Origin of the sequence: Paraburkholderia sp. SOS3 (genome assembly GCF_001922345.1) — a bacterium.
In the GTDB taxonomy this organism is placed as follows: domain Bacteria; phylum Pseudomonadota; class Gammaproteobacteria; order Burkholderiales; family Burkholderiaceae; genus Paraburkholderia.
On record NZ_CP018812.1, the window covers coordinates 112,446 to 170,116 of the forward strand.

General features: G+C 63.5%; 46 protein-coding genes (2 of these 46 cut by a window edge). 22 read left to right on the forward strand and 24 right to left on the reverse strand.

Annotation, left to right across the window (positions count from 1 at the left end):
• The 11 genes from BTO02_RS20580 to BTO02_RS20630 all read right to left on the reverse strand — a co-directional run.
• On the reverse strand, positions 1-407 hold the 5' portion of the coding sequence (locus BTO02_RS20580; RefSeq protein ID WP_232243620.1) for a hypothetical protein. Its footprint begins 331 nt before the window's first position; 407 of the gene's 738 nt are visible here — the first part of the coding sequence; its start codon is at positions 405-407; the stop codon falls past the left edge of the window.
• A 26-nt stretch (positions 408-433) separates the two neighbouring features.
• Positions 434-667 (reverse strand): RebB family R body protein, encoded by a 234-nt coding sequence (locus tag BTO02_RS20585; RefSeq protein WP_075159123.1) that lies wholly within the window; start codon positions 665-667, stop codon positions 434-436.
• 110 nt (positions 668-777) lie between these two features.
• Positions 778-1,335, reverse strand: coding sequence for an RNA polymerase sigma factor (locus tag BTO02_RS20590; protein ID WP_075159124.1), 558 nt, complete (start codon positions 1,333-1,335; stop codon positions 778-780).
• Between the two features lie 144 nt (positions 1,336-1,479).
• Positions 1,480-2,157, reverse strand: a complete 678-nt coding sequence (locus tag BTO02_RS20595; protein ID WP_075159125.1) for a Crp/Fnr family transcriptional regulator — start codon at positions 2,155-2,157, stop codon at positions 1,480-1,482.
• A gap of 324 nt (positions 2,158-2,481) precedes the next feature.
• Entirely contained in the window at positions 2,482-3,783 is a 1,302-nt protein-coding gene (gene gltA / locus BTO02_RS20600; RefSeq protein ID WP_075159126.1) for a citrate synthase, read from the reverse strand.
• Positions 3,784-3,908: 125 nt separating this feature from the next.
• On the reverse strand, positions 3,909-4,181 hold the full coding sequence (locus BTO02_RS20605; protein WP_075159127.1) for an FAD assembly factor SdhE: 273 nt from the start codon (positions 4,179-4,181) through the stop codon (positions 3,909-3,911).
• Positions 4,182-4,266: 85 nt separating this feature from the next.
• Positions 4,267-4,968 (reverse strand): succinate dehydrogenase iron-sulfur subunit, encoded by a 702-nt coding sequence (locus BTO02_RS20610; RefSeq protein WP_075159128.1) that lies wholly within the window; start codon positions 4,966-4,968, stop codon positions 4,267-4,269.
• Positions 4,969-5,012: 44 nt separating this feature from the next.
• The gene (sdhA, locus tag BTO02_RS20615) at positions 5,013-6,788 is read right to left on the reverse strand and encodes a succinate dehydrogenase flavoprotein subunit (protein WP_075159129.1); all 1,776 of its coding nucleotides are present in this window, start codon (positions 6,786-6,788) and stop codon (positions 5,013-5,015) included.
• Positions 6,789-6,792: 4 nt separating this feature from the next.
• On the reverse strand, positions 6,793-7,161 hold the full coding sequence (gene sdhD / locus BTO02_RS20620; RefSeq protein WP_075159130.1) for a succinate dehydrogenase, hydrophobic membrane anchor protein: 369 nt from the start codon (positions 7,159-7,161) through the stop codon (positions 6,793-6,795).
• 4 nt (positions 7,162-7,165) lie between these two features.
• Positions 7,166-7,582, reverse strand: coding sequence for a succinate dehydrogenase, cytochrome b556 subunit (gene sdhC / locus BTO02_RS20625; protein WP_075159131.1), 417 nt, complete (start codon positions 7,580-7,582; stop codon positions 7,166-7,168).
• A 189-nt stretch (positions 7,583-7,771) separates the two neighbouring features.
• A complete protein-coding gene (locus BTO02_RS20630; RefSeq protein WP_075159132.1) occupies positions 7,772-8,572 on the reverse strand; it encodes a GntR family transcriptional regulator in 801 nt (266 codons plus the stop codon).
• 529 nt (positions 8,573-9,101) lie between these two features.
• Here BTO02_RS20630 and BTO02_RS20635 point away from each other — a divergent pair.
• The 6 genes from BTO02_RS20635 to acnA all read left to right on the forward strand — a co-directional run bounded on the left by BTO02_RS20635 (position 9,102) and on the right by acnA (position 17,344).
• Positions 9,102-10,082: a malate dehydrogenase gene (locus tag BTO02_RS20635; RefSeq protein ID WP_075159133.1), complete on the forward strand. Its 981-nt coding sequence runs from the start codon at positions 9,102-9,104 to the stop codon at positions 10,080-10,082.
• A 111-nt stretch (positions 10,083-10,193) separates the two neighbouring features.
• Positions 10,194-11,216, forward strand: a complete 1,023-nt coding sequence (locus BTO02_RS20640) for an HpcH/HpaI aldolase/citrate lyase family protein (RefSeq protein ID WP_075159134.1) — start codon at positions 10,194-10,196, stop codon at positions 11,214-11,216.
• Positions 11,217-11,248: 32 nt separating this feature from the next.
• Positions 11,249-12,451 (forward strand): bifunctional 2-methylcitrate synthase/citrate synthase, encoded by a 1,203-nt coding sequence (gene prpC / locus BTO02_RS20645; RefSeq protein WP_075159135.1) that lies wholly within the window; start codon positions 11,249-11,251, stop codon positions 12,449-12,451.
• A gap of 102 nt (positions 12,452-12,553) precedes the next feature.
• Entirely contained in the window at positions 12,554-13,057 is a 504-nt protein-coding gene (locus BTO02_RS20650; protein WP_075159136.1) for a hypothetical protein, read from the forward strand.
• 71 nt (positions 13,058-13,128) lie between these two features.
• A complete protein-coding gene (locus BTO02_RS20655) occupies positions 13,129-14,580 on the forward strand; it encodes a bifunctional 2-methylcitrate dehydratase/aconitate hydratase (RefSeq protein ID WP_075159137.1) in 1,452 nt (483 codons plus the stop codon).
• A 46-nt stretch (positions 14,581-14,626) separates the two neighbouring features.
• Entirely contained in the window at positions 14,627-17,344 is a 2,718-nt protein-coding gene (gene acnA / locus BTO02_RS20660) for an aconitate hydratase AcnA (protein ID WP_075159138.1), read from the forward strand.
• A 64-nt stretch (positions 17,345-17,408) separates the two neighbouring features.
• On the opposite strand, the gene BTO02_RS33930 is transcribed toward acnA, so the two are convergent.
• Both BTO02_RS33930 and BTO02_RS20675 read right to left on the reverse strand, forming a co-directional pair.
• Entirely contained in the window at positions 17,409-19,343 is a 1,935-nt protein-coding gene (locus BTO02_RS33930; protein ID WP_156883930.1) for an ATP-binding response regulator, read from the reverse strand.
• A gap of 22 nt (positions 19,344-19,365) precedes the next feature.
• Positions 19,366-19,974 carry a response regulator transcription factor gene (locus BTO02_RS20675; RefSeq protein ID WP_075159139.1) on the reverse strand — a complete coding sequence of 203 codons (609 nt, stop codon included), beginning with the start codon at positions 19,972-19,974 and terminating at the stop codon, positions 19,366-19,368.
• Between the two features lie 210 nt (positions 19,975-20,184).
• On the opposite strand from BTO02_RS20675, the gene BTO02_RS20680 reads away from it, so the two are divergent.
• Positions 20,185-20,769 (forward strand): response regulator transcription factor, encoded by a 585-nt coding sequence (locus tag BTO02_RS20680; RefSeq protein ID WP_075161233.1) that lies wholly within the window; start codon positions 20,185-20,187, stop codon positions 20,767-20,769.
• Positions 20,753-21,118, forward strand: coding sequence for an Hpt domain-containing protein (locus BTO02_RS20685; RefSeq protein ID WP_075159140.1), 366 nt, complete (start codon positions 20,753-20,755; stop codon positions 21,116-21,118). Before BTO02_RS20680 ends, BTO02_RS20685 begins: the two co-directional genes overlap by 17 nt.
• A gap of 139 nt (positions 21,119-21,257) precedes the next feature.
• Here BTO02_RS20685 and BTO02_RS20690 read toward each other — a convergent pair whose 3' ends face one another.
• Positions 21,258-22,331: an OmpA family protein gene (locus BTO02_RS20690; protein ID WP_075159141.1), complete on the reverse strand. Its 1,074-nt coding sequence runs from the start codon at positions 22,329-22,331 to the stop codon at positions 21,258-21,260.
• 96 nt (positions 22,332-22,427) lie between these two features.
• Positions 22,428-29,681 carry a YadA-like family protein gene (locus BTO02_RS20695; protein WP_075159142.1) on the reverse strand — a complete coding sequence of 2,418 codons (7,254 nt, stop codon included), beginning with the start codon at positions 29,679-29,681 and terminating at the stop codon, positions 22,428-22,430.
• Between the two features lie 484 nt (positions 29,682-30,165).
• Between BTO02_RS20695 and BTO02_RS20700 the strand changes: the two genes are divergently transcribed.
• From BTO02_RS20700 to BTO02_RS35195, 13 genes are all read left to right on the forward strand, one after another.
• Entirely contained in the window at positions 30,166-30,474 is a 309-nt protein-coding gene (locus tag BTO02_RS20700; protein ID WP_083615286.1) for a pilus assembly protein, read from the forward strand.
• Between the two features lie 22 nt (positions 30,475-30,496).
• The gene (locus BTO02_RS20705; RefSeq protein ID WP_075159143.1) at positions 30,497-32,032 is read left to right on the forward strand and encodes a hypothetical protein; all 1,536 of its coding nucleotides are present in this window, start codon (positions 30,497-30,499) and stop codon (positions 32,030-32,032) included.
• Positions 32,029-32,907 carry a hypothetical protein gene (locus BTO02_RS20710; RefSeq protein WP_075159144.1) on the forward strand — a complete coding sequence of 293 codons (879 nt, stop codon included), beginning with the start codon at positions 32,029-32,031 and terminating at the stop codon, positions 32,905-32,907. The genes BTO02_RS20705 and BTO02_RS20710 overlap by 4 nt, the downstream gene beginning before the upstream one ends.
• 17 nt (positions 32,908-32,924) lie before the next feature.
• On the forward strand, positions 32,925-33,701 hold the full coding sequence (locus BTO02_RS20715; RefSeq protein ID WP_075159145.1) for a hypothetical protein: 777 nt from the start codon (positions 32,925-32,927) through the stop codon (positions 33,699-33,701).
• Between the two features lies 1 nt (position 33,702).
• Positions 33,703-33,924, forward strand: a complete 222-nt coding sequence (locus BTO02_RS20720) for a hypothetical protein (protein ID WP_075159146.1) — start codon at positions 33,703-33,705, stop codon at positions 33,922-33,924.
• A gap of 25 nt (positions 33,925-33,949) precedes the next feature.
• Positions 33,950-35,011, forward strand: coding sequence for a Flp pilus assembly protein CpaB (gene cpaB / locus BTO02_RS20725; RefSeq protein WP_075159147.1), 1,062 nt, complete (start codon positions 33,950-33,952; stop codon positions 35,009-35,011).
• 28 nt (positions 35,012-35,039) lie between these two features.
• Complete coding sequence (locus BTO02_RS20730; protein ID WP_083615287.1) at positions 35,040-36,725, forward strand: type II and III secretion system protein family protein; 1,686 nt, start codon at positions 35,040-35,042, stop codon at positions 36,723-36,725.
• A 21-nt stretch (positions 36,726-36,746) separates the two neighbouring features.
• Entirely contained in the window at positions 36,747-38,774 is a 2,028-nt protein-coding gene (locus BTO02_RS20735; RefSeq protein WP_075159148.1) for an ATPase, T2SS/T4P/T4SS family, read from the forward strand.
• 10 nt (positions 38,775-38,784) lie between these two features.
• Positions 38,785-39,633: a type II secretion system F family protein gene (locus tag BTO02_RS20740; protein WP_075159149.1), complete on the forward strand. Its 849-nt coding sequence runs from the start codon at positions 38,785-38,787 to the stop codon at positions 39,631-39,633.
• 3 nt (positions 39,634-39,636) lie between these two features.
• Positions 39,637-40,515, forward strand: a complete 879-nt coding sequence (locus BTO02_RS20745) for a type II secretion system F family protein (RefSeq protein ID WP_156883931.1) — start codon at positions 39,637-39,639, stop codon at positions 40,513-40,515.
• 5 nt (positions 40,516-40,520) lie between these two features.
• Positions 40,521-40,871: a DUF192 domain-containing protein gene (locus BTO02_RS20750; RefSeq protein ID WP_075159151.1), complete on the forward strand. Its 351-nt coding sequence runs from the start codon at positions 40,521-40,523 to the stop codon at positions 40,869-40,871.
• On the forward strand, positions 40,868-41,722 hold the full coding sequence (locus BTO02_RS20755) for a TadE/TadG family type IV pilus assembly protein (RefSeq protein WP_083615288.1): 855 nt from the start codon (positions 40,868-40,870) through the stop codon (positions 41,720-41,722). Before BTO02_RS20750 ends, BTO02_RS20755 begins: the two co-directional genes overlap by 4 nt.
• A 290-nt stretch (positions 41,723-42,012) precedes the next feature.
• On the forward strand, positions 42,013-42,498 hold the full coding sequence (locus BTO02_RS35195; protein ID WP_232243623.1) for a lytic transglycosylase domain-containing protein: 486 nt from the start codon (positions 42,013-42,015) through the stop codon (positions 42,496-42,498).
• A 4-nt stretch (positions 42,499-42,502) separates the two neighbouring features.
• Here the strand turns inward: BTO02_RS35195 and BTO02_RS20765 are convergent, their stop codons facing one another.
• From BTO02_RS20765 to BTO02_RS20790, 6 genes are all read right to left on the reverse strand, one after another.
• Positions 42,503-43,216, reverse strand: coding sequence for a hypothetical protein (locus BTO02_RS20765; protein WP_156883933.1), 714 nt, complete (start codon positions 43,214-43,216; stop codon positions 42,503-42,505).
• Positions 43,217-43,245: 29 nt separating this feature from the next.
• The gene (locus tag BTO02_RS20770) at positions 43,246-43,887 is read right to left on the reverse strand and encodes a response regulator transcription factor (protein WP_075159154.1); all 642 of its coding nucleotides are present in this window, start codon (positions 43,885-43,887) and stop codon (positions 43,246-43,248) included.
• Positions 43,888-44,326: 439 nt separating this feature from the next.
• Positions 44,327-45,172 carry an ABC transporter permease gene (locus BTO02_RS20775; protein ID WP_075159155.1) on the reverse strand — a complete coding sequence of 282 codons (846 nt, stop codon included), beginning with the start codon at positions 45,170-45,172 and terminating at the stop codon, positions 44,327-44,329.
• Between the two features lie 29 nt (positions 45,173-45,201).
• Positions 45,202-46,464 (reverse strand): ABC transporter permease, encoded by a 1,263-nt coding sequence (locus BTO02_RS20780; protein WP_442953519.1) that lies wholly within the window; start codon positions 46,462-46,464, stop codon positions 45,202-45,204.
• Between the two features lie 36 nt (positions 46,465-46,500).
• A complete protein-coding gene (locus BTO02_RS20785) occupies positions 46,501-47,556 on the reverse strand; it encodes an ABC transporter substrate-binding protein (protein WP_075159157.1) in 1,056 nt (351 codons plus the stop codon).
• 124 nt (positions 47,557-47,680) lie between these two features.
• Positions 47,681-48,772, reverse strand: coding sequence for an ABC transporter ATP-binding protein (locus BTO02_RS20790; protein ID WP_075159158.1), 1,092 nt, complete (start codon positions 48,770-48,772; stop codon positions 47,681-47,683).
• 186 nt (positions 48,773-48,958) lie between these two features.
• On the opposite strand from BTO02_RS20790, the gene pdxR reads away from it, so the two are divergent.
• On the forward strand, positions 48,959-50,584 hold the full coding sequence (pdxR, locus tag BTO02_RS20795; protein WP_075159159.1) for a MocR-like pyridoxine biosynthesis transcription factor PdxR: 1,626 nt from the start codon (positions 48,959-48,961) through the stop codon (positions 50,582-50,584).
• A 100-nt stretch (positions 50,585-50,684) separates the two neighbouring features.
• Here the strand turns inward: pdxR and BTO02_RS20800 are convergent, their stop codons facing one another.
• The 3 genes from BTO02_RS20800 to BTO02_RS20810 all read right to left on the reverse strand — a co-directional run.
• On the reverse strand, positions 50,685-51,542 hold the full coding sequence (locus tag BTO02_RS20800) for a hypothetical protein (protein ID WP_075159160.1): 858 nt from the start codon (positions 51,540-51,542) through the stop codon (positions 50,685-50,687).
• Between the two features lie 513 nt (positions 51,543-52,055).
• Entirely contained in the window at positions 52,056-56,072 is a 4,017-nt protein-coding gene (locus tag BTO02_RS20805) for a DUF748 domain-containing protein (RefSeq protein WP_075159161.1), read from the reverse strand.
• 151 nt (positions 56,073-56,223) lie between these two features.
• Positions 56,224-57,671 carry the 3' portion of a DUF1254 domain-containing protein gene (locus BTO02_RS20810; RefSeq protein WP_083615290.1) on the reverse strand. It continues 25 nt past the right edge of the window, so the window shows 1,448 of its 1,473 coding nt (coding positions 26-1,473); its start codon lies off the right edge, out of view; its stop codon occupies positions 56,224-56,226.

A 57,671-nucleotide genomic window follows, 5' to 3' on the forward strand; every position in this document is an offset into this window, starting at 1 on the left:
GCGATCTGGCTGCTCGCATAGGCGGCCGTTTCGCTGTTGCTCATCTGCACCGATTGCACGATCTGGCTGTTGAGCGCATCGGTGCCGCCGGCGGGCGGTGCGGATTGCATCTGCCCCGTGAAACCGGAGAGCGGGCTCGACGGTGGTTGCGGCGGGGTTTGGGCGGCCGTGTTAGTGGCGCTGGCGGCGCCGTTGGCAGCCGGGGCGGCTGGCGCAGCAGCGGCGGTTGGGGTGGCAGCGGTGGCAGCAGGCGCCGCTTCGGCCACGCTAGCGCTCACGTTCGGGGCCGCACCTGCGTCTGACGCAGCCGTACCTGCGCCGCCCGACGCCGCCCCGCCCGCCGGCGCCGCGCCCGAGCCGCCGCTTGCCGCGGGCTGCTTGCCGGTGAAGAAGTCCTTGAGGCTCATGGTTCATGTCTCCTCGGCGCGCGGCGTCACTTCTCGCCGACGGACATGATCATCGTCACGGCCTTCGAAATCACGGCACTCGAAATCTGGTTCAACGCCTGCTGGCTATGCACGGCGTTTTGCAGCGAGAGTCCGGCCGAGTGGCTGGCGAACTGGTACAGCGACGCGATCGCCTGCGCCGGCGCCTCCGCGACGACTTTGACGTTGGTCTGGGTGACGGCATCGGTGATCTGGCCGTTGACAGCAGTGTTGTCCGCCATGACGACTCCTTCGGTACGGCATAGGGGTTGATAAAAGCGGAGCCGGGATGGTCCCGCCGCGCTGGTGCTCGGTGATTACGGACGCGCGGCTCGCGCGTTTGTGAAGCGGCTCAGTCGAGCTTCTTGCGCAACTTCTTGCGCAGCAGTTCGACGCGCTTGCGCGCGAGCGTTTCGCTGATGCCGAGCACGGCGGCGATTTGCGGATAAGGCAGGTCTTCCTCGAACCGCAGCGCAAAGAGCGCGCGTTGTTGCGGCGTGAGCGTGGCAACCGCCCGCTCCATACGGATGAGTTGCTGCTTGAGCGCGAGTTGCTGCTCCGCGGGCGGCGCATGATCGGGCACGGCGGCGGTGAAGTCGTCTTCCCATTCGCCACCGTGTTCGATCACGCGGTCCTCGCGTCCGCAGCGACGCGTGTGATCGAGAAACGCGTGGTTCAGCACGAGGAAGAAAAACCCCGCGAGATTCTTCACGCGCTCGGGCGAGCGCAGCATGTAGAGATGAACCTTGAGCGCCGTGTCGGACAACAGGTCGTCGGCCTTGTAGGGGTCGCCCTTGCACAGCAGGCGCGCACGGCGCCTCAACTTGCTGTGCATTTCCCTCCAGGTGTCGTCGAACTGGTTCGCGGCGGGGGACCTCGCTCGATCCCCCCGGTCAGTCGTGATGGCCATTCTGCTTCTCCCGTACGTGTGGAAGCAGCAGAATCCGGCGAATGATATGAGCAAAGCAGTTGCCCGCGTAACAGCGCCGGCGGGACGGGATCGGCACGGCGCGCCGTCACGCTTGCGCTGGCGCGACGGCGGGCCTCGCGGGCGTCATTGCGCGGCGGCGATATGGCGCAAACGCTCCGGGTTATCGATGCGCAGCATATGGGCGTGCGGCCTGATCAGGCCTTCGCGCTGCCATCGTTGCAGCAGCGAATTGAGCCGCGGCCGGCTTACGTTAAGCATGGCGGCCATGATGCTCTGGTTACCAGGTAACCGGACTTCGGGCTGATCGGCACCTTCCATGCGCGTGAGCAGGTGCCGCGCGACTCGCGCTTCGAGCCGGTAAAGGCATGCCGACTCGACGAAGTCGCTCAGTTGCTGCAGCCGGCTGCATAGCTGCTCATGGATGCGTTGCATGAAGACCGCATCGGCCTGCAGTTCGGCAAAGTGCCGGGCGCGCAGCAGCGACACCTGGCAATCCGCGCTCAACTGCGCGTTGAAGCTGCGCCGGCGCGGATGCAGCAATGCGCTCTCGCCGACGATGCCGCCCGCGAGCGTGTAGTCGAGGATGATTTCCCGCCCGCCCGGCTCGTGCAGCGTGTGATAGATGTGGCCACGGTGGACGAAAGCGATGAAGTCCTCGGGATCGCCCTTGAAGAACAGCAGGCGGTTACGGCATGCCGGCCACGGCGCGGCGTGGTCTTCGATATGCAGGATGAGTTTGTCCGGCAGTCCCTGAAGCAGCGGAGTGGACCGGAGCGCTTCGGCATAGGTGACGGTTGACATGACGTCTCTGCGTTGTCGTTGTTTGGCGGTGCAACTGACTAGCGGAAACGTTTGCGTCTGACAAATGTGAAACGCGAGCGGCCTTTACCCTGCCTGGGTAGATAGCTTCGCGTCGAAGCTGTTCACGCGCCGCCGCCGTAGACGTTGTGCCGGTCTTGCGTCTCGATGACTGGCGATCATATGCAACAGGCATGGCCGTGCTGGTGCATCTTCGATCCAATGAAAAACGCCTCAACGGCATTAGCCGTCGAGGCGTCTTTCTGTCGTGCATCCGGTGCACGCGCGGCCGAAGCCGCGAGTCACGCGCAGTTACGCGCGGCTGATTTAGCGCTTTGCGATCGGCTTCGCTTCGCGCGGCGTATCGCCGACGAACAACTGACGCGGACGGCCGATCTTCTGCTCCGGATCCGCGATCATCTCGTTCCACTGCGCAATCCAGCCCACCGTACGCGCCATCGCGAAGATGCAGGTGAACATCGACGTCGGAATGCCAAGCGCGCGCTGCACGATGCCCGAATAGAAGTCGACGTTCGGGTACAGCTTGCGCGACACGAAGTATTCGTCTTCGAGCGCGATCTTCTCGAGCGCCATCGCGAGCTTGAACAACGGATCGTCGTGCAGGCCCAGTTCCTCGAGCACTTCGTGGCACGTCTCGCGCATCAGCTTCGCGCGCGGGTCGTAGTTCTTGTACACACGGTGACCGAAGCCCATCAGCTTCACGCCCGAGTTCTTGTCCTTCACCTGCTTGATGAATTCGGGGATGTTGTCCACCGTGCCGATTTCTTCGAGCATGTTCAGCGCCGCTTCGTTTGCGCCGCCGTGCGCCGGGCCCCACAGGCAGGCAATACCGGCCGCGATACAGGCAAACGGGTTCGCACCCGAAGAACCGGCCAGACGCACCGTCGACGTCGACGCGTTCTGCTCGTGGTCCGCGTGCAGGATCAGAATGCGGTCGAGCGCGCGCACGAGCACGTCGTTGACCTGATACTCTTCGCACGGATTCGAGAACATCATGCGCATGAAGTTTGCGCTATACGACAGGTTATTCTGCGGATAAACGAACGGCTGACCGATGCTGTACTTGTACGCCATCGCGACGAGCGTCGGCAGCTTCGCGATCATGCGGATCGCCGACACTTCACGGTGACGCGGATTGTTGATGTCGAGCGAGTCGTGATAGAACGCGGACAGCGCGCCGACTGCCGCCACGAGAATCGCCATCGGGTGCGCGTCGCGACGGAAGCCGCGGAAGAAGAACTGCATCTGCTCGTGCACCATCGTGTGATTCGTGACGGTCTTCACGAACTCTTCCTTCTCCTTCGCATTCGGCAGTTCGCCCTTCAGCAGCAGGAAACAGGTCTCGAGGAAGTCCGCATTCTGCGCGAGGTTGTCGATCGGGAAACCGCGATACAGCAGCTCACCCTTGTCCCCATCGATGTAGGTGATCGCCGAGTTGCACGATGCCGTCGACATGAAGCCCGGGTCGTACGTGAACTTGCCGGTCTGACCGTACAGTTTGCGGATGTCGATTACATCCGGGCCCATCGTGCCCTTGTAGATCGGCATTTCAACGCTCGGCGAGTTGTCGCTGAACGATAGCGTGGCTTTAACATCTGACGGGGTCATAGCACATCCTCAATCGAAAGGTGGAAACAGGGTTTCGATAATTGCACGCCTTCTCGGCCATGCTTGCGGTACGGTTGAGCCGGGGATCCCAGCGCCGGAGCGTGAACGCCGGCGCTCGATCCGGGCTAAGCCGTACGCAACATGTCGAGGACCCGTCTGACGTCCGGGTCGGCCAGGTCGCCTTCTGGTTCCTTGCGGGCGAGCAGCAAGTCCATCAGGTCGTTATCGCTCAGTTCGAGCAGGCGCGTCAGTGCGCCTACGTCCGCATCACTGAGATCACGCTCATATCGGCTGAAAAAACGTTCGAAGATCAGATCGTTTTCCAGCAGGCCGCGCCGTGCGCGCCAGCGTAAGCGCGCGCGGCGAAGAGGGTCGGACTGATGCGATGATTCGTCCATATCAGTACGCGCAGGGCCGCTCCCAGGCGCACTGATGGCCCCCTCGCGGGGCAGCGGCCGATAGGGAGCGTAGGTGTTATTCATCTCAGACAGTGCGACGCACCATCAATTCCTTGATCTTGCCGATCGCCTTCGTCGGATTGAGCCCCTTCGGGCACACGTCGACGCAATTCATGATCGTATGGCAGCGGAACAGACGGTACGGATCTTCCAGATTGTCGAGACGTTCGCCGGTTGCCTCGTCGCGGCTGTCCGCGATGAAGCGATAGGCTTGCAGCAGGCCCGCCGGACCGACGAACTTATCGGGATTCCACCAGAAGCTCGGGCACGACGTCGAGCAGCTCGCGCACAGAATGCACTCGTAGAGGCCGTCGAGCTCGTCACGCTCTTCAGGCGACTGCAGGCGCTCTTTCTCGGGCGGCGGCGTTTCGTTGATCAGGTAAGGCTTGATCGAATGGTACTGGTTGAAGAACTGCGTCATGTCGACGATCAGGTCGCGCACGACCGGCAGGCCCGGCAGCGGGCGCAGCACGATCTTCTGCGGCAGTTCGTTCAGGTTCGTCAGGCACGCGAGGCCGTTCTTGCCGTTGATGTTCATCGCGTCCGAACCGCACACGCCTTCGCGGCACGAACGGCGGAACGACAGCGTTTCATCGAGGGCTTTAAGCTTGACGAGTGCGTCGAGCAACATGCGCTCGTGCTCGATTTCGAGCTCGTAGCTCTGCATGCGCGGCGCGGCATCCGTGTCCGGATCGTAGCGGTAGATTTCGAAAGTACGCTTGGCCATATTGTGGGTCCTTTGACTTTGGCTATGCCTTGAAAGGTACGTGCCTAGAAAGTACGTGCCTTAGGCGGCACCGATTCGACTGTCAGCGGCTTCATATGCACCGGCTTGTAGTCGAGGCGATCGCCTTCGCTGAACCACAGCGTATGGCGCAGCCAGTTTTCGTCGTCGCGATGTTCAAAGTCGCTCTGTGCGTGCGCGCCGCGGCTTTCCTTGCGTGCGTCGGCCGACACCATCGTCGCGCGCGCCGCTTCGATCAGGTTCGCCAGTTCGAGCGCTTCGACGCGCGCGGTGTTGAACACCTTCGACTTGTCCTTCATGTGCACGTGGGCGACGCGCTCCTTCAGCTCGTCGATCTTTGCGACGCCCTCGGCGAGCAGCTTCGACGTGCGGAACACGCCCGCGTGCGCTTGCATCGTCGAGCGGATGTCGTTCGCGATCGCTTGCGTGTACTCGCCCGACGACGAACCGTCGAGCTTCGCGAGGCGCTCGAGCGCACGATCCGCCGCGTCGGCAGGCAGCGGCTTGTGCTCTTTCATCTCGCCCGCGTGCTTGATGATGTGGTTGCCGGCCGCGCGGCCGAATACCACGAGGTCGAGCAGCGAATTCGTGCCAAGACGGTTCGCGCCGTGCACCGATACGCACGAGCATTCGCCGACCGCGTAGAAGCCGTTGACCGGCTCTTCATGATCGCGCGACGTGCCGACCACCTGGCCGTGCATGTTCGTCGGAATACCGCCCATCTGATAGTGAATGGTCGGCACGACCGGAATCGGCTCCTTGATGCAGTCGACGTTCGCGAATTTCAGTGCGATTTCGCGGATCGACGGCAGACGCTTCATGATCGTCTCGGCGCCGATGTGCGACAGGTCGAGCAGCACGTGGTCCTTGTTCGGACCGACGCCACGGCCTTCCTTGATTTCCTGGTCCATCGAACGCGAAACGAAGTCGCGCGGCGCGAGGTCTTTCAGCGTCGGCGCGTAGCGCTCCATGAAGCGCTCGCCGTTCGCGTTGCGCAAAATGCCGCCTTCGCCGCGCACGCCTTCGGTGATCAGCACGCCCGCGCCGGCCACGCCGGTGGGGTGGAACTGCCAGAACTCCATGTCCTGCAGCGCGATGCCCGAGCGCGCAGCCATGCCGAGGCCGTCGCCGGTGTTGATGAACGCGTTCGTCGACGCCGCGAAGATGCGCCCCGCGCCGCCCGTGGCGAACAGCGTGGTCTTGCCTTCGAGGATGTAGACATCGCCCGTTTCCATCTCGAGCGCGGTCACGCCGAGCACATCGCCGTCCGCATCGCGGATCAGATCGAGCGCCATCCACTCGACGAAGAACTGCGTCTTCGCCGCGACGTTCTGCTGGTACAGCGTATGCAGCAGCGCGTGACCGGTACGGTCAGCCGCCGCGCACGCGCGCTGCACCGGCTTTTCACCGTAGTTCGCGGTGTGGCCGCCGAACGGGCGCTGATAGATCGTGCCGTCCGCATTACGGTCGAACGGCATGCCGAAGTGCTCGAGTTCGTATACGGCGTTCGGCGCTTCGCGGCACATGAACTCGATCGCGTCCTGGTCGCCGAGCCAGTCGGAACCCTTGATTGTGTCGTAGAAGTGATAGTGCCAGTTGTCTTCGCTCATGTTGCCGAGCGACGCGCCGATGCCGCCTTGCGCGGCGACCGTGTGCGAACGCGTGGGGAACACCTTCGACAGCACGCATACCGACAGACCCGCGCGCGCCAGTTGCAGCGACGCGCGCATTCCCGAGCCGCCCGCGCCGACGATCACCACGTCGAAACGGCGACGCGGCAGAGAATTTTTGATTGCAGCCATTCTTTTACACTCTCCAGAGAATCTGCGCGGCGTAGCCCGCACACGCGAGCAGCCAGACGATCGTCAGCGCCTGAAGGACGAGCCGCGTGCCGACGGGCTTGATGTAGTCCATCCAGATGTCGCGAATGCCGACCCATGCGTGATAGAACAATGACAGCAGCGTGACGAACGTCGCGAGCTTCATCCATTGAGTAGCGAAGATCGAGGCCCAGCCGTCGTACGAGAATGCGTGAGCGGCGAAGAACCAGACGAGCAGGATCACCGTGTAGATCGCCATGATCGTGGCGGTGATGCGTTGCGCGAGCCAGTCGCGCAGACCGTAGTGCGCGCCGACGACAAGGCGCTTCGAACCGATTCGGTTATTGGAGGACATTTTCTTAGAAGGCTCCGAACAGTTTCAGCGCGAACGCGATGGTCAGCACCGACGACACGACCAGCACGACGATCGACGTGCTCTTGCCTTTTTCCTTCGACACCGCATTGTGGTTGGTGTCCATCAACAGATGACGGATACCGGCGCAGAAGTGAAACAGGAAAGCCCACGCAAGAACGAGCGTGATCAGCTTGACGATGATGTTGGAGAGAAAGGCCTTGAAGACTTCGAAGCTGAGTTCGGAAGTGAGACTCTGATCGAAGAGGTACAGCAGGAACGGAAGGAAGATGAAGAGCAGTGCACCGCTCACACGATGCAGAATCGACACGCGCCCCGCTAGCGGGAGACGGTACGCCGTGAGAATCTGCCCGATACCGATGTTCCGGAATTCCGGCCTCGGTTTTTTTACCGCTTCAGACATGCTAGACCCCTACTATGTAGTCACACTAATCCGCGATTTTAGCGCTTTTTCATTCCGCGCTGCAGCGAACATCTGCTCAAGACTGCTTTATATCGGCGGAAACAAAGACGCTTTTACAGCCGATGCGAGAACCGATGCGAGAACGTATCGAATACACGTCCGCAAGCTAGACCCATTTCACTGCTTGCATCAACTGAGGTCGTTCTGATAGTAATAGCCGGTTGTGACATACCAACCGCGCCGCACCTCAACTGGCCGATCGCCATACGTGTACGACACGCGCTCGACCGACAACAGCGGAAAACCGGGCGGCACATGCAGCAGATCGGCGACCGTCGGGTCCGCCGCCACTGCGCGGATCTTCTCCGTCGCGCGGATCATCCGCGTGCCGAACTCCGTTTCGAACATTGCATAGAGCGGTCCCTTGTACTCGGACAGACGCTCGAGCGTGAGCCCGCGAAACACGCCGCCCGGCAACCAGATTTCGTCGAGCACGGTGTCTTCGCCATCGAACTGCAACAAACGCTTGATCAGCACGACCGGGTCCGACGGTTTCAGATCGAGCTGGCGCGCGATTTCCGCCGATGCACGCAAACGCCGGCATTCGAGCAGTTTGCTGATGTGCGGATGCTCGACGCCGTCATCGGCGAGTAATCTGAGGAAGCGAAACTGTGCACGGTCTTCGTTGTGCGTTGCAACAAACGTGCCCTTGCCCTGGCGGCGCACGAGGAGATTGTCGGCGGCAAGCTCGTCGATCGCCTTGCGCACCGTGCCCTGGCTCACCTTGTAGCGCGCGGCCAGTTCGACTTCGCTGGGGATGATTTCGCCGGGCTTCCATTCGCCGGACTCGAGGCTCTGCGTAATGAGCCCCTTGATCTGCTGATAAAGCGGACTGAACGTAGGCGACGAAGACGTGGCCGAAGCAGGCAGGCCTTCGCCTGTGCCCGCCGGGCCGATCGGATTCGCGGAGCTCGCCTGGTTCGAATTCATTCGCGCATTTCATCATAAAGGGTCCGCCGCCGTCCACCAGTTTAAGGGCGATACTTATGTCTTATATAAGACATAAGATACTGTTGACTTTGTGTCGGCCCGCTCCTACACTCCTTGTCGAGCAAGGGTTTGCGGGTCATTTCAGGTTATGCGGCCGCGGCGCAATGCAAGCGGAACGCGTAGCCGGAAACACCGTTCCTGAGCATGCTGTGCCCTTCAGTCCAGCTTTCGATTCGCCTGCCGTCCGCCTCACGAATGGCTTCAGAAGGTCTGAACCGGCGCCGTCGCGCGCGATTTCAGGCTCATGCACCCCACTTCATGCGGCCACATCGACGCTCGCCGAAATGCGCTATTGCAGGATTGCGCAGGCGCAGCGAGCCACACGTGCCGTCATGCATGCCCCTGCGCAAAGAGTTCATCGAGTTTGCGACGTTTCGGCTAACGCGCATATAAAATGGCGTTTTCTCAAAGCGTCTGATGCACTAATCAATGCACTAACGCACTAACGCACCGTCCTGGAGATTTCTCAATGGCTAAGCCCGCAAAGCGTGTTGCCGTCACTGGCGCCGCAGGTCAAATCGGTTACTCCCTGCTATTTCGCATCGCCAATGGCGACATGCTCGGCAAGGACCAGCCGGTGATTCTGCAGCTGCTTGACCTGCCGCAAGCGCAAGCCGCCGTCAAAGGCGTCGTGATGGAGCTCGAAGACTGCGCGTTCCCGCTGCTCGCGGGTGTCGTCGTCACCGACGACCCGAAGGTGGCGTTCAAGGACGCCGACGTCGCGCTGCTGGTCGGCGCGCGCCCGCGTTCGAAGGGCATGGAGCGTAAGGACCTGCTGTCGGCCAACGCCGAGATCTTCACGGTGCAAGGCAAGGCGCTCAACGATGTCGCGAGCCGCGACGTGAAGGTGCTCGTGGTCGGCAACCCGGCCAACACGAACGCGTATATCGCAATGAAATCGGCCCCGGATCTGCCGAAGAAGAACTTCACGGCGATGCTGCGTCTGGACCACAATCGCGCGCTGTCGCAACTGGCGGCGAAGTCGGGCAAGCCGGTCGCGTCGATCGAAAAGCTCGCCGTGTGGGGCAACCACTCGCCGACGATGTATCCCGACTTCCGCGTGGCAACGGCCGAAGGCCAATCGTTGACGAAGCTGATCAACGACGACGAATGGAACCGCAACGTGTTCATCCCGACGGTCGGCAAGCGCGGCGCGGCGATCATCGAAGCGCGGGGACTTTCCTCTGCGGCATCGGCGGCCAATGCGGCGATCGATCACGTGCGCGACTGGGTGCTCGGCACGAATGGCAAGTGGGTGACGATGGGCATTCCGTCGGACGGCTCGTATGGCATCCCCGAAGACATCATTTACGGTGTGCCCGTTACTTGCGAAAACGGCGAGTACAAGCGCGTCACGGGCCTCGAAATCGACGCGTTCTCGCGCGAGAAAATGGACGGCACGCTCAACGAGCTGCTCGAAGAGCGCGACGGCGTCAAGCACCTGCTGTAAGCATCCGATGCGAAATAACCGGAACCTCGTTGCCGTGCGGCGGCGGGTTCCGGTTTTTTACACCTATCCAGCCAGAATCCACGATTTTCAAACACGCTTTTGACGTCGATAATGCGCGCCCCCACCCCCGCCGAAGTGCTGTTTGACGGCGAAGCGCCGCCCACCGTCCTGCCTGCCTGCGACCACTACGCCGGCAGCGAGAAGCTGATGCTCAAGTCGCTTGCGCTGCAACAGGAGCTCGGTCCGGTATTCGACGTCACGCTCGATTGCGAAGACGGCGCGCAGGTCGGGCGCGAAGCCGAACACGCGGAACTCGTCGCGTCGCTGCTCGGCAGCGAGCACGATCGCTACCATCGTGTCGGCGTGCGTATCCACGATTTCGATCACCCGCATTGGCGCGACGACGTGCGTCTGATCTTGCGCGCCGCGAAGCGTGCGCCCGCGTATATCACGCTGCCGAAAATCCGCAGCGTGCCCGATGCCGCCGAAATGTGCGCATTCATCGACGCAACGCGCCGCGAACTCGGCATCGCGCAGCGCGTGCCTGTGCAACTGCTCGTCGAAACGCATGGCGCGCTCGCGCGCACGTTCGACCTCGCCGCACTGCCGGGCGTAGAAGCGCTGAGCTTCGGCCTGATGGACTTCGTCTCGGCGCACGACGGCGCGATTCCCGATACCGCGATGCGCTCGCCGGGGCAGTTCGATCATCCGCTCGTACGGCGCGCAAAGCTCGAAATCGCCGCGGCGTGCCATGCGCATGGAAAGGTGCCGTCGCATAACGTCTCGACCGAAGTACGCGATATGCGTGTCGTGGCCGACGATGCCGCGCGGGCACGCGACGAATTCGGCTACACGCGCATGTGGAGCATCCACCCGGCGCAGATTGAGCCAATCGTGTCCGCGTTCGCGCCGCGCGACGACGAGATCGCGACGGCCAGCGAGATTCTGCTTGCCGCGCAGGCCGCGCAGTGGGGCCCCACGCGTTATCGGGACACGTTGCACGATCGTGCGAGCTATCGCTACTACTGGTCCGTGTTGCGCCGCGCGCGTTCGACGGGACGCACCGTGCCCGAGCAAGCCGCACCGCTGTTCGGCGACGCCGCCGGCGCCGGGCCGGTGCGCACGCAAGGCTAACCACGGCAATGCACACAAGGAGAGCGCTGGAGATGAGCGACACGACGACGCAAACGCCTGCTTCGCAATCCGCTGCACAATCGGGCGGCACGGCCCAAGGCGCATTCAAACCGAAGAAATCGGTCGCGCTGTCGGGCGTGACGGCCGGCAATACCGCGCTGTGCACGGTCGGCCGCACCGGCAACGACCTGCACTACCGCGGCTACGACATTCTCGATCTCGCGGGCGCCTGCGAATTCGAGGAGATCGCGCATCTGCTCGTGCACGGCAAGCTGCCGAACCTCGCCGAGCTGGCCGCGTACAGAACGAAGCTCAAGGCGATGCGCGGCCTGCCCGCGAACGTGAAAGCCGTGCTCGAATGGATTCCGGCCGCCGCGCATCCGATGGACGTCATGCGCACCGGCGTCTCGGCGCTGGGCACCGTGCTGCCCGAGAAGGACGATCACAGCGTCGCCGGCGCACGCGATATCGCCGATCGCCTGATGGCGTCACTGGGCTCGATGCTGCTCTACTGGTATCACTACTCGCACAACGGCCGGCGCATCGAGGTCGAAACCGACGACGACTCGATCGGCGGCCACTTCCTGCATCTGCTGCACGGCACGCCGCCGTCGAAGTCGTGGGTCGACGCGATGCACGTGTCGCTGAACTTGTATGCCGAGCACGAGTTCAATGCGTCGACGTTCGCGGGGCGCGTGATCGCGGGCACGGGCGCGGACATCTATTCGGCCATCACCGGCGCGATCGGCGCGCTGCGCGGGCCGAAGCACGGCGGCGCGAACGAGGCGGCATTCGAGGTGCAAACGCGCTACCGGAACCCGGACGAAGCCGAAGCCGACATCCGCAGGCGCGTGGAAAACAGGGAAGTCGTGATCGGCTTCGGGCACCCGGTCTACACGACCGGCGACCCGCGCAACAAGGTGATCCGGGAAGTCGCGAAGAAGCTGTCGAAGGAGGCGAACAACACGAAGCTGTTCGACATCGCCGAGCGGCTCGAGACGGTGATGTGGGACGCCAAGAAGATGTTCCCGAATCTCGACTGGTTCAGCGCCGTGTCGTACCACATGATGGGCGTGCCGACCGCGATGTTCACGCCCGTGTTCGTGATCGCGCGCACGAGCGGCTGGAGCGCGCACATCATCGAGCAGCGCATCGACAACAAGATCATCCGGCCGAGCGCGAATTACACGGGGCCGGAGAATTTGAAGTTCGTGGCGCTAAATAGGAGAAAATAGCGTCCGCTGTGCGCATTCGGGGCGCGCCCAGTCACCCCGGCGGCCCGGTTTCCAACCGGCCGCGCACGATTAATCGATATTAGATAGAAAGGTTCAATTGTCATGAAAAAGCTGCTGATCGCTGCCGTTGTCGGCGCACTGTCTTCGACGCTGCTGGTCACCGCGGAAAGCGCTTCCGCCGAGACGTCGAGCACAACGACGAAAAAGCCCGCCGCAAAGGCGAAAGCCCCGCAACCGAGGCGCCTGTTCAAGCGCAAGCCGAATCCGGTGAAAGAAGCGAAAGTCGATCCGATCCCGGAAGGTTCGCAAAAGTGGACTTGTAAGGAAGGCCTGTCTTTCGACATGAAGGGCGACATGAAGCGCGACCAGATCGTCACGGTCCACTGGGCCAACAAGAACTACCAGTTGCCGCGCGAAGCGACGACAACGGGCGCCGACCGCTTCCACGACGCGGCGAGCGGCCTCGACATGGTCGTCATCCCGACCAAGGCAATGCTGTTCTCCGACAAGGAAGGCGAGCGTCTGGCCGACGAATGCAAGACGGCCGCGATGATGCAAGGCGCACCGGCTGCGACGCAATCGAACGCGCTCGACAAGACGCAGTAATTGACGCGCAGTAATTGCCGCAGTAATCGCCATACCAGGAAGCAACGTCAGGTCTTAACAGGAAAATCTCGATGTCCGCACCGATCTCCAACGTCCGCCCTGAACCGGACAAAGTTCTCGTCGATATCGTCGACTATGTGCTGAATGACAAGATCGACAGCGCACTCGCGCTCGAAACGGCACGCAACTGCCTGATCGACACGCTCGGCTGCGGACTCGAGGCCCTCTCCTACCCCGCCTGCACGAAGCTGATGGGACCGATCGTGCCCGGCACGATCGTCCCGAACGGCGCAAAAGTGCCGGGCACCCAGTTCCAGCTCGACCCGGTTCAGGCCGCCTTCAATATCGGCGCGATGATCCGCTGGCTCGACTTCAACGACACCTGGCTGGCCGCCGAATGGGGCCATCCGTCCGACAACCTCGGCGGCATTCTCGCCACCGCCGACTGGCTCTCGCGCAACGCCATCGCCAGCGGCAAAAAACCGCTCGCCATGAAAGACGTCCTGATCGCCATGATCAAGGCGCACGAAATTCAAGGCTGCATCGCGCTCGAGAACTCGTTCAACAAGGTCGGGCTCGACCATGTGCTGCTCGTGAAGCTCGCGTCGACCGCCGTGGTCGGCCAGCTGGTCGGCCTCACGCGCGACGAGCTCATCAACGCGGTGTCGCTCGCCTTCGTCGACGGGCACTCGTTGCGCACCTACCGCCATGCGCCGAACACGGGCTCGCGCAAGTCGTGGGCCGCCGGCGACGCGACCTCGCGCGCCGTGCGCCTCGCCCTGATCGCGAAAACCGGCGAGATGGGCTATCCGTCGGTGCTCACCGCGAAGACCTGGGGCTTCTACGACGTGCTGTTCAAGGGCAACGCATTCAGCTTCCAGCGCCCGTACGGCTCGTACGTGATGGAAAACGTGCTGTTCAAGATCTCGTTTCCGGCCGAGTTCCATTCGCAGACCGCCGTCGAAGCGGCCATGACGCTGCACGCGCGGCTCGCGGCAACGGGCCGGCGCGTCGAAGACATCAAAAAGATCACGATTCGCACGCACGAAGCGGCGATCCGCATCATCGACAAGAAGGGGCCGCTCGACAATCCGGCCGATCGCGATCACTGCATCCAGTACATGGTGGCCGTGCCGCTGATCTTCGGGCGCCTGACGGCAGCCGATTACGAAGACGCGATCGCGCGGGACCCGCGCATCGACGCGCTGCGCGCGAAGATCGAATGCGTCGAAGATGCGCAATACACGAAGGATTATCACGACCCGGACAAGCGTTCTATCGCAAACGCCTTGACCATCGAGTTCAACGACGGCTCGACGCTCGACGAAGTGGCGGTCGAGTATCCGATCGGCCACAAGCGCCGCCGCGCCGACGGCATCCCCTTGCTCGTCGAGAAATTCCGCACGAATCTGGCGCGGCGTTTCCCGGCAAAGCAGCAGCAGGCGATTCTCGATGTGTCGCTCGATCAGGCAAAGCTCGAAGCGATGCCGGTCAATGAATACGTCGATCTGTACGTCATCTAGTTCAGAAACGTAGCAACGTCATTTCCTCGAACCCCAGGAAAAAACCATGGCCCACAACCTCCACAAAACACTCAAGGAATTCGACAGCGGTTCCGGCAAAGGCAAGTATTATTCGCTGCCGCAACTCGGCAAGGCACTGAACGTCAAGATCGAGCGACTGCCGGTCTCGATCCGTATCGTGCTGGAATCGGTGCTGCGCAACTACGACGGCAAGAAGATCACCGAAGAACACATCGAGCAACTGGCGACCTGGAAGCCGAACGCCGCGCGCGTCGACGAAATTCCGTTCGTCGTGTCGCGCGTCGTGCTGCAGGACTTCACCGGCGTGCCGCTGCTCGCCGATATCGCCGCGATGCGCGGCGTAGCCGAGCGCGCGGGCAAGAACCCGAAGTCGATCGAGCCGCTCGTGCCGGTCGACCTCGTCGTCGATCACTCGGTGCAGATCGACCACTTCCGCGAGAAGGACGCGCTCGACCTCAACATGAAGCTGGAATTCAAGCGCAATAACGAGCGCTACCAATTCATGAAGTGGGGCATGCAGGCATTCGACACGTTCAAGGTCGTGCCGCCGGGCGTCGGCATCGTGCACCAGGTGAACCTCGAGTACCTCGCACGCGGCGTGCACAAGAAGGGCGACAACGGCGATACGGTCTACTACCCGGATTCGCTGGTCGGCACCGACAGCCACACGACGATGATCAACGGCATCGGCGTGGTCGGCTGGGGCGTAGGCGGCATCGAGGCGGAAGCGGGCATGCTCGGCCAGCCCGTGTACTTCCTGACGCCGGACGTGGTCGGCGTACAGCTGTCGGGCAAGTTGCGCGAAGGCGTGACGGCCACCGACCTCGTGCTGACCATCACCGAAATGCTGCGTAAAGCGAAGGTGGTCGGCAAGTTCGTCGAGTTCTTCGGCGAAGGCACGCGTTCGCTGTCCGTGCCGGACCGCGCGACGATCGGCAATATGGCGCCGGAATACGGCGCGACGATGGGCTTCTTCCCCGTCGACGAAAAGACCATCGACTTCTTCAAGGGCACAGGCCGCACCGATGCGGAAATCTCGGCCTTCGAAAACTACTTCAAGGCGCAGGAACTGTTCGGCGTCGCCGGCGAAGGCGAAATCGACTTCACCACGGTGCTGAAGCTCGACCTCGGTACGGTTGCGCCGTCGCTCGCCGGCCCGAAGCGTCCGCAAGACCGCATCGAAATCGGCAACGTGCAGTCGACCTTCAAGGATCTGTTCTCGAAGCCGGTCGGCGAAAACGGCTTCGCGAAGAAGGCGGCCGACCTCGATGCCGAATACACGACCACCAATGGCGTGAAAGTGAAGAACGGCGACATCCTGATCGCCGCGATCACGTCGTGCACGAACACGTCGAACCCGAGCGTGCTGCTCGCCGCCGGCCTGCTCGCGAAGAAGGCTGTCGAAGCGGGCCTCACGGTCGCGCCGCACATCAAGACGTCGCTCGCGCCGGGATCGCGTATCGTCACCGAGTACCTGACGAAGACGAACCTGCTGCAATATCTCGACAAGCTCGGCTTCACGCTCGCCGCGTACGGCTGCACGACCTGTATCGGCAACGCCGGCGACCTCACGCCGGAACTGAACGAAGCGATCACGAAGAACGATATCGTCGCGGCAGCCGTGCTGTCGGGCAACCGTAACTTCGAAGCGCGTATCCACCCGAACATTCGCGCGAACTTCCTCGCGTCGCCGCCGCTCGTCGTCGCGTACGCGATCGCCGGCAACATCACGCGCGACCTGATGACCGAGCCGGTCGGCAAGGGCAAGGGCGGCAAGGACATCTACCTCGGCGACATCTGGCCGACGAGCGACGAAGTCAATGCGCTGCTCAAGTACGCGCTCGACGCCGACGCGTTCCGCTCGAACTATTCGCAGCTCACGAAGAAGGGCGACCTGTGGAGCAAGATCGAAGGCGCCGAAGGCCAGGTCTACGACTGGCCGAAGTCGACCTACATCGCGGAGCCGCCGTTCTTCGGCGACCACTTCTCGATGGAGCCGTCGTCGAGCATCGCTGCGGTCAAGGGCGGCCGTGCGCTCGGCGTGTTCGGCGACTCGGTGACGACCGACCACATCAGCCCGGCAGGCTCGATCAAGGAAGACTCGCCGGCCGGCAAGTGGCTCAAGGAAAACGGCGTGCAGAAGGCCGACTTCAACAGCTACGGCTCGCGCCGCGGCAACCATGACGTGATGATGCGCGGCACTTTCGCAAACGTGCGGATCAAGAACCTGATGATCCCGGCGAAGGCGGACGGCACGCGCGTCGAAGGCGGTCTGACGATTCACCAGCCGAGCGGCGAACAGATGTTCATCTACGACGCCGCGATGAAGTACATCGACGAAGGCACGCCGACGTTCGTGTTCGCCGGCGAAGAGTACGGCACGGGCTCGTCGCGCGACTGGGCCGCGAAGGGCACCCAACTGCTCGGCGTGAAGGTGGTCGTGGCGCGCAGCTTCGAGCGGATCCACCGTTCGAATCTGGTCGGCATGGGCGTGCTACCGCTGCAGTTCAAGGGAGCGGACAGCATCCAGTCGCTTGGCATCACCGGCGAAGAGACATACGACGTCGAAGGCCTCAACGACGACTTCAAGCCGCAGCAGGAAGTCACGCTCGTGATCCATCGCAAGGATGGCGAAACGAAGCGCGTGCCGGTGCTGCTGCGTATCGATACGCCGATCGAAGTCGACTACTACAAGCACGGCGGGATTCTGCCGTTCGTGCTGCGTTCGTTGCTCGCCGCCTAAGCGCTTGCGAGCAACCCGCCTGCGTTTTGCAGGTGCTGCGCCTTCGCAAGAGGGCGCGGCAACTTTAGAAGCCCAGCGCTGCTGGGCTTTTTTTATGGCTCGGCGACGGTTCGGCGCATGGTTCGGGGAAGATTCGCCGCAGGCAGGCGTCGAGTGTATCGAGACCGGCCGGCTTCGGCAGTATCGCGGCGAAAAGCGCGCGCGGCACGACGATGCCGGCGATCGTTCCCATCGATTCCGGTGTTTCGGATGCTTCGGATGCTTCGGATGCTTCGGATGCTTCGGATGCTTCGGATGCTTCGGATCTTTCGCCCGTCATCAGCACGACCGGCGTCGTGCCCGACGATTCGCGGTTCTTCGCGCGGATCCGCCTCGCGAGTTCGACGCCGCTCGCACCGGGCATATGCAAGTCGGTAATCACCAGATCGAAGCATTGCCGCATCATCGCCGCCAGCGCGCCGTCGACGTCGGGGGCGACGATGCTGCGATAGCCGAGCACGTCGAGTTGCCGCGCAACGACTCTGCGGTTGATCTCGTTGTCGTCGACCACGAGCACGAGACGCGGCGCCGCAGCGGCAACGCGACCCGGCGCAGGCGCGACGGCGTACGCACGCGGCCGCTTGACGCGCGCGTCATGGTTCATGCTGTGTAACGCGCACACGCGCTGAACCGCGCTCCACGAGAGCGGGTTCACCGACAGCGTGAACCGGCCTGCGATCTCGCGCAATCCGCCTGGCACAAATGCCTGGGATACCGCAATGAATCGGCCTGTGCGCGATGGCTCGGGCAGTGGCGCATGCTCATCGGCAAACCAGAGTTCGACGTGCTCGGGCGCGGGCATCCCCGCCGGCACGACATCGACTCCGAGCCTGTCGAGCAGATCGCTCAACGCAGCGCGCTCGTCGCGCGCGGCCAGGTCGACGACGGCCGTGCGACAGCCGCGTTCCGACGGCAGACGCGCGAGGCGCTCGACCGTAAACGGCGCATGGAACGCGACGCATACGCCGAACGTCGCGCTATGGCCGATCTCGATGTCGCCGCCCATGCGCCGCGCGAGCACACGGCACAGTGCAAGGTCCCGGTCGACCGATGAAACCACGCCCGCGGGTCGATCGCCGTCGACGTCCTCGTCGCATGCGTGGACATCGGATTTCAACGCACTTGCCTGCCCGTCATCGCTGACGCCGATGAACACCTGCTGCGCGCCCGCGTTCAAGGTCTCGCCGCGGGCAGCGAGCGTGAGCCGGCCCGCGCCGACCGAGTCGATCGCCGCAGCGAGCAGATTGAACACGATCTGGCCGATGCGCGCGCGGTCGGCCAGCACCGATGCAGCCACCGACCGGTCGATGCACACGCGCAACTCGATGCCTTTTGCCGCGGCGTGAGGCGCGAGCAGCACGACCGCACCGTCGATCGCGCCGCGCAGATCGACCGGTGTTTCGTCGAGCACGATCGCACGCGCGTCGACAGGCGAGGAATCCAATACATCGCGAACTGCCTGGGCGAACGTTGCAAGCGCCGAACGGACCACCTGCGCAACGGGCGTGGCGGCAAACGGCGCGGACCGGCTCGCCGCCTGACTATCAGCTTGTGCTTGCGCCTCGTTCAGCATTTCGACGAGTGCCTGTGCCGGACCGCATGCGATACGCTGCGCGCGCTCAGCGACGCGTGCGCATTCCAGTTCGGCGGCAGCTTTGCGCCGCCGCGTGTCGGTCTGCATATCTTCAATATGCGCGTGTTGAACGGCAGCGGCGCTATGCAACCGGGCAAACGCTTCCTCGTAGCTGCGCGCGCGGCGCACGGCTGCGGCGAGTACCGCGTGTGAGCGCGACAACGCGATCAACGCCGATACCACGATGCCGGTCGCCGGAGCGCCAAGCAACGCAAACGCACAGATCGAAGCAAGCGACGCCGGATGTTGCGCCACGCCCGAACGCGCGGCCTCGCGCAAGCGCCGCACGCGAGGCCACGCGCCCACCCCGATGACGGGTTCACTCATCGTTTCGAGTTCAGACACAGGTTCAGTCGATCAGCTTATGATGCGTCGCGAACTCGATCATGCCGGCAAGCGATGACAAGCCCAGTTTCTCGCGCAACCGGCTTTTATATGTGCTGACCGTTTTATCGGATAGGTATAGCCTCGTGGCGATGTCCTTATTGCTGACGCCGCGCGCCAGATATTGCAGCACTTCGACTTCGCGCGGAGACAGGCACTCGAGACCCGCGTCGCGATTCGCGTTGCACGCTTCGACAGGAAAGCAGTCGTAACCGAGCAATACCGTGCGTACTGCAGTCAGCAATTCGCCGAGTTCACGGCCTTTGCTGACGTAACCATTCGCGCCGGCGAGCCGGGTATGACCGGCCATCACATGTTCGGGTTTTGCCGACAAAACCAGTAAGCGGATGGTTTCGCTTTGCGCGCGAATTCGGCGAACCATCGAAAGTCCATCGAGTTTTGGTAAATCGAGGTCAAGAATGGCGAGGTCGGGCGTTTCAGAAAGAATCATTTTCAGGCCGCCTTCGCCGTCTCCACATTCACCGATGACCTGCATTTCCGGATCTGTGGCGAGCATACTTGCCACCGTACCTCGCACCATCGGGTGGTCATCGACAATGACGATTCTCTTCATTAACAGCCCTCATTTACCGAGGATTGAATTTTTGGATCCGAGCTGAATCGGGTGGATAAATCAGCAAAATCAGGTACGATTATAGCAATCCTATATCTTCTGGATTCCTTATCGTAAAGTGCGAGATATCTGTATTGCCCGTATGATTTTTCCTACAAACCGGCTTAAAAACTGACACATCCAATTATGATCATGCCGCGCTCCAGCATTATGGTTGTCGACGATCATCCCGCAATGCGTCTCGCACTGCGCCAGGTGTTCAGCAAAACCGGCGAATTCGACGTCGTCGCCGAAGCGGGAACCGCCATGCAAGCGCTGCAAATGAGCGAGACCGCCGCACCGCAACTCGCGATCGTCGACCTGCGGCTGCCGGATCTCGACGGCATCGAACTGATCCTGTCGCTGCGCAAGGCACGGCCCGAGATGCGCATTCTCGTGTTCTCGTCCGCGGACGAACGCATTCATGCGTCGCATGCCAAAGAGGCTGGCGCGCATGGCTTCGTCAGCAAGGCTCGCGAGCCCGATGAACTCGTCGACAGCGCGCGCCTCGTCCTTTCGGACTTCACATGTTTCGCAACCGAAACGCAAAGAAAGCGCAGCGCCGTGCTTTCCGAGCGCGAAACGGCCGTGTTGCGAATGCTGATCGGCGGCACCAGCAATGTCAACGTCGCAAAGGCTCTGGGCATCAGCCCGAAGACGGTCAGTACCTACAAGACACGACTGTTGCGCAAGCTCGCGCTGCGCACGGTCATCGACCTCGTCGAATGGGCGAAGTCGAATGGCATCCGGCACTAGGCGCCGCGGCTGGTCCGATCTGATCGGAGAGGGACCAGCCGATTTGCGTGAAACGCTGATCGACAGCGCGCATGCGGATCTGCGAGCGGCGCTCGAAGCGCTATGCGCACGCGACTTCGAGCGCGCCGAATTTATTGCGCACCGAATGAAGGGAACGGCCCGGCTGCTGGATGTTCATGCAACGATCGCTGCGTGCATCGCGCTCGAGACGCAGTGCCGGCAGCGCGATGCCGCACGGTCGCGCACGGCGTTATCGCAGCTCGCGCGCAGCTTCGACGCTGCGTTCCATGCACTCGACGCACCCGCACAGTCGATCGACCCAACGCGTTCGTTTGAATCGGATACCTGAACGATTTGCAAACACGGCGCGAGTCAACGCAGCAATGCATCACGCGGTCGTGCATCGTACACGGCAAAGCGGCCGCCGCACCGTTTTCGTGAGGCAGCCGCATCTTTTGCACACAAGCGCCTTGAGCCGATCTCGGTTTTTACTCGCCGGGCTGTTGTGCGCCGCTCGCCGAACCCGAACGCATGAAGTTCATTTCCACACGGCGATTCGGCGCAAGACACTCGATCAGCTGTTCGCGATTGCGCTCGTCGCACTGCACGACCGGGTCGGCCTTGCCGTGACCGCGCGCGGTCATCGGCACGCTGATACCGCCTCTCTGCAGGTAGTGCCGCACGGTATCGGCGCGCTTCTTCGACAGCTCCCGGTTGTACGCGTCGCTGCCGAGCCGGTCGGTATAGCCGTCGATACCGATACTCCTCACGTCGTCGACCTGCTTCAGGTCGTCGATCAGCTGGTCGAGCCGCGCGCGGCCGTCCGGCAGCATGCCGGCTGCGTCGCCGCGATCGAAGCGGAATGTCGTGTCGCCGCGCAGCGTGATCTTCGGTTCGATCTTCGGCGTCGACACCACCGGCGGCGGCTTGCACGCTTCGAGCGCCGCGCCGATACCGGGCAGCGTCTGCGTCACGCGATCGACGCGTTGCGCGCTGTCGCTGAAGTCGCGCGTCCACGCTTCGTGACCCGCGTGAATCATCTCGACTTCGGAACACGCCGTCAGCCGCTGCGCCTCGATACAGGTCGGAAACTCCGGCGCGCCTTTCGCGGCCAGGATTTTCTGCCACACGTCGGGCCGCACGACCGTCGCCGTGCGCAACTCGGGATTCTCCGCCGAGAGGTTGTTGCCGGTTTCGAGCGATGTCGTGAGCCGGTCCGCTTCACGCAGCGCCTCCTCGACAAAGCCCCAGTGATTGAAGTGGCTGCGCTCCTGCCGTGCGGCATCGGCCCAGCATTGCGCCTTCGCGCCGAAATAATTGTCCTTGCGTGCGCCGAGCGCCTGCAGCCGCTGCTGCACGGCATCGGCCATCTTGCGATTGTCGGCGCCACGGTAGGTATCGAGCCATTGCGGCGTCGCCGCGCCGGCTGCGGCGTCCTGCGCCGCGCCGAATCCGGTCTGCAGGACCGTCGCGTTCTGCACCTGCAACTGATCGCGTGTGGCCGACGCCGAGCATCCGGCAAGCAACGCCGCGCACGCGAGGGTGATCAATGAATACTTCATATTTGTGTTCCATCAGGAATGGGCCGCGCGGATTTCCCGCGCGGCCCGGTCAGCTACACCGAGGTACCGGTCTCGAATCGATGCTTCGTGGGCTGGCTAGTTGCCGAACACGATGCCGACACCGGCGCGCACGATCGTGCTGTTGCCGCCCGCGCTCGAGACGCCGAGGTTGTAGTTGATGGTGCCCTTCTCGTTCCAGCGCGACACGCCAAGGCCAAGCGCCGCCGTGCCGCGGTAGCCGGCGACGCCCGCGTTTAGCGTCGTGCGGCCGGGCAGATACGGCGTGACGATGTTCAGCGCGGACGCCGCTGCGATGCCGCGGCGATTGTCGCGATCCATGTCGTTGAGACGGCTCTGGATGCCGTTGACCGCGCCGCTCAACTGACCCACGTTGACCGCATCGGTCGGCGCCGAGCCGGCTGCGACGTTCGTGATCTGACGTTCCGCGCCCGCCGCGCCGACCGACACCGTGTTGTCGCGATCGGCAACCGAGTTCGCGCCGAGTGCGACCGCGTTGGTCGCAGGCGCAGATGCCTCTACACCGAGCGCGACGGACTGGTCGCCGCCGGTCACCGTGCGTGCGCCGATCGCGATCGCGGCGGTGCCCGATGCGATCGAACCGTTGCCAATCGCGATGGCGTCAGTACCGGTGGCTGAGCCGGTCGGCAGGACGTTGACCCTGGGGTCGTCGCCGCCGCTGGGGATTTCGCTGATCTTGTCCGTCACGTAGGTCGTCACATACGACTGCATCTGCCCGAGATTCACCGCGTCGAACGGATCGACGGCGTCGGCCACGTTTTTCAGCTGCGTCGGCGAACCGCCTGTATTGAACGTCACGCTCGCCTTCGACGCGTTATCGTACGCGACGAACGAGTTCGTCACGACACCGTTCGGATCGACGTTGAGGCCGGCCGCTTTCAGTTGCTTGAGGTTGACCGCTTCGAGGTCGGTTTTGGCGTCGGCCACATTGCCGAGCGTGACGGGCGGGCTGCCGTTGACGCCGCCGAGCGTGACCTTGTCGCGCGCCGAGGTATCGTAGACAACAGGGTTCACGTTCGGGCCCACGTCGGCGCTGGCGATATAGGCATTGACCTCATCGAACGCGCTTCCGACGTTGTTGTATGTCTTGCCGTTGACCGAATACTTCGGCTTCGACACCTTGCCATCGGCGCCTACCGCCGCGCCGCCGCCCAACGCGCTCGCAATCGAATCCGCCGTGCCATACAACTGCGCGCCGTTGATCGCATCGCGGCTCGATGCGGACACCGCGCCCGCCGCGAGGTTGGTCAGCGTGACCGGCGCGTTGGCGCTGGTGCCGCCGAGCGTCACGCGGTTTTGCGAGGTCGTGTCGTAATGCACCGCATCCGGATCGCGACCGTCCCCACTGCCACCGCCCATCTTCGAAGCAGCCTCAATGGCGGAGCCGACGTCCGTATAAGTCTGTCCGCCGAGCGTGTACGCAGGCTTCTTCACCGCGCCGGAAGCATCGAGACCCGCACTGCCGCCCAGCGCCGCGAGCACGCCTTGCAGCTGGCTCACGTTCACCGCATCGTAGTTTCCGGTGCCCGCCGCCACGTTGACGATCTGCCGCTGCAACGCCGCACTGCCGACCGAAATCACATTTGCCCGGTCCGCCTGCGAGCCCGCACCCAGTGCGACCGCGCCCGGCTTGCTGGCAACCGTCGACGAGCCGAGGGCCAGCGAATCCTTGCTTTCGGCAGCCGCGAGGTAGCCGATCGCAACGGAGTTTTCAGCATCGAAGCCCGTCGTCGCGCTCGCGCCGATGGCCGTCGTGTTCACGCCGAGCGCGCCCGCTTTCGCGCCGACCGCCGTCGAGGCGGTGCGCAGCGCGCCCGCAGCCGCACCTACCGCCAGCGCATTCGGTCCGGTTGCCGCCGACGACGGTCCGACCGCCATCGCATTCTGATCGTCCGACGCGCGCGTATCGACACCCGGCGTCGTATTCGAACTCACCGCGATATAGTCGGTCACCGACTTGGTCGCGCCGAGCAGCATCGACTGCACGCCCGCCGTCTTGACCACCTTCTTCTCGAGCGCGGACAACTGGCCGATCGTCGCCGCATCCGTCGCATCGATGCCGTCCGCGACATGGGTCAGCCGCCGTTGAACCGTCGAATTGCCGAACGATACGACGTTCGTCGCGTCGGTCATCGAACCGGTGCCGATCGCAATCGAGTTGTCGTGCAGCGCCTGGGCGTTCTTGCCGAACGCAATCGAATCGGCATTGCGCGCTTTTGCCTCACTGCCGAACGCCATCGATCCATCGCGATCGGCCACGGCGCTGTAACCGATCGCGACGCTGCCTTTGCCCTCCGTCGTCGCCGCGCCGGGCCCGATCGAGACCGATCTGTCGGCGCGCGCCAGCGCGCCGCTGCCGACTGCCACCGCGCTGCCGCCGGACGCCTTTGCTTCGGGAACCGAAGGATCGTCATTCGGCGCGGCCACGCTGATGTACTTCGTCGCCGAGGTCACATCTGAATTGATCGTGTCGACGGTATAGCCAACCGCCGCAAGGGCCGAGCCGACGTCGTTATACGTCTTGCCGCTGATGTTGTACGCGGGCGCCTTGATCTTGCCGTCTGCGCCCGCGATCGCACCGCCACCCAGCGCAGCCGCCGCGCTCGTCGCCGTGTTGAACAGCTGCGAGCCGTTCACTGCGTCGCGGCTCGCCGCGGCGATCTGGCCCGCACCGACGTTCTTCAGCGCAACGGTCGCCACGGCCGCCGTGCCGCCGAGCGTCACCGTGTCGTGCGACGTCGAGTCGTACAACACCGAATTCGCAAGACTCGCCGACGAACTCGCAGCGACCGCCGACTTCAGCTGGCTCACGTTGACCGCGTCGGTACCAGCCGCACCCGCCGCGACGTTCGTCACGCGGCGCTCCTTGCCGACCGAACCGACCGAGACCTCGCCGATCGCCGATGTGCCCGAAAGCTCCAGCGAGCCGGGCTGATAGGCGGGCGTGTTCAGATTCGAAACCGTCAACGCATTCGAGCCGAGCGCAACCGAATTCGCGCTCGTTGCGCGCGCATTGCCGCCGATCGCAATCGAATCCGGGCCCGTCGCCGTCGCCGCATCGAGCGTCGAGTTCGCGCTGAAGTATTTGATGCCGCTGCCGTTCGTGATGTTGTTCACGACGTTGGTCAGGTTCGTCACGTTGCCCGTGACGTTCGCGACGTTCTGGTTCGTCTCGAACAACTGGCTGCCGTTCACCGCGTCGGTGCTCGACGCGCTCAGCGTGCCCGCCGCGAGCCGCGTGATCTTCGTGCCGTCCGTGCCCTTCAGCGTAATCGTGGCACGCGTCGCGTCGTCGTACGCGACGAATGCGTTCGTCACATGGCCGCTCGTGTCGATGCTTGCGCCCATGTCCTTCAGCTGCTTGACGTTGACCGCGTCGTTGTTCGCCTTGCCGTCCGCCACGTTGGCAACCGTCACCGGCACCGACGCGTTCTTGCCGCCGAGCGTGACGCGCGTCTTCGACGTGTCGTCGTACGAAACGAACGAGCCCGTCACGCCGCCCGTCGAATCGAAGCTCGCGCCCATGTCCTTCAGCTGCTTCAGGTTGATCGCGTCGGTATCCGCCGTGCCTGCCGCGAGATTGGCGATCTGCCGTTCCGCGCCGGCCGCACCGACCGACACCGTGTTCGCGCGATCGGCAAGCGCATTCGAACCGAGCGCAACTGAGCCATTCGCCGTCGCACGCGCATTACCGCCGATCGCGACCGTATCCGCACCGGTTGCCGACGAATCGGCCAGCGACGAATTGGCATGGAAATACTTGACGCCATTGCCGCCGTTCGTGATGTTGTTCACGACGTTGGTCAGGTTCGTCACGTTGCCCGCCACGTTCGAAACGTTCTGGTTGGTCTGGAACAGTTGCGCGCCGCTGACCGCATCGGTGCTGCCTGCACTGAGACTGGCGGCGGCAAGACCCGTGATCTTCGTGCCGCCGCTGCCTTTCAGCGTCACCTGCTGTTTCGTCGAATCGTCGTATGCGACAAAGCCGCCGTTCACGTTGCCGCCGCTATCGAAGCTCGCACCGAGATCCTTGAGCTGCTTGACGTTGACCGCATCGTTGTCCGATTTGCCGTCCGCGACGTTCGCGAGCGTCACACGCTTCGTCGCGCTCGTGCCGCCGAGCGTGACCTTGTCGCGCGCGGTCGTATCGTATTTGACGGCGTCGGCCGCGCCCGCACCCGATATCGCCGCCGCCGCGATCGCCGAACCGACATCGGAGTACGTCTGCGTACCCACCGTATACGCCGGCTGTTTGATCGTGCCGTCGGCGTTCACGCCTGCGCCGCCGCCGAGCGCGGTCGTTACGCCCTTCAACTGGTCGACGTTGACCGCGTCGTACCGCATCGTGCCCGCCGCGACATTGACGATCTGCCGCTGCTTCGTACCGTTGCCGACCGACACGGAGTTTGCGCGATCCGCAACCGAACCCGCGCCGAGCGCGACCGCGCTCGACGCTCCGACCGTCGCACCCTTACCCAGCGCCACGCCGTTGTCGGCCGCGGCCCACGTCACGGCATTCGTGCCGACCGCTATCGAACTCGTGCCGTTTGCGATCGACGATGTGCCGAGCGCGAGCGTATCTTCGGTTTCCGCGCTGGCCAGATAACCGATCGCCACGCTGTTCTTCGCATCGAAGCCCGTCGTTGCGCCGACGCCGACCACCGTCGCGTTGATGGCAAGCGCCCCGGCTTTCGAGCCGACCGCCGTCGAGCCCGTGCGCAGCGCGCCTGCACCGGCGCCGACCGCCAATGCGTTCGGACCGGTCGCCGCCGAAGTGGGGCCAACGGCCATCGCGTTCAGGTCGTCCGAGGCGCGCGTCGCGGCGCCGGGCGTCGTATTCGGACTCACCGCAATGTAGTCCGTCACGGCCGACGCGCCGAGCAGCGCCATCGATTTCAAGCCCGTGTTCTGCTTGTTCAATTGCTGCTGCAGCGCCGTCAACTGACCGACCGTGGCCGCGTCCGTCGCATTGATGCCGGCCGCCACGTTCGTCAGGCGCTTCTCGCCGCCGGTATGCCCGAACGAAACGGTATTGGCCTCATACGCCTGGGCGCCCGAGCCGATCGCGACCGCGTCGTCGAACTGCGAACGCGCGCCCGTGCCGATCGCGAGGCTGCGATTGCCGGCCGCGAACGCGCCGCCGCCGATCGCGGTCGTCTCGCTGCCGAGCGACATCGACTCGCTCGCGTTCGACACCACCTTCACGTACTTCGCGGTGACCTGCACATCCTTGCCGACCGCGCCGATCGCGTTCATCGCGGAGCCGACGTCGCTGTACGTCGTGCCCGAGATCGTAAACGTCGGCGACGTCACCGTGCCGTCCTGCTGCACGGTCGATCCCGCTCCGATCACCTTCGCGACGCTGTTCGCGGTCGCGAACAGCTGGCTGCCGTTCACCGCATCCTTGCTGCCCGCTTCGAGCCGTCCCGAGGCGAGGTTCGTCAGTTGCACCGGCATCGATGCGTCGACACCGCCGAGCGTCACCTTGTCGTGTGCGCTCGTGTCGTAAGTCACGCCGTTCGCCGAGCCGGAGCCGATCTTCGCGTTGACCGCCGACAGCGCGGAACCGACGTTGCTATACGTCGCGCCGTCGAGCGTGTACGACGCCGACACGCGGCCGTCCGCGCCGACCGTCGACGACCCGCCGAGCGCGCCCGCCACGCTCGACGACGTCTGATAGATCTGCGCACCATTCACTGCGTCGCTGCTCGATGCAGTCACCGCGCCAGCGGCGAGATTCGTCAGCGCGACCGGCGCGCCTGCGCTCGTGCCGCCAAGCGTCACCTTCGTATGGGACGATCCGTCGTATTTCACCGCGTCCGAAGCGCTGCCGCCGCCGTTGGTTGCAAGCGCATCGATTGCGGAACCGACGTTGTGATAGGTCTTGCCGGCAATGGTGTACGACGGCGGCGTAATCGATCCGTCGGCCGTTTGGGCATTCGCATTGCCGCCCAGCGCCTCCGCCGTGCTTTGCGCAAGTGCGCCGACGCCTTTGCCGAAGTCCTGAAAGCCCTGGTTTGTCGCCGCCGCGAGCGCGAACATCTGCGAGCCGTTGACGGCGTCCGTGCTGTTCTGTGTGATCGCGCCCGCCGAGAGATTCTTGACCGTCACCGGTTGCGAGGCGCTGATACCGCCTAGCGTCAGCGACGTGCGCGCCGAACTGTCGTATTGCACGAGATTCGGCACGCCGCCCGTTATGGCGCTCTGTACCGTCGTGTTGAGCTGCTTCAGGTTGACCGCGTCGGTATCGGTGGTGCCGGCCGCGAGGTTCGTCAGCTGACGCTCGAGGCCGGGACTGCCGATCGACACCGTGTTCGCGCGATCCGCGCGCGAGTTCGAGCCGATCGCGACCGTGTTGTAGGCAAGCGCCGTCGAGTTGCCGCCGATCGCGACCGATTCGCTGCCGCCCGCGGTCGAATCGGCGAGCGCCGATTTCGCGTGGAAGAATTTCAGATCGGTCGTATCCGGCGGCGGGGGCGGGGTCACGCTGCCGCCGCCGTCGATGCTCGCGATCGCTGCATTCAGCTGGTTGACGTTGACTGCATCGGTCCCTGCGCTACCCGCGGCGACGTTGACGATTTGCCGCTCGGCGCCCTGCTTGCCGACCGATATCGTATTGGCGCGCGTCGACACCGACTCGTAGCCGAGCGCCACCGAATTGCGCGCGAGCGCCGATGCATGCGCGCCGAGCGCCGTCGACGTATCCGCCGACGCAAGCGCCTGTCCGCCGAGCGCGGATGCAAAGGCGCTCGTGGCCTGCGCTTCGCCGCCCAGTGCGACCGAGCCATTCAGGCCGTTCGCCAGCGCGTTGCCGCCGAGCGCGATGTTTTGCGCTCCGTTCGCGCGCGCGCCTCCGCCGATCGAAATCGCATCTGTGCCGTTTGCCGTCGACTCGGACAGCGACGAGTTCACATGGAAGTACTTGAGGTTGTTCCGGTCATACGTGTACGCATAGGCATCCGCCGCATTGACGCCGTTATAGGTGATGTTCGTCGTATTGCCGCCGCCGTCGGCGCCGCCGCAGAAGAACAGGAAACAGAACCAGTCGTTGGTCGGCTTTGGCGTTGCCGCGCCGGTCACGCCGTTCGTGCCGTTCGTGCTCGCCAGATTCGCCGGCACCTTCGGCACGACCTCGGTATCGGCCGCATAGGTCAGGCCAACCGCCCCGAACGTGGCCGCTGACGCGACCACGGCCGAAGCGATATTGCGCGCGCGGCGCTTCGATTTCTTGCCGGCAGCCCGTGCGGTTTCCGCTGCCGCGACATAAGTACCCGTAGACTCATTCCAGACTGACTTGTAAGCCCTATTCATTCCTCTTGCCTTCTCACAATTAAATTGATGGATCTCTCGTGCGTGCGCATTTGAATGGCGACAGACGGCTTTCGATAAAGCCTGATGATTCGATTTAATCGATCAGATCAGACCTTCTCGCGAGGTCAATTTAGCTTCGCAAGGAAAACAAAAAAATCAGGGAAGTTTGCGCGTGCGTAGGGTTTTTCTGAAAGCGTGAAGAGAAAAGGAACGTGCACAGGTGACGCAAAGCGATGAATGCACGTATCCGTTTGATCTTTATATCTATTTTTCTTGCACACCGAAGTGAAACGGGTTGCGGCGTGAAGTTTAGGAAAAGGTCAGCTCACGCCAGGAAGTTTCTTAGGCTTTAACGCTTTCCGCTTCTATATACTGAGTCGCGACGCAATCGAATAAATAAATATTGCCGGTCGCGTCGAAAATACTCAATACCGGTTTGAAGCCTGTTTGCATTTTAAAAATTCCATTATTCCTTTTATTCTTTATGATTGACTCCATCAAACTTCCGGTTCGCCGCGGAAAAGCCCGGCAACTCGGTCAGGGTATGACCGAATACATCATCATCGTCGCGTTGATCGCGGTCTCGGCGATTGCCGTGTATGCATCGTTCGGCAAGACGATCCGCACGCAGACAGTTGGACTTGCGCATGAAATGTCCGGTACAGATTCGACAACTGATGTTAATAACGCGAAGGACGCTGCCGCCAGGGCACAGACCGATGCGGCCAAAGACAAAGGTATGGGCGCATACGGAAACAGCGGCAATACGGACGCCGGCACAGGCGACCAATAACGCCTGACGCCTCCAATCCATCATGCAACGCTCTGCCCGCAAGGGCAGGGCCAGATTCGCCGGCACACGTGGGCAGGCGCTGGTCCCTGCCCTCCTCTTTCTGCTGGTCGGCGGCATCGGTCTTTATGTCGCATTCGGCTCGTTCCAGATGACCGGCGCGAAGATGAAACTGCAAAACACCGCCGACGCAGCCGCTTATAGCGCCGCCGTGCTGCAGGCACGCGACTACAACTTCGCGGCCTATACGAATCGCGCGATGGTCGCAAACCAGGTGACCGCGGCGCAAGTCGTCGCGCTGAAGTCGTGGATCGACGAACTCGATGCGACCTATGCCGGCAATCCCGATACCGAAGACCTGATTCAGACGGCCGCCGCCCATCCGTCGTTATGGACCACACCGAACCGGCGTGGGCGCCTCGACATCGCCCCCGTGCGCAACGCGCTCGACGCCTTGCTGCCGACGGTCGCGCAAGGTATCGGCTCGATTACGCGCGCGCTCAGCGACGCGCAAACCGGTTATCACATGGCGCTCATCACCGCGATTCCCGAGACCGCCGATGCGGTCGCGCGTCGCAACCAGTCCGACACGCATGTGACATCCGGATATTTCACGAGCGAACGCAACGCCGTACAGCTCATTGCGTGGCAATCCTATACGACCATCGTCACGCCGGCCGGCAAGCTCGATAACGATCATCTCGCCGATGTCGTAACCGATGCGCAGACGCTCGATGGCTTCGTCAAGCGGCGCGTGTCGTCGCGCAGTGTCGCGCCCGACTATCAGCAGCTCGACGATCAGGCGTCCGCGACGTGCCGGCCTGCCGGACGCATCACGATCAATGTCACGCATGTCGGCGGCACGCAGTTGCGCACCGACAAGAAAGGCTGGCAATCGATCGACGCGAGCACGGCGCACGTCATCACGCCCTGCACGGGTGCCGTCGATACGATCGCCGGTCACGGCGGCAGCACGAACGGCAATACGCGCGGTTATATGACGAACCCGCCTTTCGTCTCGTGGAGCGACTGGAAGGGCTACGGCGGCTATTACAACTTCGGCGACCACACGAGCCCGACACCGGGCCTGCTGATTCCCGACGCCATGGCGCAACAGTTCACGCTCGGACCCGGCCCATCTCTTGATTCGAACAACGGCGGCCTCCTGCCTTACGAGGACATCGCCGGCACCCCGACCGCCGAAGACGCGCCGCGCATCACGATCGAAGTCGAACGCGAGGCGGACACGCTGAACAACACGCCGGGGCTGCATGGCGCGGCGCGGATGCAAGTCGACAACGGCAGCGCGCGCGGTGTGATGCGCGCGCTCGCCAGTGCTCAGGCGTATTTCGTGCGGCCCGCGGAAGATCCATTCGGTGCGTCGACAAGCGGCGCGCTATTGCATGCGAGCGAGTGGCTGCGCGCGGACGGCAAGCGCGAATATCCGAGCGTGTTCAGTCCTTTCTGGCAGGTGCGGCTCGCACCGGTCACCGATAGCGAGCGAGCCGCAGCGCGCGAAGCGCAGATGCCGCACGATACGCCCGCAGCGAGCCGCCGATGACATCTCACACGAGAACACGCGCGAACCTGCGCGCCGGCGACAACGGCCAGGCGATGGTGGAATTTCTCGTCGTCACGATGTTCGCCATCGGCGTGCTATTTATCGCGCTCGCGATGCTCGGCAAGTTCAGCGACATCCGCAACAAGACGCTACTCGGCGCGCGCTATGCAGCGTGGGAGCGTTCAGTATGGCTCGACGTCGAGACCGAATCATCCTCCGATAGCGTGCGCGGCGAAAACGACTGGTTCGCCGCTTACGGCAGCGGCGCATTGCAGCTGACGAAAGGCGATGCGGCGATCCAACGCGAATTCATCCAGCGGACCATCGCGGCAAACGGCGCACCGCTGCTCGGCACCGATCGCGACGCGCAGCGCCTGCCCGCGGCGGGCCAGGCAATGTGGCGCGACCACAGCGGCGCGTCATTGCTTACCGCCGCGCAGGATGTCGTCGCATCGACCGGCGCGGAGCCAATCGCGGCGGCAGCGCTCGCCTCGTACATCGGCGCGCCCTATGGAAGCGTGCGCACGGCGAACGGCGCGACGTACACGGCAGCACTCGACCTGCCGACGCGCAATTTGCAGTCGGGTACGGTAAGCGTCGCAATCGGCAAGCAAAGCGATGCGCTCAAGCGCCTATGGCCGACATTTGACGGGCTTACGTTTACCGACACCAATGCGCTGCTGACCAACACATGGTTGCCCGAAGGAGCGGCGAGCGGGCGCGCCCTTTTCACGCGCGCAGTTCCGGCCGCCCATGCCGAACTGGTTCCGTCCTCGCAGTACCTGCGTCTGCGGCCCTATGCGCCGGAAATCGACACGCTCGAGTTCGGCCGCGTGCGCGACGAAGTCGTGCCGAACGATCGCCTTGCTCCATGAAGCGGACGTCATTTCCCATGCGTTTCCTGATTCAGCCGCTCTCGCGCTGCGTGACGAACCGGCTCAGCCTTTACGCCGCGCTTCTGTGCTTACCGTTACCGCACGCGGCGGCTGCACAGTGCGAGCGGTTCCCGGTTCAACCCGAACGCGTCCAGGTTATCGCCAACGACATGCTGATCGACGGCATTCCGACCACGGTTTTCGATCTGCAGTTCGCCGGTTCCGCCCACGACGTATCCGAAGCATTCCGCGCGTTCTGGACGCGCGAAGGCGTACCGGCGAAAGCGCGTCTCGAATCGTCGAGCCTGCTGCTCAGCGCGCTGGACGGACCCTGCCACTATGTGCTGCAGATCGCCCCCGTGCGCGAAGGTCCGCACGCAAAAGGCCTGATGAGCGTCATGCGTCTCGCCGGGGGCGATACGACGCACCACATCCCCGACGCGGCGATACCGCTGCCGCCAGACGCAACGCGCGTCTCGAACGTCGAAAGCCGCGATCCGGGACAGTCTGGCCGCACATCGATCGTGCGCGTTAGCGGCGATGCGGCACACCAGGCGCGGCGTTATAGCGACATGCTCGCGGCGCAAGGCTGGAGCGCAATTGCGATCGCGCCCGCTTATGCCGTGAGCGGCACGTCGAACGGCGCCGACGATGGCGCGATCGACGGTGCCCAGCAGGTTGCCGGTACCGCTATCGCGATGCAGCGCGGCAGCGACCGCATCGACGCCGTCTTCTCCGGCGGCAGCGGCAACGGCGCCACGCAAGCCGTCATTCACCTAACGAGGATTCGTTGACATGCAACGACACCATTGTTTCCGCGCAGACCGGCCCAGCCGTACCTGCCGCGCCGCGCTGCCCCGCCAGCAATACGGTCAGGCCGGCGCCGAGTATCTCGTGGTCGCGAGTGCACTCGTGCTCGCGCTGCTGTACGGCTCCGAACTGCCGCCGGTCGCCGCGCTGATCGCCGCGCTCAAATCGTGTTTCGGCGCGTACAGCTTCGCGCTCTCGCTTCCCTGATGCACCTGCATCCATTCGATTCGTCATGCTCAAGAAAATCAGATTTCGTTCGTTATTCGGCAACGCGTGGGTCGTGCTGTTCGTCGCGGTGTCGATTGCCGCGCTGTTAACTTTCTTCGTCTATCACTATCTGGCCGACCGCGAAGCGCGGCTCAAAGCCGAGATGTCCGGCAGGCGGACACGCGCCGGCGTGGCGGTGGTCGTACCGAATCGCGACGTGCCGGCCGGCACGCCGCTCTCGAGCAGCGACTTCGTCTCGCGCGACATCGCACCCGACCTCGTCTATGACGACATGATTCGCGTCGCGGACTTCGACGCCTATCGCGCATCGAAGCTCGTGCGTCCCGTCCTGCATGGCCGCCCGTTGCGAACCGCCGATATCGACGCGTTGCGCGGACACGATTTCTCCGACATCCTGCCCGCCGGACAGCGGGCGCTCACGCTCGAGATCGACACGGTCAACTCGACTGCTTCGATGTTGCGGCCCGGTAATCGCGTTGACGTCTACTGGGTCGGCACGAGCCTCGATTCGGCAGCCGGCACGTCGCGTCAGCCCGACGAACGCAGGATCGTCCGGTTGCTGATGCCCGACGTGCTGATTCTCGCGACTGGGCAGGACGTGCGCACGCGCAGCGCCGACGGTCCGCAAGGCAGCGCCGACGGCGTCCGCGCGAACACGAACTACAGCACCGTCACCGTACAGGTGCCGTCGGTGGACGCGGCCCGACTTGTGCTCGCGCAGCGCGTCGGCACATTGCGTCTGATCTTGCGCAATAGCGGCGACAAGCAAACGGAATTGCCCGTCAAGCTAGCTGAAAGCGATCTGTTCCCCTCTGCGGCGGCGGCGCGCGACGCATCGCTCGTCGAAATCATTACGGGCGGCAGCGCGTCCGGTTCGACGACACGCGTGCCCGGCTCCGTTGTCGACGAACGCGCGCCGGCGATTGCCTCGACGCCGCGCCTGCCCGTTGCCGATGCGCCGCCTTCCGAACCGGCCGCTGCGCCCGCGAGCCTCTATGACGAGGCCAACGCAATCGCCCGGCAGCTTCAGCAACACAACTCGCCCAACGCGCCGAATTCGAACTAAAGCACCCCACACACGCTTCGGATTTCAGATGAAAGTAAGTCACTGCATTGCCGCCCGCCGTGCGACGTTGCGCCGCGCGTTCGTTCACCTCCTGCTCGCCACAACGTACGCACTGTCCGTGTGCGGCGCCGCGCATGCCGCGGTCGACCCGGCGCCTGCCGCCACGCGCGGTGTCGCGACCGATGCCCGACCTGCCGTCGGCGGCATGCTCGAGATGTATCGCGGCGAAGTGAGAATGCTCGACGTGCCCGGCACGATCAAACGTATCGCGATCGGCAACGGGAAGCTGATCACCGCCAACGTCGTCGACGGCAAGCTCATGCTGCTTGGCGAAAACGCCGGGATGACCTCGCTCGTCGTCTGGAACGGCAGCGGCGTCGCGCTGCAGGCTACCGTGCGCATCGCGAAAAGCGACGTGACCGCGACCGCGGCGCAGTTGCGCAGCGTACTGGCCGCCGTACCCGGGCTGCGCGTGCAGACGGTCGGGCCGAATATCGTGCTGGCGGGCGCCGTGCATCGCGATATGGCGCCTGTGGTCAAAGCCGCGATCGCCGACATGAACAACGTGATCGATACGACGACAATCGACGAAGGCGACGCGTTGAAAAAGACGGTCCACTTCAAGGTGCAGATCATGGAAATCACGCGCACGGGGCAACGCGAGCTCGGCATTGCATGGGACAGCCAGTTCAACGGGCCGCAACTGACCGGTCAGGGGTTCGCGGGCAGCAGCGTACCCGGCGCGAACTTCTTTTTCGCCGGCCTCGCGAGCTCGCTGACCTCGCGCATCAACTTCGCGATCAACAAGGGCGACGCATACATTCTGGCCGCGCCTGAACTCAACGCGAAAAGCGGCGGCACGGCGACGTTTCTGGCCGGCGGCGAAGTGCCGATTCCGAAGGCCGGTGCGCTCGGCACCACCGATGTCGATTACAAGCCTTATGGGATCAAGCTAAAAATCAAGCCCGTCGTCGACGCGAACAACATCATCTCGGCAAACGTGCAGACCGAGATCAGTCAGATCGACCCGTCGGTTTCATACGGCGGCTTCCCGGGATTTCTCACACGCAGTGCGACGTCGGACATTTCGCTGCGCGCGGGCGAAACGATTGCGATCTCGGGGCTCGTCAGCGCAGACGCACTCGATGCGTCCAACGGCATGCCGTTTCTCGCGCAGTTGCCGATCATCGGCCAGCTGTTTCGTTCGGACAGTTTCCGCTCGAAAAAAAGCGACCTCGTCATATTCGTGACGCCGCTTATTTCGGACCCGACGCTCGCGCCGAACACCGATCTGCTCGCGCGCGCGGACAAGGGCGCGAGCCTCTATCGCGAGCACTTCGGCAATCCGAGTCCGCTCGGCGATGCCGCGGAGCCGGCGCCAGCGCCAGCGGTACCCAACGGGCACGGCGACGGACAGGCGCCTCTATCGATCGTGCCTGGCGCGCCGGACGTTGCATCAGCGCCTGCACCGTTGACACGGATCGAAGAACCCGGAGCACGTCTGCCTACAGCAATAGTGGCCCCTGTAAAGCCCATAAACGAAATCGCACTGCCGATAACGGGAGATGCGCAAACGGAAATCCATTCCGCCACGCGAATCGGCCTCGCTGAAGCGACGCTGATACGCAACGCGCAACTGCGTGCCTCCGACCTACCCGCGGCGTCCACCGCGTCGATGCTGATACCGGCCGCGCCGGCAAACGAAAGCCACTGAGCGATTTCACGGAGCCCAATCATGCTGAAGCTGCAGATCCATACGCGAAACGCCCCGGTGCGGACGATCGAAATCGAACACAGCTGCACGATCGGCAAGCGTCCCGACTGTGACGTGATCGTCAAAGGCATACTGATCGGCAAGGTCCATGCACGCCTCGTGCGCGAATACCATGCGTGGTATCTCGAGGACCACGGCGGGATTGTCGCCACGCTCGTCAATGGGTCGCCGGTGGTCCGCTATGGTCCGCTCAGCGAGACGGACCAGATCGAAATCGGCTCGACCGTGATCAGAATCGGTTCCGCCACGCGGACGTCGACACCCGCTTGCGCGGTCCGTGCGCAGCCGGCTGCAAGCAAACCGCTCGCCCAAGCCGATGCAACGCACGCGGATGCGCCGGCTCCGTTCGCTGCCGACCATCCGCAAGCGACCGTGCATGCACCGGCAAGGCCCGCTGTCGCGCCGGCGCAGGCTGATATGCGCGCGCTCCCGACTCGCGGCCCGATGGCGGGTGAGGCGGGCGACGCGTCGCATGTGGGCAGTACGGCGCGTGAAGCGGCAGAGGCATCGATCACCGAATTCGCACGCAGACCGCCATCATATGGAACGCGCGTTCCCCGTGCTTTTGCCTTTCCGGCGCCGCCGCTGGAAGCACCGCACGAACCGGTCTTGCCGCAACCGGCTATCACGCGCATCGGTGCGGCGGCACCCTCGTCCCGTGCCGAGCCTTCCGCTGCACAGCCCCCCGACGCAACCGCCCTCGCGTCGATCAACAGCGCAGCCGGCGTCGAACTGCGCAAGCTCGCTCATATGAAAGTGATCGCGGCGCTCGATCTTCGGCGTCTGAATGTGTCGCGGATGGCCGACGAAGAGTTGCGCACCACGGTCGGCGACGCACTCGATGAAATTCTCGCGAACGACCTGGCATTTCGTCGCAGCGATATCGATGTCAGAACGCTCAGAAAAAGCGTCTTCGACGAAATCATCGGGCTCGGCCCGCTCGAGGAACTGCTTGCCGACCCGGGCATCAGCGAGATCATGGTCAATTGCCACGATGAGATCTTCGTCGAACAGAACGGGCGCCTCGCCCGCTCGCCCGTGATCTTCACCGACGACCGGGCGGTGCTCGGCGCGATCGAACGGATCGTCGCACCGATCGGCCGGCGTATCGACGAAAGCTCGCCAATGGTCGACGCGCGGCTCAAGGACGGCTCGCGCGTCAACGCCGTCATCCCGCCGCTCGCACTGAAAGGACCCAGCATCACGATCCGCAAGTTCTCGCGCCGCACGCTGACCGGCGCCGATCTGATCGCATTCGGGTCGATGTCGGCGGATATGCTCGAATTCCTGCAGACCGCCGTGCGCCAGCGCGCGAACATCGTGATTTCGGGCGGCACCGGTTCGGGAAAGACCACGCTGCTCAACGTACTGTCCGGCTATATTCCGGATGACGAACGGATCGTCACCGTCGAAGACGCGGCGGAACTGCAGCTCTCGCAGCCCAATCTTGTTTCGCTTGAAGCACGCCCTGCGAACATGGAAGGCAAAGGCGCGATCCCGATCCGCGACCTCGTGAGGAACTGTCTGCGGATGCGGCCCGACCGGATTGTCGTCGGCGAATGCCGCGGCGGCGAAGCGCTCGACATGCTGCAAGCCATGAACACCGGCCACGACGGCTCGCTCACCACCGCGCATGCGAACTCGCCGCGCGACTGCATTGCGCGCCTCGAAGTGATGACGCTGATGGCAGGCCTCGACCTTCCCGTGCAGGCGATTCGCGAACAGGTCTGTTCGGCCGTCGACATCATCGTCCAGCAATCGCGCTTTTCGTGCGGTTCGCGGCGCGTGACGCACATCACGGAAGTCAGCGGCATGGAATCGGGCGTGATCCAGCTGCAGGACGTGTTCGTGTTTCGCGAAGCGGGCTTCGGCGAGGATGGCCGGATTCAAGGCGATTTTGTGCCGACCGCGTACATACCCGACTTCTATCAGGACCTGTTGCGCCGAAGCATCGCTGTGAACACAGACATCTTCACGCGCAACGAATGAAGGAATCGCTATGAACCTGATGGTCATTCTCGCGATGACGTTCGCCGGTACCCTCGCTTCGATCTGGCTGCTCGCGCGTGCCGGCAGTACCGCGCTCGCGCAGCGCACGCAAAGCGTCGCGCGCGATGTCGAACAGTCGCTCGCGGACGCATTCGTATTCGTGAACCGCCAGCGCGTCGTCGGATGGACCTTGCTTGCAATGCTGCTGTTGCCCTGCCTCGCATTCGTGCTGAGCGGCAGCGCGATCGTTGCGCTGGCAATGCTGCCGGCCGCGCTGACGGTTCCGCGACGCTACCTCAAATGGATGCGGAACAGACGCTTCGCCACGCTCGAACGCCAGTTGCCCGATGCGCTGCTGATGCTGGCGGGCGCGCTGCGCGCCGGTGCGAGCTTTCCGATCGCGCTCGAAAGCACGGTCGCGGAAACCAGCGCGCCGATTTCGCAGGAACTCGAACTGCTGATGCGCGAAATCCGGCTCGGCATCGACCTCGACATCGCGATGCGCAACATCGAAGCGCGCATTCCCGTGCCCGACTTCCTGATGGTCACCGCCGCCGTCACCATTACGCGCGAAGTGGGCGGCAATCTCGCCGAAGCGCTCGAATCGGTCGCAAGAACACTGCAACAGAAGCTGCAAATGGAAGGCAAGATCAGGGCCCTCACGTCGCAAGGCCGTATGCAAGGCATCGTGATGACCTGTCTGCCGCTCTTTCTGATGGCGGTGCTGCGTTTTATGGAGCCGGTCGCCATGGCTCCGCTTTTCAGCGAGCCGATTGGATGGGGCACGCTCGCCGTGATCGCCGTGATGGAATTCCTCGGCTACCAGGCGATTTCCCGTATCACTCGCATCGACGTGTAAATCATGCTCGTCATTTCGATCATCGCCGGCGCGGGCATCACGCTGGCCAGTTTTCTTCTGCTGCGCTCGTTTCGCCATCTGGCGGGCGCGGTGCCGCACGAAGATCGTGCGTGGCTCGATCCGCTGCCGCCATTGCTCAGAGTCGTCTGGCCGCTCGTGAACTTCGTTGCGCACCACGGGGCGCCGCACTTCAGCGCAGCACTTGTCGAGCGCACTGAAATGCAATTGCGCCTGACGTCGCTGTCGTTTCTGATGAACGCCCGGCAATTCATTGCGATGTCGCTGATCTCGGCCTGCAGCGCGGCGCTCGGCGGCTCGTTGCTGGCCGCCGCGGCCGACCTGCTCTGCTGGTGGATGCCTGCCGTCCTCGCCTTGCTCGGGTACGGTTATCCGCGTCTATGGATGCGCGAAGTGCGGCGGCGGCATATCGCCAGGATTCAGCGCCATCTGCCGGTCTATCTCGACTTCCTGACGTTGGCCGTGGAAGCCGGGCTCAACATCAACGGCGCACTGCATAAGGCGGTCGAGAAAGGTCCTGATGGCGCATTGCGCCGCGAGCTGGAACACGTGCTGCGCGATCTGAAATCGGGTTTGAGCCGTACCGATGCACTGCGGCGCTTCGACGAGCGTCAGCGCATCAAGGAAGTCTCGAACCTCGTTGGTGCGATCGTGCAGGCGGAGCGCATGGGTTCGGGCCTTGCAAAGACGCTGCGGTTCCAGTCCGAGCAGCGTCGTGCCGAGCGCTTCCAGCGTGCCGAAAAGCAGGCGATGGAAGCGCCCGTCAAACTCGTGTTCCCGCTGCTGGTCTTTATTTTTCCGGTCACGTTTATCGTCCTCGGCTTTCCGATTGCGATGAAGTTCATTCAGGAGGGCCTGCTTTGAGATCCATGAAAAGTTCTTTTCTGACGATCGATGGGCACGCTTGCGGCATTCGCGTCTCGACCGCTGCGTCGATGCGCGACCGCATGCGCGGACTGCTTGGTCACAAGCGCCTTGCCACCGACGAAGCGCTGCTGCTCGTGCCTTGCCGCTCGGTCCATACATTCGGCATGGGATTTCCGATCGACGTGCTGTTCATCGACCGGCAGTGGCACGTCGTGGCCATTCATCGGTGCGTGCCCCAGGCTCGTATGCTGTTTTGCCTGGGCGCGAAGCGCACGCTCGAGATGTCGGCCGGCATGGCGGACGTGCTATCGATCAAAACCGGCAGCTGCATTGGCCTCGAGGTTTACGCATGAACCGGTGCAAGGTGCGCCCGGCGACGCTGCGCAACACACAGCGGGAATCGCGTTCGTTGCGCGCGCAACAGGGGCAGGCGATCAGCGAATTCGTCGTCATCGCGCCGCTGCTGCTCTTTTTCTGTTTTGCAACGGTGCAGTTCGTGCTGCTGTACCAGGCGAAGGCGACGCTCGATGTCGCGACGCTCGAAGCCGTGCGGGCCGGCGCCGTTTCGCATGGCTCGATGGCCGCGATGCAAGACGGCCTCGCTCGAGGCCTCGCCCCTCTCTATGCACGCCGCGCCGACGGCGACGGCATGCAAGCCGCGCTGCAGCACGCGCAAATCGATGCGGCCCGGTTCAGTTCGATCACGATCGTGAACCCCACGCGCGAAATGAGCTCGGACTTCGCACGACCTCGCTTCTACCCGGCGGAGGGCGTGAGCCACGTCGAGATTCCGAACGACACGCTGATGTATCGCAATCCGTCGCCCGGCATGCGCTCGCACGTCGGCATTCAGGATGCGAACCTGCTCAAGATTCGCGTGCATTACTGCTATGACTTATATGTGCCGCTCGTCAACAAGGTGCTGTACTACGCCGTCAACGTGATCGGCAACGTCGCGCCGAACGGTCTCTTCGCGCGCGAGCCCGCCGACGCGGAAGGCGACGCTTTCGGTGCGCCACGGCGGCCCGATACGCTCTGTCGAATCCGGCTCGCCGACGGTATCGAGACGAGCCGTTGGCCGCTTGCGCTCGAATCGGAAGCCATCGTGCGCATGCAATCGCCATTTCGCGCCGAGGCTGCGCACGACACCGATTTGTCGGCGCGGCCAGCGGACGCCGTCGCGCCGTCGCGCACGCGCAGATGATGCGTCAACGCAGTCGCGCACGAAGCGCGCCGCTTCGTACCAGACTCGCAAGCGCTGCGATAACGGCATGCGCGTCGCTCGCCATCGCGGCGCAAAGCGCGGCAAGCGCGCGCGCCGAGCCACGCAGCGACACGTCGCGCGTCATCATGATGATTGGCGGCGCTGTCGAGGATCAACCAGATGAACGTATCGTTCGCGCCGGCATTGCATCCGACGATGCGCACGAAAGCGTATCGCTCGTCCTTCAGTTCGAAACGCCGCGAAGCGCGACGGGCGTGAAGGATAAGGTCATGGTGCTGCTCCCGCTCGTCGAGGAAGCCGCGCGTGCGGTCGACCTCGACAGCGCATTGCTGATGGCGGTCATCGACGTCGAATCGGCGGGCGATGCGCGCGCGCTGTCAGTGCAAGGCGCGGCAGGGTTGATGCAACTGATGCCGGCGACGGGCCGGCTATACGGTGCTTCGGACCGATTCGACGCGAGGCAGAATATCGCTGCTGGCGCGCGCTTCCTGCGCCGGCTGCTAGCCCGATTCGGCAATCTGGAGCTGGCGCTCGCCGCGTATAACGCCGGCGAGGAAGCCGTGCGCCGCTTCAACGGCAGCATTCCGCCATACCGCGAAACGCAGCAATACGTGCCGCGCGTGATTGAACAATACGAGCGCTACCGGCAGGCAGTGCTGGCCCTACGCACGCAACCGGGTCGGGCGGCTTCCGGCACGCAGCGCTCGCCAACACCGTTCGTCGAAACCGCCGACGCCAGCGCCCGCCGCCGCTGATGCTTCAGCAGCCGTGCATCGGACTTCGGCTGGGCCGCCCCAGCAACTGTTCCATCACCGCGTTGAGGCTTTGCACGACGCTCGCGAAAACCGGCAATATCGCGCGTGCTTTCACCGCGTCGCCGCACAGCGCGGACTGCTCAATCCGCGACGCGAGCCGGACGACATTGCCGCAGCGAATCAGCTTCAGCGACCCATTGAGCCGATGCGCAACCTTGCCGAATTCGGTCCATCGCGCGCCGCGCGCCGCATCGTGGAGCGAGACCAACGCATCGCTGTTCGTATCGATCAGGATACGCATGAACTCGCACGCGATTGCGTCGTCGCCGCAGGCAAGCGTGTCGACTCGCGCTTTCACCGAACGGCGGTCACTCGCGATCAGCACGACCGCGCAGCATCCTTGCACCGTGGTGCCGCCATTGGCGAGCGGCCATGGCAAGCGGTCGACGAACATGCCGTTCAACTCCGCGGCAAGCGTGTCATGCTCGCGGTCCTTCAGAAACGCAAATCGCATGTCGTGGGTATCGGATGAGATGCCCGAACGCGCGAGCGTCGTTCCGATCTGCTGCGGTTCGCATGTCATCAACGCAAGCCGCACCGCCCGCTGGCCGCTTTCCGCGACTTCGCCGCATGCGAACGGTTCGCGGACCGCATCGACGCGCCGCGTCTGCGGCAGATAGCCGCCGGCCGAAACCGCACGTCTTTCGGAGGGCAGCATACGCTCGCCGCATTCGCGATACCGGTCCATCATTGCTGTGTCGATGCGATGCCGCAGCGCCGGGCAAAATCGACAAGATCGACGAGCGTGTCCACGCCGAGCTTCTGCAGGATACGTGTCTTGTGACTGCTAACCGTCTTGTTGCTGATGAACAGCGCCTCGCCGATCAATTTGTTCGACATGCCCTTCGCGAGCATCTGCAAGACAATCAGTTCCTTGTCCGATAGCAGGTCGAGCCTGGCGTGCTCGCTGAACTCTCCGGCCAGCGGTGCAACGATCTTTCCGGACGTCACCGGAAACACGCTATACCCGGACAGGATCGCCTCCACACCGCGCACGATCTCGCTGATATCCTGTGTCTTGCTGACGAAACCCTGCGCGCCGGCGCGCACCGCGCGCTGCACGAAGGTTGGCGTATCGTGGCCCGACAGGATCATGACGCGGATGTGCGGATGCGCAAGCCGCAGACGCGGAATCACGTCGAGACCGTTGATACGCGGGATATCGAGGTCGAGGATCGCGAGGTCGGGCAAATGCTGGCGCGTCAGTTCAACCGCCTCCTGGCCGTTTCCCGCCTCCACCACGTCCTCGATGTTGGCTACCTGCGCCAGATGCGTTTTGATCACGAGACGCAATGCCGGGTGATCGTCCACGATCATAACCATAGTCATGACTTTGTTCTCCAAATTATCTTTTTATCAATCATCCGATCCGACCAGATCGCGATGACACGCTATCCGTAGACCCGAATGTTTATCACGCGCCATCCGGTGGGCGGTCATAAAGATTCATTGCTACCCGCCCGATGCTTTATGCATCACTTATGTGTCACCACTGCGGTCGCCCCTTCATTGTTTCCTACGCCTGCGTTGCCGTTTTCACGAAGGTTCGAGGATAAACAGGTTGACGCGCTCAAAGTCCAGGAAATTTCCCGGCGTGTTGTCGGATTCGTCAGGTATTGAAATTTCGCAGAGCATGAGCACGCGCACAGGAAGCGCGCGAGCAATGCGATCGGAAATGCGGTTCGGCTAGCCGCCGTCTCAGCACGACGCTAGCGAGCGCAACATGGGGAAAGGGAAACGGGCGGCGCAGTGCGCCCGGATGCGCGACTTACGCGCGTACGGCGCGCGCCGCATTGCGGCCGCGCAGCCACTCGAGCGCGAGCAGCAAACAGGTCGAAAAGACGATCAGGATCGTGGCGAGCGCAGCAATGGTCGGGCTGATGTTCTCGCGGATGCCCGTGAACATCTGGCGCGGCAGCGTCGTCTGGTCGGCGCCCGCGAGAAACAGCGTGACGACGACTTCGTCGAACGACGTCGCGAACGCGAACAGCGCGCCTGAGATCACCCCAGGCGCAATGACTGGCAGCGTGATGCGAAAGAACGTCTGCAGCGGATTCGCTCCTAGCGACAGACTCGCGCGCACGAGGTTGAAATTGAATCCCTGCAAGGTAGCCGCGACCGTCGTCACGACGAACGGCACGCCAAGCGCCGCGTGCGCCATGATCAGCCCGGCATACGTGTTCGCGAGCCCGAGCGGTGCAAAGAACAGATACATGCCGACACCGACCACCACGACGGGCACGATCATCGGCGAGATCAGCACCGCCATCAGCAACGCCTTGCCGCGAAAATTCGCTTTCGTGAGGCCAATCGCGGCAAGCGTGCCGAGCACCGTCGCAAGCACGGTTGCCGAAGGCGCGACGATAAAGCTGTTTTTGGCAGCCATCCGCCATTCGTCGGAGGCGATCAGGTTCTGGTACCAGCGCAACGACCAGCCTGGAATCGGATAGACGAGAAACGTGCTCGACGAGAACGACAGCGGCACGATCGCGAGCACCGGCAGCACGAGATACAGCAACGTGAGCACCGCAAGCACGCGCAACGTGAAGTACCACACGCGCTCGATTGGCGACGTGTGCGGCGCGAATATCGGTTTGGCGAATTTCGTCGTCATCGCGGCGGTTTCCCGTGGTTTCCGAGCCTTCAACCGAGGCTGACTTGCGAGCGCGTGAAACGCCCGTAAATCACATACAGCACGAGCGTCGCGGCCAGCAACAGCGCGCCGAGCGCACAGGCCATGCCCCAGTTGATCGTCACGTTCGTGAAGTACGCGACGTAGTAGCTGACCATCTGGTCGTTCGGACCGCCTAGCAATGCAGGCGTGATGTAGTAACCGATCGCGAGAATGAACACGAGCAACGCGCCCGCGCCGACACCCGGGTAGGTTTGCGGCACGTAGACGCGCCAGAATGCCGCGAACGGATGACTGCCGAGCGAAATGGCCGCGCGCTGGTACGAAGGCGGAATCGATTTCATCACGCTGTAGAGCGGCAGAATCATGAACGGCAGCAGAATGTGCGTCATCGAGATATACACGCCGACGCGATTGAACAGCAGCGCAAGCGGATCGTGAATCAGTCCGCTGCCGACCAGCGCCTTGTTGATCAGGCCTTCGTTCTGCAGAATCACGATCCATGCGGCGACGCGCACGAGTATCGACGTCCAGAACGGAATCAGCACGAGGATCATCACGAGATTCGCGCGGCGCTCCGGCAAGGTGGAGATCAAGTATGCGAGCGGATAGCCGAGCAGCAGCGCGCAAAGCGTCACCACGAAGCCGATCGCGAACGTGCGCGCGAACACCGCGAGGTAGATCTGCTGATCGGGATCGGTCGGCATGATGTGCCCGAACGCATCCTGCCGGTGATCGAGCGATGCGAGCAGGTAGAACGGCGAATACAGGCCACCGTTCTTTGCAATCGCGTGCCAGTATCTGACGTCGCCCCAGCGATCGTCGATTTCGAGAATCTTCGCGCGAATCTGCGCGGCCGGCAGCGCGCGGCCCGCGTCGTCGACGAGCGGCATCGCGCGTGCGGTCTTCGCGACGAGCGAACGATAGCCCGGTATTTCGGTGTTGAGCCGTCGCGCGAGCGCGCCCATCGCATCGCCGTCGGCGACCACGGTCAGGTCGGCGGCGAGCGCGGCGTAGGCCGCGTCGCCAGGCGGCGACTTCAGATCCCAGTCGCGCAGCGCGGCGCCTGTGCGCGGCAAGGCCGTGGCGATTTCCGGGTTCTGCACGGCCCGCGTCAGCAACGCGCCGATCGGCACGACAAAAATCAGCAGCAGGAAAATCGCAAGCGGCGCGATCAGCAATAGCGCCATCACGCGCTTGCGCGATTCGGCGGCCTTGAGTTCGCGCTTGAGCCTGCCCGCGGATTCAGGCGTCGAATCCGCGGCGATCGTGATTGTCGTCATGCCTTCAGCCCTTGTCTATTCCGTCATCTACTTCGACGCCCACGACGCAAACCGCTGTTCGAGTTCATCGCCGTGGTCCGTCCAGAACGTCAGATTCTGCAGCACCGCGTTCTTGCCGTTGGTCGGCGAATTCGGCAGATTCGCGAGCGTCTTCGCGTCGAGCGATTTGATCGCCGCCTCGTTCACGGGTCCGTAAGCGATATGCTTTGCGTATTCCTGCTGCGGCTGCGACGAGATTGTGTACGCGATGTACTGCTCGGCCAGCGCCTTGTTCGGCGTGCCCTTCGGCATCGCCCAATAGTCGAGGTCGTAAATGCTGCCGTTCCACACCACCTTCAGATTCTTGCCCTCTTTCTGCGCGGCATCGATGCGGCCGTTATACGCGGTCGACATCACGACGTCGCCGGCCACGAGAAACTGCGGCGGCTGCGCACCCGCTTCCCACCACTGGATATTCGGCTTCAGTTCATCGAGCTTTTTGAACGCACGGTCCTGACCTTCTTTCGTCGCGAGCACCTTGTACACGTCTTTGGGTGGGACGCCATCGGCCATTAGCGCGAACTCGAGGTTGTAGCGTGCGCCTTTGCGCATGCCGCGCTTACCGGGAATTTTCTTTACGTCCCAGAAGTCCGCCCAGCTCGCCGGCGCCGTCTTCAGCTTGTCCGCGTCGTACGCGAGCGCGGTCGACCAGACGAAGATGCCGACACCGCAAGTCTGCGGCGCTTCGGGAATCAGGTCGGACTTCTTCGCAATCTTCGACCAGTCGAGTTTTTCATAGAGGCCTTCGTCGCAGCCGCGGCCGAGGTCGCCCGATTCGACTTCGACGACATCCCAGTTCACGTGCTTCGCCTCGACCATCGCCTTCACTTTGGCCTGCTCGCCGTTGTATTCGACCGCCGTGACCTTCGCGCCGCTCTTCGCTTCGAACGGCTGGTTGAATGCGGCCTTTTGCGCATCGCCATTTGCGCCGCCAAAATTCACTACCGTCAATTCCGCCGCGCCTGCGTGAGCGGCAACGAATACGGCAACGGTTGCCGCGATACCGATCGCAATTGCACTGCGCGCTTGCCCGCTTTTTTTCATGATGACCTCCTCGTTTATTGATAGTCTGCCTGACTGGGTCTTACGTGAATGCGATCAATGGCTTTGTCGCTTGCGGCTGCGTTTGCCGCGCCAATGCGTCATGCGAACACATCGTGTGAACACGTCATGCAAATACGCGCAGATGCTCCGGCGCGAATTCGAGCGCGACCGGCGCGCCTGGTGAGAATCGTTCGATCGCTTCTGTGCCAAGCGGCACCTTGACGAAACATTCGTCCTGTTGCGGCAGCCCACAACGCATCCGCACGTGATCGCCGAAATAGATAAGGCCGCGCGCTTCGCCAGCCAGTGCATTCGGGCCGCGTTGCGAAGCGTTCTGCGCGAGCTTCATGCGTTCGGGACGAATACAGGCGACACCAGGCGTGCCCGCCTGCGCGCCGCCGATATTGCGCCCCACGAGCCGCGTGCCGTCGGCGAGGTGGAATTCGCAGTAGTCGCCGTCGACCTGCGCGATGGTGCCGCGCAAGCGGTTGCTGTCACCAATGAAATTCGCAACGAACTCGTTGCACGGCGATTCGTAGAGACGATCGACCGTGTCGAGTTGTTGCACGATACCTTTGTCGAATACCGCGACGCGGTCCGACATCGTCAACGCCTCGCCCTGGTCGTGCGTCACATAAACGAAGGTCACGCCGAGCTTCTCGTGCAGCGATTTCAGCTCGTACTGCATGTGTTCGCGCAACTGTTTATCGAGCGCGCCGAGCGGCTCGTCCATCAATACGAGCTTCGGTTCGAACACGAGCGCGCGCGCCAGTGCGATGCGCTGCTGCTGACCGCCCGAGAGCTGCGCCGGATAGCGTTTTGCAAAGCTCTCCATGCGCACCATCTGCAATGCGTGATTGACGCGCCCTGCGCGTTCTTCAGGGGAAAGCTTGCGTACGGTCAGCGGATACGCGACGTTCTGCTCGACAGTCAGATGCGGAAAAAGAGCGTAGTTCTGGAACACCATGCCGATGTTGCGCTTGTGCGGTGGCACCGTATTGAGCAACGTGCCGTCTAGCCAGATCTCGCCGCCGGTCGGAAATTCGAAACCCGCGAGCATCATCAGGCAGGTGGTTTTGCCGGAACCGGATGGGCCGAGCAGTGTGAGGAACTCACCCTGATAGATATCCAGATCGAGTTGCTTGACGACGAGCGTTTCGCCGTCATACGTCTTGCGCACGCCTCGAAAACTGACGATCACGTCTGCGGTTTTCATGTGGGCTGTCTCCTTGGCGCAGCGTCCGCCTGGTTGTCCGTAGTGTCTGCGGCTCCGGTCCACCCGATGAGTCTAATCCCGGCGGTGGCTCCTTCGCCAGCGGGGGATTGCATCGATTGCGCGATCCAATATAGCCGGTTACGGTTCCACTTTATGGAACCATTTCATTATTCCGGATAGAACCACTTGGACACGGTCATCCTGTCGGATTGGCTCGCCGTGCGGCTGGCTACGCGCCGCGAGCGCGGCGACGCCGAACCCGCCTATCGACAGCTGCTGCGGCTGCTTCAGCAAGCCATCCTGACGAGTCAACTGCCGCCCGGCACGAAGCTGCCGAGTTCGCGCACGCTCGCGTCCGATCTCGGTATCGCGCGCAACACGGTGCTGCACGTCTATGACCAGCTGACCGCCGAAGGGTATGTGCTATCGACTACCGGCAGCGGCACCTATGTTGCGGATACACGGCCGGACTGCCGGGCGGTCAAGGTGCACAAGGCGGCCGCGGCCGGCGGTTCGGTCGCCGATGCGGCACGGCCAACCGATTTTATGGAATCCGAAGCACGCGACGGCGCAGACGCGGCGCGGCGCACGTCCGACATGGCTCATCCGTCGCGGCCCACGGGCATGCGCGAGCTCTCCGCACGCGGGGGCCGGCTGATCCGCGAGGCCGGTGTGTCGCCGAAACAATGGGGCGCCTTCATGCCCGGCGTGCCCGACGTGTCGGAGTTTCCCGCTCGCACATGGAGCCGCTTGCAGGCGAAAATGTGGAAGCAGACCCACCCCGACCTTCTGACGTATGCGCCCGGCAGCGGCTATCGTCCGCTACGTCGCGCGCTGTCCGACTATCTGCGTGTTGCGCGTTCGGTCAACTGCACACCGGACCAGATCATCATCACGACCGGCATTCATCAGTCGATAGACCTCGCGGTGCGGCTGCTCACCGATGTCGGCGATCGCGCGTGGGTCGAAGATCCGTGCTACTGGGGTGTGCGCAGCGTGCTGCAATCATCCGGGCTCGCGCTTGCGCCGGTGCCGGTCGACGACGAAGGGCTGAACCCGAGCGAATCCGATCTGCGCGCACCGCCGAAACTCGCTCTCGTGACGCCATCGCATCAATATCCGCTCGGCATGGTGATGAGTCTCGCGCGACGCCGCACGCTGCTCGAATACGCGAAGCAGCACGGCGTATGGATTGTCGAAGACGACTACGACAGCGAGTTCCGCTACGGCAGCCGGCCACTCGCTTCGCTGCAGGGCCTCGACGACGCGGGCCGCGTGATCTATGTCGGCAGTCTCGGCAAGATGCTGTTCCCGGGGCTGCGGATCGGCTACATGATCGCGCCCGAAGATCTCGTCGATACGTTCAGGACGGGCGTGGCCGAACTGTATCGCGAGGGGCAATTGATGCAGCAGGCCGTGCTGACCGAATTTATTATGGATGGCTATCTGACTTCGCATGTGCGCCGCATGCGAGCGCTGTACGGCGAGCGGCGCCAGATGCTGATCGACGCCATCACCGCGCGTTTCGGAGACTCGCTGCCTGTCATGGGCGACGAGGCCGGTTTGCACTTCGTGCTCGGCTTGCCGCATCAGGCGAACGATCGCGCCGTGGCGGCGGCGGCGCACGACGCCGGCGTGATCGTGCGGCCGCTTGCCGCGTATTACAGCGGCGAAGCGGCGGCGCAGCGCGGGCTGCTGCTCGGCTATGCGTGCGTGCCGAACGAAAAAATCGGGCCTGCATTCGCACGCCTTGCGCAGGTCATCGAGCAGACTTCATTGCAGGCGCGGCGAAGGTCGCCGCATGCGGCATAAGGGGTTTGGCATAAGGGGTTTGGCATAAGGGGTTTGGCATAAGGGGTTTGGCATAAGGGGTTTGGCATAAAGGCGATGCGGCGCGGCGTGCAGGCGCGCGTCAGCTTGAGAGCGTGACGCGGAAACCCGCCCCAGTGTCCGAGTCGCTTCGGGATTCGCCGCTCGCCGGCGATTCGTTCGACTCGACCCGAGGCGGCAGCGTGCCGTATTCGATCCGTCTGACCCGGTGTGGGTCGCCCGCGCCGGCATCGATATGCGCCTCCTTGAATTCCAGTGCACCTTCCGCGACTTCGCGCGGCGGCATCGACTTGAGCGCGTCAGGCGTATAGCCGAGGCGAGTCGCGACGACGCGCGTATTGAAGTCCACGTTGTCCTGCAGCGACGCCCCCTTGAACCCGCTTGCATCGATCTCGTACAGGTCATAGTAGCCGGGGCCATACTCCGAGTCGCCGAATATGCGCGCGCCTTCAGCGGTCTCGGAAACGATCAGCGCATCGCCTGAAATCATGTTGTCGATGCCGCCGAAATCCGTGGAAGGCGCGAAGCCGCGATGCTCGATCGCGTCGCGCTCGGTGACCGGCGCGGCGCGATAGACGGTCGAGAACGTTTTCTTTTCGAGCATGCCCTTCTGATTCGGGTACATTGCCCGCGACGCCGGCGTGCGAGGGCCGATGTCCGGCCCGGTTCCCGATGACGACGGCGTCGTGTCCATTGGCGACTGCGCATTCGAGTGTGGCGGCGAGGTCGTATCCATCGGCGACTGCACGTTCGAGCGCGGCGGCGAAGTGGTGTCCATCGGCGACTGCGCGTTCGAGCGCGGCGGCGAGGTCGTATCCATCGGCGACTGCGCGCTCGTGGATGCGGCTGCCGGCTCGACACCCGCGGCGGCGCGCGCTTCGCCCGCCCGCTCGCCGGCAATCGCCATATCGAAGCGCAACCCGCCGCCTGGGCGCGACATCGCAGCAACCGAGGCAGCCCCCGCGAATCGCCCGCCCACCATTGGATTGAAGGGTCCACCAGCCGATATCGACAGCAGTACCCCGAAGACGGCGTCTTTCGCCGTTGCCGTTCGCGTCCTGCCTTCAGACGCCGGAACAGCCGCTCCCGCACAGGACGCATCGGACGACATGCCTATGCGCCATTTGTAATGCCGGCATTGGAACTGCGCCCAGCTTTCCGCGTTCGACTGCCATTTGGGTTCGAGGTTGGCGCGTTTCGGTCGCAGCGGCATGGCAGCCGGCCACGTCGCGTGGCCGGATTCGAAGGATAGGCGGGGTATCGTCAAAGCACCGATGTCATTCATATGCGCTCCCATCGTCAAACCGGCCCGCGGCCGGTATGGACGCCATGATAGGCATCTGGAGCGCTCGGTTGACCTGTGTAGATAGCACCTCGCCGGCAGCCGGCCCGCGATAATATCGCGCCGCTATTCCGGTAGATTGCCGTCTTCAAGTGCGCAGCGGCAAACGTCTTATTTCAGCCCGAAATCCACGCGCGTCGTCGGACCCTTATCCTTGATGCCGCTCGCGTCGAGCTTCGGCGCGACGATAAACACGCGGCTACTGTCGATCTTGCCGTCGAAGTATTGCTGCACCGCCTGCGCGCGCCGTTGCGCGAGATTGCGCAAGCTCGCCTCGTTGATCGGCGCATGTTCGGCAAGCGCGTTTTTCATGTCTTCGTCGGGCAGCGTTTTGGTCATGCCGATGAAATTGGACGGCTTCTTGAAGTCGGCATCCTTGTATGCCTTTGTCAGGTACTTCTGGTATTCCTTCGGGTCAACGGTTACGTTCGACGTGTCGACACTCTCGCCGTTGCCGACCACATCCTTGAGCTTCTGCTGTTTGACGAGGCGGTCGACGTAACGCGTACGCAGCGCCGGTTCGTCGACGGCCGGATCGACGCGGCCGATCAGGTCGATGCGCACCGACGGCTTATCCGCCAGTGCTTTCGCGATCGTATCGAGCTTCTGGTCGGCCTCGTCGGAGAGCTTTGCGGAACCCGCGGCGAATTGCACATAGCCGTAGTCTTCGCTGTTGCCGCCGCCGAATGCGTGCGCCAGCAGAGAAAACGGCGCGGTCACGGCCTTTTGCAGCAGGTTCAGCACGGCGCGCCAGATCAACCCGCCGATGCTGAATTCCGGATTATCAAGCGACCCGGACACGGGAATGTCGACGTCGATCTCGCCGCGCGAGTTTTTCAGCAGCGCAATCGCGAGCTTCACGGGCAGCTTCGTCGCGGTGTCGTTTTCGACGTGATCGCCGAAAGTCAGCTGATCGATGAACAGATGGTTGTTCGCGCTTAGCTGATTGTTCTCGAGCGTGTAGTGCAGGTCGACGTTGAGCTTGCCCTTCGTGATCGGATAGCCCGCGTATTTCGCCGAATACGGCGTGAGATTCGTCAGCTCGATGTCGTGCGCGGTTGCGGTCAGGTCGAGCGCGGGCTTCGCGATCAGCGGATTGACCGTGCCGCGAATCGACAGCGGTCCGTTCGCGGCAAGCTTCGCGGCGATATCGACGGGCGCGGGCGTCGTCGATTGCGTGCCGAATGCGCCGACCGTGCCGTGAATCGCCACGAGGTTGGCCGTGTAGTTCGGCTTGACGAAGTTGTCGGTATACGTCACGCGGCCGTTTTGCAGCACCAGCTTTCCGAAGTGCATTTTCACCGGCGCGCTGTTCGAGGCGATTTGTGCGGGATGCGCGTTCTGTGGCCCGCTGGCTCCGGCGGCCGTCGTTTGCGGCGCCGAAGCAGATGGCGGTGCGGCGGCCGTCGCCGCGCTTGCCGTTTGCCCCGTCGCAGGCGTGCTCGCGGCGGCGCTCGCCAGCGCGGCGGCATGCGCGTCGCTTCCCGCGGCTTCGGCCGCGGCGGGCGGCGTCAGCGGAATCGGCTCCTTGCCGTCCTTCTTGTCATCGTGCGTGAGCGAGCGCGATCCACCGTCGCCGGGCTTCGCGACGATGTCGCTCAGGTTCAGCTTGCCCTGCGCATCGAGCAGCACGCGGCCATAGAAATCGGAGAACGTCACGCGCGACGCATCGACGTCGGTGCCGCGCGCGTCGTAGTCGGCCTTCAGATTCGTCAGCGCGAGCGAACGCCAGCCCGCGAACGGACCGGACGTCACCTTGTCGAGCATGCGCACATCGACGAGCGCCGCGTCGCCGCGATACGACGCCTTCAACCCGCCGCCCGATCTGCCGTGACTGGCCGGCTCGTCCGCGAATGCAACGTCGCCTTTGGCGTCGAGCAGCGCGCTGGCGATCGTCGCGTTGAGCTTACTGCCGAAGTACGGCTCGAACGCAGCCGCATCGAGCCGGTTGGCGTCGAGCTTCAGTGCGAGCTTCAGCGGCGATGCGGTCACGTCGCCGCGCACGCCGAGCGTGCCCTTCCGGTTGACTGTCGCCTGCAGGTCGATCGGCAGCGGCCGCGTCAGGTCGTCGCTGATCTGCTGCACCTTCAACTGCAGCGGTGCGAACGCGACCTTGACCGGGCGCGCGGTCGTGTTGTCGGTGAAAGTTGCCGAGCTGTCTTTGAGATTCAGCGCGCCGATCGTGTAATGCCATGCGGGGCCAGCTTCCTGCGCCTTTTTCACCGCATGGATCGCGGTGCGTTCCTGCGCTTGCTGATGTGGCGGCCCCGCAAGCGACAGCAGATTGATCTTGCCGTCCTTCTCGCGCATCGCGTCGATCGACAGACCGGTCGCATCGATGCTGTCGATGTCGGCCTTGCGCGCGCCGACGTCGACGGCTTTCAATGCCACGTGTCCCTTCGCGAGCTCGACCGCCGGTTGTTTCACGCCGGGCGCGGCCAGCTTCAGCGATTGCAGATCGAGCGTGCTCGCTCCCACTTTCAGCGCGAGCGGCGACTGCGCCCAGTTCGCGCTCAGCGCGACGCTTGCGCTCAGCGATCCATCGAGCACCTGCGCGGCGGTGGCCGTGTCGAGATACGGCTGCAGCGGCGGCAGGGACAGCGACTTCAGATCGAGCTTGACGCCGGCGGTCTTCGCGACCATGCCGAAGGTGCCGGACGCGTTCAGCGTGCCGGAGCTGTTCTTCGACGTCAGCCCGAGCGTATAGCGCGCCGGTGTCTTCGCGATCGACGAGAAGTCCGTAAGCGACATGTCGACGTTCGTCAGCGTCGTCGTGACAGGGCGCGACGCGGCGGCGTCGGCGACCTGGATGGTGCCGTCGCTGAGCGTGAAGCGTTTGATCGCGAGATCGAGCGGCGGCGCGGCGGTGGGTTCGGCCGGCGCCGCAGGTGCGCTGGCGGCGGCCGCGGGGGCCGATGCCGATGCCGGGGCCGATGCCGATGCCGATGCCGATGCCGATGCGGCGGCATTGGGCGCGCTTGTCGCGGTGCTTGCCGCAGCGCCTGCTGTGTTGCTTGCCACGGCACTTGCCGGAGCGCTTGCCGCCGCATGCGCCGCCGGCTGCGCGGCAAACATCCGCTGCACGCTCAGCACGCCATCCTTATCGCGCGCCAGATGCGCGGTCGGCGCGTCGATGCGGATGTCGTTGAAGTGATAGACGCTCTTGAGCGGCTCGAGCAGACCGGCGTCGATATGCACCGCGCGCGCCGTGAAGAACGGCGCCTTTTGCGCATCGACCACATCGACGTCCGCGAGATCGCTCGTGCCCGTCACACGCAGTGTCGGCGTATCGCCCGACATGACGAAATTGAGCGTTAGATCGCTCGACAGCTTGCCCGCCTGCACCGTCACCGGCAGCCTGGTCGGCGCGTACGACAGCAGGCGCGGCACATCGAGCCCTTCGAAACGCAGCGACACTTCGGATTCGCGCGACGCCGCGAATGGCTTGGTCTTGCCGTCGATCGCCAGCGGACTGCCGTCGATCCGCATGCGCAACAGCGGCTTGACGAAGATGTCGGTCTTCGACGGCAGCGTCGCGATAAACGGCACGCCAAGCTTCCACTGATCGATGACGTGCTTCTCATTGAGCATCCGGTCGTCGAATGTGATCTGTCCATTTTCGAGGCGGATGTTCGCCACCGAGAACAACGTCGGCTTGCTGTCGGGCTTCGCGGGCTGCTTTGAAAACTTGTCGATCAGATCGCTGAAATTGAAGCGGTTTGCGTCATAACGGACGATATGAAATCGCGGCGAATCGATTTGCACTTCGTTGACGATCGGCGCTGCGCGAAACAGCGACATCCATGAGGGTCGCACGATCAGCCGTTCGATATCGACGAAGTCGCCTGCGCCGCCGCGTTCGCCGATATGAATGCGGTCGGCTTCGAGATTCAGCGTATAGGGATTGAGCGCGATGCGGCCGATCGTGGCAGGACGGTCCAGTTGTTCGGACAGCTGTTGCGCGGCGATATGGCGGATCAGCGGCGGCGCGGCGAAGAAGCCGAGCAGCCCGAACAGCACGATGAAGATCAGTAGACCAATGACGACACGGCGAGTGCGCCGCGCGTGTGCAACGTTGCGTACGGCCTGGAGGGAGGATGAGAGCGTTGCTTTATTGAGGCTTGCCATTCTCGGTCGCGGATCGTGCGGCGGCAAGCCCGCCGCAGTGACGGAAGTCAGCGTTGCCGGAAGTATAAGTCTTGAGCCGCGGCGGCAGAGCAAATGTAAGAACGTTGTTACGCATTGCCCGCGAGCCGCCGCGGCATGAACCGGCGCGCCGCTATTGCCGCACGATCGGCGGCGGCTGCCAGGTGCCGTCGCTCGCCTGCGGTTTTGGCGCATAAAGTCTCATGACCAGCTGGAAGCCTCCGCGCGGCGCGGGCAGCCAGTTCGCGCCCTTGCGCCGCGTCGACGAAACCGTCACGTCGACCGAACCGTCGCGATTGCGACGCAAGCCGCGGCGATCGCCGACCGAGACGTGCGCAGTGTCGCTGTCGTCGAGCGAACCTTCCTTCGTGTACGCGGTGATGGACCAGAACCCGCGCACGGGCGGCCACTGGCCTCTTGCGAAATGGATGACGTAGCGGTTCGCGCCATTGAGCAGGTGCCCGTCGCTGTCGACGGTCGCGGTGGCGCGTACCTCGTCTTCCTTCGTGCCGATGCCGGGCTGCGCGTAGGCGGCGTACGCGCGCAGTCCGTAATCGGGCCCGTAGTTGCCGACACCGTCGCCGAACCAGCTCCAGCCGTTCGCGGCCAGCACATTGGTCGGCGCCGTCTGTACGCGCGCGCGGCCGTCCGCGAGCCCTGCGGCGAGTGCGCTGTCCGCGCCGGGCGGAAACTGCACAGGCTCGTCGGGCTTCACGCCGAAGTCGGCGAGGATGCTGAGCGCATGCGCGTCAGGCGGCGACGGCGGGTTGTCGGGCAGCCATTTCGCGAGGCGATCGAAGAAGCCTTTCGGATCGAGCGCCGCGACCTGCGCGTCGGGCGTACCCGTGACCGGCGTATCGTCGGCAGGATAGCTGCGCGGCGTATCGGCCGGTTCGGCGGCGCCCGTGTAGATGTCGAGCGGCGCGACGCGCATCTCGCGCTGCAGCTTGCGGATCGCGGCGAGGTCGCGCCCGCCGTTCGACTGCACGCGAATGTTGAGCCAGACGTAGCGGGTCGGCACCTCGACGCGCTTCATGCCCTTCGGCAAATCGCCATTCCACCCTTGCGGCACGAACGCGACGGTCTGCGCCTTGATGCCGGTGACGCGCGCGCCGGTTTGCTCGGCCGTCGTGGACCACAGCACGTTGGTCCACATGTCGAGCGCACGCGCATCGACATAGCGGTTGTGCGAGTTGGGCAGCGACACGACGACCGGCTGCGCGGACACGTCGAGCCACGCGGACGAATCGATCGTGTCGACGCTCGGCGTCGGCCGGTTCGCCGCGCCGACAGGCGGCAGCGCCTGCGCGTGACGCAGCGTGTTGAGCGGCGCCTGGCCCGGCCCGGTGCCGACCGCCGCGTCGCGCGCGACGCCCATCAGCACGAGCGGATAAGCAAACACATAGGAGTCGGCGACTTCGTCCTGAGTCCAGCCGGTCGGCTTCGGCTTCGAAATCGGCGAGGAACTGCAACCGGCCAGCAAGACGGCGGCTGTCAGCGAAACGCAAATGGCATAGCGCGAATAAAAAGGTAAAGGCGGGAGCACATGCGGCGGCACATTGAGCCGCGAATTCAGCGAAT

Excerpts from the sequence above, each read along its gene's own strand:
- BTO02_RS20585 (WP_075159123.1), bottom strand. The coding sequence starts at position 667 with ATGGCGGACAACACTGCTGTCAACGGCCAGATCACCGATGCCGTCACC.
- BTO02_RS20590 (WP_075159124.1), bottom strand. The coding sequence starts at position 1,335 with ATGGCCATCACGACTGACCGGGGGGATCGAGCGAGGTCCCCCGCCGCG.
- BTO02_RS20595 (WP_075159125.1), bottom strand. The coding sequence starts at position 2,157 with ATGTCAACCGTCACCTATGCCGAAGCGCTCCGGTCCACTCCGCTGCTT.
- gltA (WP_075159126.1), bottom strand. The coding sequence starts at position 3,783 with ATGACCCCGTCAGATGTTAAAGCCACGCTATCGTTCAGCGACAACTCG.
- BTO02_RS20605 (WP_075159127.1), bottom strand. The coding sequence starts at position 4,181 with ATGGACGAATCATCGCATCAGTCCGACCCTCTTCGCCGCGCGCGCTTA.
- BTO02_RS20610 (WP_075159128.1), bottom strand. The coding sequence starts at position 4,968 with ATGGCCAAGCGTACTTTCGAAATCTACCGCTACGATCCGGACACGGAT.
- sdhA (WP_075159129.1), bottom strand. The coding sequence starts at position 6,788 with ATGGCTGCAATCAAAAATTCTCTGCCGCGTCGCCGTTTCGACGTGGTG.
- sdhD (WP_075159130.1), bottom strand. The coding sequence starts at position 7,161 with ATGTCCTCCAATAACCGAATCGGTTCGAAGCGCCTTGTCGTCGGCGCG.
- sdhC (WP_075159131.1), bottom strand. The coding sequence starts at position 7,582 with ATGTCTGAAGCGGTAAAAAAACCGAGGCCGGAATTCCGGAACATCGGT.
- BTO02_RS20630 (WP_075159132.1), bottom strand. The coding sequence starts at position 8,572 with ATGAATTCGAACCAGGCGAGCTCCGCGAATCCGATCGGCCCGGCGGGC.
- BTO02_RS20635 (WP_075159133.1), top strand. The coding sequence starts at position 9,102 with ATGGCTAAGCCCGCAAAGCGTGTTGCCGTCACTGGCGCCGCAGGTCAA.
- BTO02_RS20640 (WP_075159134.1), top strand. The coding sequence starts at position 10,194 with ATGCGCGCCCCCACCCCCGCCGAAGTGCTGTTTGACGGCGAAGCGCCG.
- prpC (WP_075159135.1), top strand. The coding sequence starts at position 11,249 with ATGAGCGACACGACGACGCAAACGCCTGCTTCGCAATCCGCTGCACAA.
- BTO02_RS20650 (WP_075159136.1), top strand. The coding sequence starts at position 12,554 with ATGAAAAAGCTGCTGATCGCTGCCGTTGTCGGCGCACTGTCTTCGACG.
- BTO02_RS20655 (WP_075159137.1), top strand. The coding sequence starts at position 13,129 with ATGTCCGCACCGATCTCCAACGTCCGCCCTGAACCGGACAAAGTTCTC.
- acnA (WP_075159138.1), top strand. The coding sequence starts at position 14,627 with ATGGCCCACAACCTCCACAAAACACTCAAGGAATTCGACAGCGGTTCC.
- BTO02_RS33930 (WP_156883930.1), bottom strand. The coding sequence starts at position 19,343 with ATGAGTGAACCCGTCATCGGGGTGGGCGCGTGGCCTCGCGTGCGGCGC.
- BTO02_RS20675 (WP_075159139.1), bottom strand. The coding sequence starts at position 19,974 with ATGAAGAGAATCGTCATTGTCGATGACCACCCGATGGTGCGAGGTACG.
- BTO02_RS20680 (WP_075161233.1), top strand. The coding sequence starts at position 20,185 with ATGGTTGTCGACGATCATCCCGCAATGCGTCTCGCACTGCGCCAGGTG.
- BTO02_RS20685 (WP_075159140.1), top strand. The coding sequence starts at position 20,753 with ATGGCATCCGGCACTAGGCGCCGCGGCTGGTCCGATCTGATCGGAGAG.
- BTO02_RS20690 (WP_075159141.1), bottom strand. The coding sequence starts at position 22,331 with ATGAAGTATTCATTGATCACCCTCGCGTGCGCGGCGTTGCTTGCCGGA.
- BTO02_RS20695 (WP_075159142.1), bottom strand. The coding sequence starts at position 29,681 with ATGAATAGGGCTTACAAGTCAGTCTGGAATGAGTCTACGGGTACTTAT.
- BTO02_RS20700 (WP_083615286.1), top strand. The coding sequence starts at position 30,166 with ATGATTGACTCCATCAAACTTCCGGTTCGCCGCGGAAAAGCCCGGCAA.
- BTO02_RS20705 (WP_075159143.1), top strand. The coding sequence starts at position 30,497 with ATGCAACGCTCTGCCCGCAAGGGCAGGGCCAGATTCGCCGGCACACGT.
- BTO02_RS20710 (WP_075159144.1), top strand. The coding sequence starts at position 32,029 with ATGACATCTCACACGAGAACACGCGCGAACCTGCGCGCCGGCGACAAC.
- BTO02_RS20715 (WP_075159145.1), top strand. The coding sequence starts at position 32,925 with ATGCGTTTCCTGATTCAGCCGCTCTCGCGCTGCGTGACGAACCGGCTC.
- BTO02_RS20720 (WP_075159146.1), top strand. The coding sequence starts at position 33,703 with ATGCAACGACACCATTGTTTCCGCGCAGACCGGCCCAGCCGTACCTGC.
- cpaB (WP_075159147.1), top strand. The coding sequence starts at position 33,950 with ATGCTCAAGAAAATCAGATTTCGTTCGTTATTCGGCAACGCGTGGGTC.
- BTO02_RS20730 (WP_083615287.1), top strand. The coding sequence starts at position 35,040 with ATGAAAGTAAGTCACTGCATTGCCGCCCGCCGTGCGACGTTGCGCCGC.
- BTO02_RS20735 (WP_075159148.1), top strand. The coding sequence starts at position 36,747 with ATGCTGAAGCTGCAGATCCATACGCGAAACGCCCCGGTGCGGACGATC.
- BTO02_RS20740 (WP_075159149.1), top strand. The coding sequence starts at position 38,785 with ATGAACCTGATGGTCATTCTCGCGATGACGTTCGCCGGTACCCTCGCT.
- BTO02_RS20745 (WP_156883931.1), top strand. The coding sequence starts at position 39,637 with ATGCTCGTCATTTCGATCATCGCCGGCGCGGGCATCACGCTGGCCAGT.
- BTO02_RS20750 (WP_075159151.1), top strand. The coding sequence starts at position 40,521 with ATGAAAAGTTCTTTTCTGACGATCGATGGGCACGCTTGCGGCATTCGC.
- BTO02_RS20755 (WP_083615288.1), top strand. The coding sequence starts at position 40,868 with ATGAACCGGTGCAAGGTGCGCCCGGCGACGCTGCGCAACACACAGCGG.
- BTO02_RS35195 (WP_232243623.1), top strand. The coding sequence starts at position 42,013 with ATGGTGCTGCTCCCGCTCGTCGAGGAAGCCGCGCGTGCGGTCGACCTC.
- BTO02_RS20765 (WP_156883933.1), bottom strand. The coding sequence starts at position 43,216 with ATGCTGCCCTCCGAAAGACGTGCGGTTTCGGCCGGCGGCTATCTGCCG.
- BTO02_RS20770 (WP_075159154.1), bottom strand. The coding sequence starts at position 43,887 with ATGACTATGGTTATGATCGTGGACGATCACCCGGCATTGCGTCTCGTG.
- BTO02_RS20775 (WP_075159155.1), bottom strand. The coding sequence starts at position 45,172 with ATGACGACGAAATTCGCCAAACCGATATTCGCGCCGCACACGTCGCCA.
- BTO02_RS20785 (WP_075159157.1), bottom strand. The coding sequence starts at position 47,556 with ATGAAAAAAAGCGGGCAAGCGCGCAGTGCAATTGCGATCGGTATCGCG.
- BTO02_RS20790 (WP_075159158.1), bottom strand. The coding sequence starts at position 48,772 with ATGAAAACCGCAGACGTGATCGTCAGTTTTCGAGGCGTGCGCAAGACG.
- BTO02_RS20800 (WP_075159160.1), bottom strand. The coding sequence starts at position 51,542 with ATGTCGCGCCCAGGCGGCGGGTTGCGCTTCGATATGGCGATTGCCGGC.
- BTO02_RS20805 (WP_075159161.1), bottom strand. The coding sequence starts at position 56,072 with ATGGCAAGCCTCAATAAAGCAACGCTCTCATCCTCCCTCCAGGCCGTA.